Here is a 57,671-nt window from a genome sequence, read left to right as displayed (position 1 = left end):
TAATGAAGACCAAGCCGAATTGATCAGCAATAATATCATTCAAAAAATAACGAATCATTTTGCGCATCATTTAAAAGATGATAATATTTCTACCGATGAAAGCCTTGAGCTTATAAAAAAAGTGTTCCAATTAGAAAATTTAATAGATGTCTAAAATTATAAGAATTGGCACTCGCGATAGTGAATTAGCCCTTTGGCAGGCAAATACTGTTCAATCTCAATTAGAAAAACTTGGTTATAAAACAATACTCGTTCCAGTAAAATCAACTGGTGACTTAGTGCTGGATAAACCTTTATATGAACTTGGTATCACTGGCATTTTTACGAGAACTTTGGATATTGCCATGCTAAATTATGATATTGATATTGCAGTCCATTCACTAAAAGATGTACCCACTATATTGCCAAAAGGCATTATTCAGGCTGCAGTAATAAAACGAGGCAATATTAATGACACCTTGGTTTTTAAAAATAACGAAGAGTTTTTATCCCAAAAAGAAGCGGTCATCGCAACAGGTAGTTTACGCAGACGTGCCCAGTGGCTGAACAGATATCCAACGCATACCATTGTTGATTTAAGAGGGAATATGAATTCTCGTATGCAAAAATTAAAGGATAATGAAGATTGGAATGCTGCAATTTTTGCCGCTGCAGGTTTAGGAAGAATTGGTTTAAGACCAGAAGAAGCTATTAATTTAGATTGGATGATTCCTGCACCAGCACAAGGTGCGGTTATGATTACAGCCTTAAAAGAAAATGAATTTGCTGTTAATGCCTGCGCTGAATTAAACCATGAAGAAACTGAAATATGCACGAGTATTGAGCGTGAATTTTTAAACCGTCTTGAGGGTGGATGTACGGCGCCTATTGGAGCTATTGCTCAAATAAAAAATGAAGAAGTAACTTTCAAAGGTGTATTATTGAGTATTGATGGTTCTAAAAGAATAGACGTTACGCGCGTTAAAAAATTAGGCGAACATCATGATATGGCTGCTTTTTGCGCTAATTTCGTTATTGAACGCGGTGGAAAGCGCTTAATGGATGAATTACAAAGAACAAACAAAAAAACTACGGTTTACTCCACAAAAGCATTAACTGAAGGTCAACGCCATTTATTAAATAATAAGATTTCTGTAAAAAGTTCAGATTTTATCAAAGTAAGTATTAACAGGATTCCAAAAACGCTTTTAAAATCGAATCTGAAAAGTATCATCATAACAAGTAAAAATGCTGTAGAATCGGTTGTTACCAATTTTTCTCCTGAAGAATTACAGTTCAAAAACATTTATTGTGTTGGCAGAAGAACCAAGCAATTAATTGAACAAAAAATTGGAAAGGTTACGCATTCAGAAAACAGTGCTAAAAAATTAGCCGAGTATTTAGTTGATTATATGGAAGGCACTGAAATAACTTATTTCTGTAGTGATATCCGTTTAGATGATTTGCCAAAAATATTAGCAGACAATAATATTACAGTAAACGAAGTAGAAGCCTATAAAACTGTTTACGCTTCGGTTAAAGTTGACGACTCAACAGAAAGTGTCATGTTTTACAGTCCGTCAACCGTTCAAAGTTATATTTTACAGAACAAACCAAAAAAAATAGCTTTTTGCATTGGTGAAACAACTGCAGAAGAAGCCAAAAAACACTTCAAAGATGTGCGCATCGCAAAAGCACCAACTGTTGAAAGTGTTATTGAATTAGTAAACGAACATTATGTGTAGGTTAACTGCCATTTAATAAAAAAGAGCCCTTTTTTGAAAAAGGAACAATAAAATATGATAAAAAACGATTTATTTTTAAGAGCTTTAAAAGGAGAGACTGTTGACCGTCCACCTGTTTGGATGATGCGTCAAGCAGGAAGATATTTACCAGAATTTATAGCACTTCGCGATAAATATGATTTCTTTACACGTTGCCGAACCCCGGAACTTGCCAGTGAAATTACAGTACAACCCATTCGCAGATACGGAATGGATGCCGCCATATTATTTAGTGATATTTTGGTTATTCCTCAAGCCATGAATATTGAAGTGGAAATGAAACCAAACTTTGGTCCTTATCTTCCAAATCCTGTTCGTAATCAAAAAGGCGTTGACAATGTTATTGTGCCAGATGTTCATGTGGAATTAGATTATGTCATGCAGGCCATCAAAGCAACAAAAGAATTACTAAAGGATGAAGTACCATTAATTGGTTTTGCCGGTTCGCCATGGACCATTTTGTGCTATGTTGTACAAGGACAAGGAAGCAAAACATATGATAAAGCAAAAGAATTTTGTTTTACAAATCCCATTGCAGCTCATCAGTTATTGCAAAAAATTACGGACACAACTATAGCCTATTTAAAGGCAAAAGTAGAAGCCGGAGTTAATGCCGTTCAAATATTTGATTCTTGGGGCGGCATGTTATCGCCTGTAGATTATCAAGAATTTTCATGGCAATATATTAACCAGATCATTGAAGCTTTAAAAGATGATGCTCCGGTAATTGCCTTTGGAAAAGGATGCTGGTTTGCCCTGAATGACATGGCAAAATCAAACGCCTCTGCCTTAGGAATTGACTGGACATGTTCTCCAAAAAATGCGCGCTATTTAACTGGAGGAAATATTACCCTTCAAGGTAATTTTGATCCTGCAAGATTGTTGTCTCCACCTGCACAAATAAAAAAGATGGTACACCAAATGATAAATGAGTTTGGAAAAGATAAATATATAGTAAACTTAGGTCACGGTATTTTACCAAACATCCCATTAGAAAATGCCAAGGCGTTTATTGATGCCGTAAAAGAATATAAAGTTTAACCAAATGCTATAATTAAAAATAGCCTTTTAATATTTGTCCAGCTTTCAATACTTGATTTATCAGAAATCAAAATGATATTGAATGAATTACAAGTCAGAAGACTTTTATATTGAATTATTAAAATTTGAAGATGCTCTTAATCTTAACAAATTATTGGTGTCAAATACGGAGCGTTTTAAACTCTACTTGCCAAAAACACTTTCTGAAAACAGAACTTTGGAAAGCACCAAGTTTTACATCACAAAACGTATTGAAGCTATTAAAAATAAAATTGAATACACCTTTACAATTAAAGATAAATCCACAAAAAATATTGCAGGTTTAATCATTTTAAAAGCTATTGATTGGGACAATAAAAAAGGGGAGTTTGCTTACTGCATTGGAAAAAAATTTGAGGGCAAAGGCTTTATGAGTGAGGCCATACAAGCAACATCAACCTTCGCTTTTCAAAAATTGAATCTGAAAAAACTTCAGATTATTTCGCATGAAAGTAATACTGCAAGTATAAAAGTGGCTGAAAAAAGTAATTTTGTTTGGCGAAAAACTTTAAAAAATGAATTCACCCCTGTTGGTCAGGAGCCCATGGACATGGAATTATATGAATTATATTATGAAAGATAAATTTTACCAATATATTCAAGATTTACAAAACAGGATTACCTCAAAACTAGAGAGCATTGATGGTAAGGCTAAATTTAAAGAAGACCTTTGGGAACGGCTTGAAGGCGGGGGCGGAAGAACAAGGGTCATAGAAAATGGGCAGGTTTTTGAAAAAGGAGGGGTCAACATTTCTGCAGTACATGGTAAATTACCAGAAACTATGCAAGCCTATTTTGGTGTAAAGGACGCCAATTTTTTTGCCTGCGGCCTCAGTTTAGTATTGCATCCTAAAAACCCTCATGTGCCAACCGTACACGCTAATTGGCGTTATTTTGAAATGTATAATAAGCAAGGGGAAATGGTAGATAGCTGGTTTGGCGGAGGACAAGATTTAACACCATATTATCTATATGATGAAGATGCAAAACACTTTCATCAAACTTGTAAAACGGCTTGCGATAAACACAACTCTAATTTTTATAATGAGTTCAAACAAAAATGTGATACTTATTTCTGGAATTCACATAGAAATGAAGCTCGCGGTATTGGTGGGTTGTTTTTTGATTACTGCAAATCATCTGATGATATGACCATGCAAGATTGGTATGATTTTGTAACAGAAGTTGGTGATAATTTTCTGATGGCTTATGTTCCAATTGTTGAAAAAAGAAAAGATTTAAAATATTCAGAAGCCCAACGTCATTGGCAAGAAATAAGAAGAGGTCGTTATGTAGAATTCAATTTAGTACATGATAAAGGAACCCTCTTCGGATTAAAAACTAATGGCAGAATTGAAAGTATTTTAATGAGTTTACCACCTCATGTGCAGTGGGTTTATGACCATCATCCAGAAAAAGGTAGTGATGAAGAAAAATTAATTGAGGTATTAAAACATCCTAAAAATTGGCTTTAAATATGATATAAGTAAGGTTTTATAAACTTTTTACTTTGTATTTTTAAGCTTTTAAATATAGAAACATGTATCCATTAAGAAGAAATAGACGTTTAAGAGCCAATGAATCCATTCGCTCATTAGTTAGAGAAACCATCATCACTCCAAATGACTTTTTAGTACCATTGTTTGTAGTAGAAGGTAAAGGCGTTAAAGAAGAGATAGCTTCCATGCCAAATTACTATCGATTTAGTTTAGATCTTTTGGAAAAAGAGGTAAAAGAGCTTTGGAAACTTGGCTTGAAATCGGTTTTACTTTTTGTGAAAGTGCCAGATAATTTAAAAGATAATAAAGGGACAGAGGCTTTAAACCCAAATGGGCTCATGCAACGCGCCATTAAAACAGTAAAAAATGTGTGTCCTGATATGTTAGTGATGACTGATGTTGCTTTGGATCCATATTCCTCCTATGGTCATGATGGTATTGTTAAAAATGGCATGATTATAAACGATGATACGGCTGATGTTTTGGCCGAAATGAGTGTGTCTCATGCCCAAGCCGGAGCTAATTTTGTGGCACCAAGTGATATGATGGATGGTAGAATTTTGACTATACGTGAAGCACTTGAAGACGAAGGATTCATCAATACTGGCATTATGAGTTATTCTGCCAAATACGCCTCAGCTTTTTATGGCCCATTTCGCGATGCACTAGATTCTGCACCAGTGAATATGGTTGACGTTCCTAAAGACAAAAAAACGTATCAAATGGATTATGCCAATAGAATTGAAGCGATTAGAGAAACATTGATGGATATTGATGAAGGTGCTGATATTGTAATGGTAAAACCAGGTCTGTGCTATTTAGATATTATTAGAGAAGTAAAAAATGCCGTAGATGTTCCAGTAGCGGTTTATCAAGTGTCTGGTGAGTATGCCATGATTAAAGCCGCTTCAGAAAACGGCTGGTTAAATCATGATGCGGTGATGATGGAACAAGTCACGGCCATCAAACGTGCTGGTGCAGATGTCATTGCTTCTTATTTTGCCAAAGATGTTGTTAAATTGATTTCTTAATTTTATTAAATGGGGTTACTCCTTTTTTATGCCATTATCTCGATTTTCTTTTCGTTTTTATGCTCTATTTTAGAAGCTGTCCTTTTAAGTATTACAACAGAGTTTCTAAGAATAAAAACTCAAGAAGGGAAAGCATACGCTAAAGTTTTAGAACATTTAAAAAAAGATATTGACAAACCGTTAATTGCCATATTAACACTTAATACAATTGCTCATACAGTTGGTGCCATTTTAGTAGGTGTACAAGCAAAAGTTTCCTATGCTAATCTTTTTGGTAGTGCGCCTCATTCATTTTTAGGCATTATAATTACTGAAGATATTTTGGTTGGAATTGTTTCTACTATCATGACCATTTTAATCTTAGTAGTCTCTGAAATTATACCTAAAACTATTGGCGCCACTTATTGGAAACATTTAGGAGGTTTTACCGCAATAAGTTTAAAAATACTTATATTTCCTTTAAAATGGACCGGGCTACTTTGGCTTTTACAACTAACTACAAAATTAATAGGTGGAGGATCTCATGGAAGTATATTAAGTCGTGAAGGATTTGTCACTATGACTGAAATTGCTCATGAAGAAGGCGTCTTTGAAGAAAACGAAATTAAAATAATTAAAAACCTCTTAAACTTTAAAAAAATTCTAGCTAAAGATATCATGACTCCAAGAACTGTTATTAAAACAGAAAACGAAACTATGACGGTTGCTGCATTTTTTAATGCAAATTCCAATATTAGATTTTCAAGGATTCCCATATATTCCGAGCATCAAGATAACATAGTTGGTTTGGTTTTAAAAGATGATGTTTTTAAAGAAATGGCTTTAGATAATGATAACAAAACATTACTAGACTTAAAACGAGACATTATTATTGTAAATCGAAGCATTCCTATCCCAGAATTATTTCAACAATTAATAGACAGTAAAAACCATATGGCTTTGGTGGTTGATGAGTATGGTTCAGTTAACGGCATCGTAACTATGGAAGATGTTATTGAAACCCTTTTGGGTCTAGAAATAATGGATGAAAGCGATAATGTATCCGATTTGCAATTTCTTGCCAGAAAAAACTGGGAAAACAGAGCAAAACGATTAGGTTTGATTAACGAAGAAAAACCTAAAAACAATGAACAGAACTAATGGAGACATGTATCATTAGCTCCCCATTAGGTTTTACCAAGATTGTTGGTGATGACGATGGCATAGTGTCAATAACGGTCCTTAATTCAGAAGAAAAAATTACTGATATTATTCCTTTGGAGTTGGAAGATTGTGTGTTTCAGCTTCAAGAATATTTTGATGGTAAACGTAAAATATTCGATATAAAACTCAATCCTGAAGGGACTGATTTTCAAAAAAAAGTCTGGAACCAGCTGCTTGAAATTCCATACGGAAAAACCATTTCTTATTTAGACTTATCAAAACAATTAGGTGATGTTAAAGCTATCCGTGCCGTTGCAAATGCCAATGCTAAAAACCCTATATGGATAATTATTCCGTGTCACAGAGTTATTGGCAGTGATGGTAGTTTAACAGGTTATGCCGGTGGTTTAAACAGAAAGCAATGGTTGTTGGAACATGAAAGTCCTTATAAACAAACGTCTTTATTTTAGAAAACATTCTTTTTGTGGTTTGCTATAACCAAACAAAACATAGCTGTTTTGATTATTAATTTTATTATATTTAATATATCAAAAACGAAACGTAATTAATGAAATATTTTAAATTCTCGTTATCCCTTTTACTTGCCTTAGGGGCTTTTTATGCACTCAACACAAAGCTTGATTCTATTCCTCCTCTTGGTAAGTTTTTAAGCCCTTCTCAAGGTGTTTGGCAAAATGAAAAAACAGAATCAACCTCCGAGAATTTTCAAATGGACGGCCTTCTAGACAAAGTGTCCGTGTACTATGACGCAAATCTTATTCCTCACATATTTGCCCAAAATGATATGGATTTATATCGTTCTCAAGGCTATATTACGGCCAAACACAGGTTATGGCAAATGGAATTTCAAACGTATGCAGCTGGTGGTCGTTTATCAGAAATTATAGGCGAGAAAGCCCTTAATTATGATAGAGCTCAACGCAGAAAAGGTATGGGATTTGGCGCTGAAAATGCTTTAGAAAAAATGAAAGAAGATCCTGAAATTTTAAAATTTCTTGAAGCTTATTGTCAAGGAGTCAATAGCTATATAAATAGTTTGCATGTTAGTGATTATCCTGTAGAATATAAATTATTAGACTATAAACCCGAACAATGGACTGCCACAAAAACAGCTTTGCTCTTAATGTATATGACCGATGATTTATGTGGAAAAGATCATGACTTGGAATATACTAATGCTTTGCGATTATTTGGTGAAGAACGATTCAATTTATTATATCCCGATTTTTTTGACATTAATGATCCTGTGATTCCTAAAGATACTGATTGGAGTTTTATTGATACCCCCATTACAGAAGTTCCACAATCTCAACTTGCTTTAGATTCTATTGCAGAAACTATTGAAAAACCGGATCCAGATAACGGCAGTAATAACTGGGCTGTTTCTGGAAGTAAATCTTACTCTGGAAACCCTATTTTGGCAAACGACCCACATTTAGGACTTAACTTACCATCTATTTGGTTTGTCATGCAATTAGCGACCCCAGAGCATAATGCTTTTGGAGCGACGCTACCGGGTGCTTTAGGTGTTGTTTCAGGTTTTAACACAGATATTGCTTGGGGAGAAACCAATGCCACTCGTGATGTCAAAGACTGGTATAAAATTGAATTTAAAGATAAAAGCAGACAGCAATACAAGTACAATAATTCATGGAAAAACACATCTGTTCGTCTTGAAGAAATTAAAATAAAAGATCAAAAAGCTTATGTTGATTCAGTCATTTACACACATCATGGTCCTGTAAGTTATGATTACACCTTTAAAGGAAATGGAGAAAAGGAAGGCTACGCAATGAAATGGGCTGGCCTTATTGGAGGCAATAATCAGCGGACACTTATTGACTTAAACTCAGCGAAAAATTATGACGATTATTTAAAAGCACTTAAGCATTGGGTGGCACCTGCCCAGAATTTTGTATTTGCTTCCACTCAGGGTGACATAGCACTTTGGATTCAAGGGTTATTTCCTAATAAATGGAAAGGTCAAGGCAAATTTTTAATGGACGGAAGCAATCCTGAAAATGATTGGCAAAGTTTTATTCCTAAAGAATTCAACGCACATACTAAAAACCCTGAACGTGGATTTGTGAGTTCTGCCAACCAACATCCTGTACATCAATCTTATCCGTATTATGTGTTTAATGATGGTTATGAAATGTACAGAAATAGAGTGATTAATGACTTTTTCAAGTCAAAAGAAAAAATATCCATTCAAGATTTTAAAGACCTTCAAAACAACAATTTCAATCTTAAAGCGTCAGAGTTATTGCCTTATATGTATGAGCATATGGATACATCAAGTCTGAGTAATGACGAAATTCACTATTTAAACATTATTAAAAAATGGGATTACAATAGTAGTGTTAATGAACTAGCTCCAAGTATATGGGATTTGTGGTGGAAAACATTACTACCTTTAACCTGGGATGAGCATGATATTGAAGGAACGGCACTTACTTATCCTTTTGTATATCAAACTATCTTCATGCTTAAAAATTACCCTAATGACGATTTTATGGATATTGTTAAAACGCCTGAAAAAGAAACCTCAAGTGATTTATTTTTGATATCCTTTAAGGAAACTGTTAAAAATTTAATGGCATGGAAAGCTGAAAATGGTGATTTTAACTGGGGCACTTATAAAGGCACTTATGTTGGCCATTTATTGCAAGCTTTACCAGCGTTCTCTCGTTTTGATCTACCTATTGGTGGGGACCGAAACACTGTTAATGCAGCGGATAAAAATCATGGCCCTTCATGGAGAATGATTGTTGAAATGAGTTCGCCACCAAAAGCATTAGGTATTTATCCAGGAGGACAATCTGGAAATCCAGGAAGCAGCTATTATGATAATTTTATTGATAAATGGGCCGCAGGAGAATATTTAAATTTATTATTTATGCAAAAACCCGAAGCTAATCAGGACATCATTTCTACTCAAACCTTAACACCAAAACCATGAAAAGAAAAAGTGTCCATTTTATCTTAACAATTTTAATTGCGGTTTTACTATCATCATTTTTGCCATGGTGGTCTGTAATGGTTGCTGCTTTTTTAACCTCTTTGTTTTTATCACTTAAAAAAAGCGCTGTGTTCTTTGTCCCTTTCCTAGCAATAGCACTGTTATGGTTTATTCATTCTTATTATTTAAGCAGTAGTAATGATTTTATTCTTGCTAAAAAAATAGCCGTTTTATTGCCATTAAATGGCAATCAATATCTCTTGCTGCTTGTTACAGGAATTATAGGAGGCATAGCTGCGGGAGTAGCTGCCATTTTTGGAAAGCAATGTAATTTGATGTTAGGGTTAAGTAAAAAATAGTGATAGATCATGATTTCAAAATTAAATATTGAAAACATATTATTTCTGGATATTGAAACTGTTCCGGAGGTCCCTTATTTTTCTGATTTAGATGAAACCAAACAAGCTTTATGGGAACATAAATCACAGTACCAAAGAAAAGAAGATGAAACGGCTGAGGCCTTTTATGAGCGTGCTGGTATTTGGGCTGAATTTGGAAAAATAATCTGCATTTCTGTTGGGTATTTTACTTTTAGAGGTGATATTAGAAACTTTAGAGTAACCTCATTTTATGGAGATGAAATTAAGATTCTAAAAGATTTTAAGAACTTATTGAACTCACATTTTAGTGAAACCAAACACCTGCTTTGCGCCCATAATGGCAAAGAATTTGATTTCCCTTATATAGCGCGACGCATGATTATAAACAATATAGAATTGCCATTCAAGCTTAATCTATTTGGGAAAAAACCTTGGGAAGTTCCTCATTTAGATACTTTGGAGTTATGGAAATTTGGCGATTATAAAACCTACACGTCTTTAAAATTATTGACCAATGTATTAGGTATTCCATCGCCAAAAGATGATATTGATGGCAGTGAAGTTTATAGGGTTTATTATGAAGAAAAAGAAATAGACCGTATTATTACTTACTGTGAAAAAGACACCATTGCCGTGGCTCAAATATTTTTACGCCTACGCGGTGATGACCTGTTAACTCAAGACGAAATTATTCAGATATAAATGCCTCAAAAAAAACCGATTCTGTCAATTACAGAGCTCTCTATTTCCTTTGGGAAAAATAAAGTCATTCATAACATTTCATACCAACTCAATCAAAATGAAATATTAGGCATTGTAGGAGAATCAGGTTCTGGTAAATCGGTTTCTTCGTTGGCAATTTTAGGTTTACTTCCTCCAAAAATTTCAAAAATAACTTCCGGAAGTATTATTTATGCCGAAAATGATTTAACTAAAATAACCTCTAAAGCATTTCGATCCATCAGAGGTAAAAAAATAGCCATTATTTTTCAAGAACCAATGAGTTCTTTAAATCCTTCCATGATTTGCGGAAAACAGGTTCAAGAAATATTACTAGAACACACGAATCTATCAAAAGTACGAGCAAAAGAGGAAACCTTAGCGCTATTTGAAAATGTTAAACTTCCAGATATTCATCGCGTTTACAATGCTTATCCACATGAAATTTCTGGTGGTCAAAAACAGCGAGTTATGATAGCTATGGCTATTGCCTGCAAACCTGATATTCTAATTGCCGATGAACCCACCACTGCACTTGATGTCACCGTTCAAAAAGACATTATTATTTTACTGAAAGAACTTCAAGTTAAAACAGGCATGAGCATCCTTTTTATTACCCATGATTTAGCTTTAATTTCAGAAATTGCCGATAGGGTACTGGTTATGTATAAAGGAGAAATTGTTGAACAAGGAACGGTTGATTCTATATTTAATAACCCACAACACAATTATACAAAAGCATTAATAAATTCCAGACCCTCATTAAATACCCGATTAAAAACCTTACCAACTATTCAGGATTATTTAAATAATACGGCTGTTAGTGCTATTATCACTTATGAAGAGCGACAACAAAGACATAAAACATTATACGGTAAACCGCCATTATTAGAAGTTATTAATGTTGAAAAAGAATATATTTCGAAATCGGGTTGGTTTATAAAACCACAGACATTTAAGGCTGTTGATAAAGTGAGCTTTAAACTTTATGAAGGTGAAACTTTAGGTTTAGTTGGAGAATCTGGCTGTGGCAAATCTACTTTAGGAAATGCCATTCTTCAATTAGATAAAGCAACCGCAGGTGAAATTTTATATAACGGCATTGATATCACAAAACTTTCAAATTCTGAAATAAAAAAGCTTAGAAAAGAGATCCAAATTATTTTTCAAGATCCGTACTCATCATTAAATCCAAGAATTCCTGTTGGGGAAGCCATTATGGAACCTATGATGGTGCATAAACTTTATCATTCTGATATTGAGCGCAAGGAAAAAGCAATTGAGATTTTAAACAAAGTCGGTTTATCTGAAGATTATTTTAACCGGTATCCACATGAGTTTTCCGGAGGACAGCGACAACGTATAGGCATTGCCAGAACCATTGCTCTGCAACCTAAATTAATAGTTTGTGATGAGTCCGTTTCCGCTTTAGATATTTCGGTTCAGGCACAGGTTTTAAACCTGCTAAACTCACTTAAAGAAATTTTTGGTTTTACTTATATTTTTATATCGCACGATTTGGCCGTGGTAAAATATATGAGCGATCAATTATTGGTAATGAATAAAGGGAAAATAGAAGAATTAGGCGATGCAGATATTATTTACACATCGCCTAAAACAGATTATACTAAAAAATTAATCGATGCTATTCCAAAAGGATTATAGCATAAATACTTTTTTAGTTAGGTACAATAAGCTTTTTAAAAAACGTAAATTCTCACGTAGTGTTTCTTTAAATTTACTTTCATTAAATGTAGGTTGTTCAGGTAGATTTGTTGCAAAATTCATAAGCGTTAAGTTTATGTTAGACTTGGGGAAATCTATTTATTTGTTTTGGTTGATTTGTGATTATAAAAGTAGAAAACTTTTTCAAATAACAAGTTAAAAACCACTATTAATCGACGAAATGTAAAATATTTTAACTTATTGATGTATTTGCCTACATTTTTATATATCCATTTCTGGAATAGATCCTTCGACAATTAAATTTCCTTCGGTGGCGCTGATAATTTCTTCAACAGATATTCCCGGAGCACGTTCCAAAAGTTTAAACCCTTTATCGGTAACCTCAATGACAGCAAGATTGGTGACAATTTTTTTGACACATCCTACACCAGTTAATGGTAAAGAACACTTTTTAAGTAGTTTTGATTCACCTGCTTTATTAGTGTGCATCATAGCAACAATTATATTTTCAGCGCTTGCAACCAAATCCATAGCACCACCCATACCTTTTACCATATAACCAGGTATTTTCCAGTTGGCAATATCTCCATTTTCAGAAACTTCCATGGCGCCTAAAATTGTAAGATCTACATGCTTCCCTCTAATCATAGAAAAACTCATAGCAGAGTCAAAAAAACTAGCACCTGGCAGGGTTGTAATGGTTTGCTTCCCGGCATTAATAATATCCGCATCCTCTTCTCCTTCAAAAGGAAATGGTCCCATTCCTAAAACACCATTTTCACTTTGAAATTCTATCTCAATATCATTCCTGACATAATTTGCCACCAGTGTTGGAATTCCTATTCCAAGGTTTACATAATAGCCATTTTTAACCTCTTTTGCAATACGTTTTGCAATTCCTGTTTTATCTAGCATAACTAAACTTTTTTTCTTACTGTTCTTTGTTCAATTCTTTTCTCATAAACTTCGCCTTGAAAAATACGTTGCACAAATATTCCGGGAATATGAATTTGATTGGGGTCTAAAGAACCCGCTGGCACCAACTCTTCCACTTCTGCAACGGTAATTTTTGCCGCACCACACATATTTGGATTAAAATTTCTAGCCGTTCCTTTAAAAATTAGATTACCCGCTTCATCTCCTTTCCAGGCTTTTACGAAAGCAAAATCGGCTTTAAAAGCATGCTCTAAAACATACATCTTACCATCAAATTCTCTGGTCTCCTTTCCTTCTGCAACTTCGGTACCATAACCGGCAGGTGTATATATAGCAGGAAATCCTGATTGTGCCGCTCTGCACCTTTCAGCTAAAGTGCCTTGCGGAATTAGTTCAACCTCTAATTCACCTGAAAGCATTTGGCGCTCAAACTCATCGTTTTCGCCAACATATGAAGAGATCATCTTTTTTATTTGATGCTTTTGCAAAAGTAATCCCAGCCCAAAATCGTCAACGCCGGCATTATTAGAAATACATGTTAATCCTGAAACACCAAGTTTTACAAGTTTTGCAATCGCATTTTCTGGTATGCCGCAGAGTCCGAAACCTCCAAGCATTAAAGTCATATTATTTGAAACACCTTGCAGTGCCTCATCAACATTTGCAACTTTCTTTTTAATCATTAGAAACCTATTTTATTGTTTTAAAATTACAAAATAAAAAAGCCATTCTAAAAAGAATGGCTTTTGATTTTTAAAAATCTAAATCATCCGGAATCTCTTCCTTTATTTTAGTATTATCATCGTCGTTTTCTGAGGTGTCTGAGCAATTAACTCGAATGCTAAGGTCCTTTGGAACCTCAAAATCTCCAGCAGAAATATTCAACTCCTTATCAGCATAACAGCTTTTCATATAAACAGCCCAAATGGGCAATGCCATAGCAGCGCCTTGACCATAGGTGATATTTCCAAAATGAACAGATCTGTCTTCTGCACCCACCCAAACACCAGTAACTAGATTTGGCACCATACCCATAAACCAACCATCACTTTGGTTTTGTGTAGTTCCTGTTTTACCAGCAATAGGGTTTGTAAATTGGTAGGGGTAGCCCGTTATTATTTCTCTATAATCGGCTCTATACGTTTCAGCACCTGAAGTTCTTAAACGTGCTCCTGAGCCAGATCGTGTTACACCTTCCATAAGTTTAACCGTCACATAAGCTGTTTCTTCACTTAAAACATCTCGTGTTTCTGGCGTGAATTGATATAAAACGGTATCATTTTTATCTACTATACCTGTCACCATTACTGGCTTAGTATAGACCCCTTTATTTGCAAATGCCGCATAGGCCCCAACCATTTCATAAACACTTAAATCAGCGGTTCCCAAGGCTATTGAAGGTACCGGTAAGACTTCTGATTCAACCCCTAACTTCTTAACTAAATCTACCACCGTTTGCGGACCTACTTTATCCATTATTCTTGCTGTAACCGTATTTACAGAATTTGCTAACGCATCCATTAGGGTCATAGACCCTCCGTAATTACCATCATCATTTTTTGGAGACCAAGATTCTGGATTTCCATATTTATAGGCTTCAATGGTTATTTGAGATCTTGGAAGCATGTCACAAGGTGATAAATGTAGTTGATCAATAGCCGCGGCATAAACAAATGGTTTGAATGTTGAACCCACTTGTCGCTTTCCTGTTTTAACATGATCATATTGAAAATGCCTGTAGTTCATGCCTCCAACCCAAGCTTTCACATGCCCAGTTAGTGGATCCATTGACATCATGCCTGGATGCAAAAACCGTTTGGTATAGCGCATAGAATCAATCGGTTTCATAATGGTATCAATTTCTCCTTTCCAGGAAAAAATACTCATTTCTGTAGGCTTATAAAAAGATTCCTTTATTTCCTCATCCGATTTATGCAGATCATATTTCATTTTTCTCCAACGCTCAGATTGCCTCATAGAACGATTCATTAAAGCTTCAATTTCACTTTTATCTAATTCTAAAAAAGGTGCTGTAGGATTTCTACTCGGTATATTCTGATGGTCAAACTCTGCCTGAAGTCTTGGCATATGTTGTTGCACAGCGTCTTCAGCATATTGTTGCATGCGTGAGTCTATGGTGGTATAGATTTTTAATCCATCATTATACAAATTGTATTTAGTGCCATCAGGTTTTGGATTGTTTTTAATCCAGTCTTTCATAAATCTATCTAAATATGCTCTGAAATAAGTGGCAATTCCTTCACGATGCGATTCAGGGTTATAATTTATGTCTAATGGTGTGGTTAGTAAAGAGTCACATACGCTCTGTGAAATGTATTCATTTCTAACCATTTTTTTAAATACCAAATTTCTTCTATTGGTTACACCTTCCGGATTACGCCTTGGATTATATAAAGAAGAATTATTCAGCATACCAGCTAAAATAGCAGATTCATTGATATTTAAATCTATGGGTTCCTTTCCAAAATAAATACGAGAAGCACTTCTTATACCATCGGCATTATTCCCAAAATCATAAATATTCAAATACTGTGCAATAATCTCCTCTTTGGTATATTGACGTTCTAAACGGATAGCAATAATCCATTCCTTTGCCTTTTGTAAAATTCTTTCAATAATGTTCGTTGAGCCTTCTCCATGAAATAATTGCTTGGCTAATTGCTGAGAAATAGTACTTGCTCCACCGCCGCTACCAAGTTTAACCAAGGCTCTTAAAGTACCTCTCGCATCTATTCCAGAATGATCCATAAAACGCTCATCTTCTGTAGCAATTAGTGCTTGAACCAGATTTTGCGATAAATCTTCATATCCAACAGGCGTTCTGTTGTCATTAAAATAAAACTTCCCCAAGGTTTTTCCGTCAGAAGAAATGATTTCTGTCGCAAGATTTGTTTTGGGGTTTTCTAAAACAGTATGGTCTGGCATTTCACCAAATACGCCCCAAGAAGCGAAAGCAAAGATTAATATAAGAAAAATGATGCCTGTGGAAAAAAGTATCCAAAACCAACGCACATACTTATCAAACCCTTGACTATCTTTTGTTTGTTTCGTTTTTGCCATAACTATTTATTACTTGTTGGGGATTCTATTCTAAAACCAATATCTGTAATACCCTCAAGAGAAACAACGCCGTTTACTTTGCCGTTTTCTCTCATAGCATGTTGAATGTTAACTGTATATTCACCAGATTCATTAAAAACAACAGCTTCTTTATACCACAACTTATTTTCTTTAACATCCATAAGACCTGTGCCTAATAATTTGCCACTTGGATCGGCCATTCTGTATTCTAAAGTGTCCTTTATTGTTTTTCCGTGGGGAAAGACCATTTCAACGATTAAAAAAATATTACTATACTTATATTTATTGGTGTTTCTTAAATTCACAAATAAATTATAAGGGTTAATGGAATCTGGAGGCTGTATTTTAAAAGACATTATTGAATCTTTATTCCATTCATCCGGAACAGATTTATAATCATCATAGATCCTTTTTGAATCACAAGAAACTATTACTAAAGAAAAAACTAAAACTAAGAACAATACCTTATTTCGCATCATTTTTTATGTTTTGAGGTTTTCTTCTATTTTTATTGTTCCTTTTATTTTTACGTTTATTATTTGGTTTTGGACTATCAAAGCGCGTTAAACTATCTTGACCAACAACGTTTTCAAACTCATTTTTACTCTCATTGATCAACTCAGAAGCATATTCTTCAAGGCTTGAAACTTTATTGCCTTTTTTGTTAATGCCAATTATTTCGTTTGCCTGATCAGTTGTTATTTTATGCCAATTCATCCATTCACCCTCATAAGCATACCACATATGCCCCTTAAAAATATCTGTTTTCTGGCAAACGGCCGTTCCCTTTTCAGTCTCTAATTTAATTTCTGTTTTTGGAAAACTTTTTAAAGCATCAAGATAGGTGTCCAACTCATAATTTAAACAGCACTTTAATTTACCGCATTGACCCGCCAGTTTTTGGGGATTTAATGATAACTGCTGGTATCTTGCCGCTGAGGTACTTACCGAGCGAAAATCTGTTAACCAGGTTGAACAACACAATTCTCTTCCACATGAGCCAATGCCTCCAAGTCTTGCGGCTTCCTGACGAAAACCAACTTGTTTCATTTCAATACGGGTTCTAAACTCTCTGGCGAACACCTTAATAAGTTCTCTAAAATCAACCCTGTCTTCAGCAGTGTAATAAAACGTAGCTTTACTGGCATCTCCTTGAAATTCTATATCAGAAATTTTCATCTCTAACTTTAAGTCTATGGCGAATTGACGTGCTTTCACCTTCATAGGTTCTTCCTTGTCTCTGGCATCAGACCAAATATCAATATCCTTTTGACCCGCTTTTCTGTATATTTTATATATTTCTTCCGACTCTTGAGAAATATTTTTACGTTTCATTTGAACCCGCACCAATTCCCCTGTTAGGGTAACCATCCCTATATCATGACCAGATGGTGCCTGTGTAGCAACCACATCACCAATGCTTAATGTTAGATTTTCAAGGTTCTTATAGTACTCTTTTCTGCCGTTTTTAAAACGGACCTCAACCCAGTCAAAAGGTTTTTCTCCGTTTGGAAGAGACATGTTTGCTAGCCAATCAAATACGGTAAGTTTGTTACAACTATCTGTACCACAGGTACCATTATTTTTACATCCTTTTGGTTGTCCGCCACTGTCAGTTGTACAACTGTTACAAGCCATATGTTTTTATATGTTGAATTCGTTAATATAAATATTACGAATGAAGGTTTATATTTATTTTAAAAGGTAAAGATAAGATTATTATGCTTACTTTAAAATAGTAGTTTAATTATCATTACAACCCTAAAAAAGCTTATTAATTGTGTAGATTCTTAAATTAATTTTACACTGATTATTTTTACTGGACAAGCAGTTGAAGCTTTGTCACAAGCCTCAAAAATATCATTATCATTAGATTTTACAGTAAAAAAGCCTTTCTTATCATTAGCATGCAACAAGACAGATTTTCCGTCTTTTTTTGACATTTGAAATTGTTTAGGAGCAAATTCCACGCAATAATTACATCCAATACATTTGTTACGCTGTAAGGTGATGACTACCATTAAGCTTCTACTTTGTTTTCTACAATTTTATATAACTTATCAGAAGGTCTAATTCTAAAACCTAAAGGAATAGTAACTAAATCTCCTTTAGACCCTTTTGTTAATTTTTCATCATTCACCATCATATCATTGACCTCAATTTCTTTAGCACCAGTAGTTGGTCCGGTTATTAAAATAGTGTCTCCAATAGAAATATCATAAGCTTCAATTTTAAATTCACCTATTTGAGGTTTTGGAAAAAAATGCGTGCCTTTACCTATATACACTTTCTTTTGGGTAGCATGAGATCCGGAACCTATACTCCATTCTCCAAGTTTTTGCCCTAAATAATACCCATTCCAGAAACCACGATTATAAACTTTTTCAAGTTCTTGCATCCAGACAATCACTTTTTCCTTTCGGTACCTCTCACTTTCTAAACTATCAATGGCCTGACGATAACATGAAATTACTTTTGCAACATATTCAGGGGCTCTTCCGCGACCTTCAATTTTCAACACCTTAATTCCGGCATCTGCTACTTGATCTAAAATATCTATGGTACATAAGTCTTTTGGAGACATGATATATTCATTGTCAATCTCCATTTCAAAACCTGTTTCCTGTTCAATAACCGTATATTTTTTTCTGCAATTTTGCTTACAAGCACCTCTGTTTGCAGAAGAATTATAAGAATGCAAACTCATATAGCATTTCCCAGAAACTGCCATACAAAGAGCTCCATGACCAAATATTTCTATTTCAATTAATTTACCTGAAGGTCCTTTAATTTGTTCCTTTTCAATTTGCTCGGTTATTTTTTTTACCTGTCTTAAGCTCAGTTCTCTACTTAAAACCATAGTGTCAGCAAACAGCGCATAAAATTTAACGGTTTCAATGTTAGTGATATTTATTTGCGTAGAAATATGCACTTCCATGCCAACCTCTCTTGCAGTCATTATTACCGCCTGGTCCATAGCAATAACCGCAGTAATATCAGAATCTTTAGCTTTGTTGATTAAGGTTTTAACTATAGATAAATCATGATCGTAAATAATGGTGTTTAGCGTTAAATAGGTTCTTACCTTTTTGGCTTTACAACGTTTTGCTATTTCTGGCAAATCCTCTAAGGTAAAATTTATGGAAGCTCTTGCACGCATGTTTAGCTGTTCCACTCCAAAATAAATAGAGTCTGCGCCGTTATCTAAAGCCGCCTGCAATGATTCAAAATTTCCTGCAGGAGCCATTAATTCAATTTTCTGCATAATTGACTCGTTATTCTTTATTAATATTTAGGGTCTCAAAAATATTTCTCAAATCCTTTTTGAATGGTAAATGATCTGCTCTCCCCTTTTTAAAAATGTCATTACTATTACCTTTCCCTTTTCTAAGTGCCTTTTGCTCTTCATAAGGTAATCTGTTTATTTCCATACAAGCGGTTGAACAGCAATTTTCCATTTTCTCTTTACATGTATCACATTGAATAAATAGTAAATGACAGGCTTCATTAGCACAATTAGTATGCACATCAAAAGGCTGACCGCATTGGTGACAATTAGCTACCACATCATCACTGATGCGTTCTACTCTGCGGTCATCAAATACAAAATTTTGTCCTAAAAACTTATTTTCTAAATTTTTCTCTTTGACTTGTCGGGTATATTCAATTATTCCGCCTTCAAGTTGGTAAACATTTTTAAACCCTTTGTGCTTAAAATAGGCACTTGCTTTTTCACATCGGATGCCTCCGGTACAATACATGACCAGGTTTTTATCTTCTTTGTGGTCTTTTAAATCGGCTTCAATAATATCTAAAGAGTCTCTAAATGTATCAACGTCTGGTGTCACGGCATTTTTAAAATGCCCTATTTCACTTTCATAATGATTACGCATATCAACTAAAACCGTGTTTTCATCTTCTATAAAAGCGTTGAATTGTTCTGCGCCTAAATGAATGCCTTTATTAGTGACATCAAAAGTGTCATCATTCAAACCATCAGCCACAATTTTATCACGCACTTTAACTTTAAGTTTTAAAAATGATTTATTGTCTTGCTCAATGGCAATATTGAGTCTGATTCCTTCTAAGAAACTAATGCTGTCTAAATGTGTTTTGAATTCATTAAAGCGATCTGCCGGCAGTGATAACTGACCGTTAATCCCTTCATGAGCCACATAGATTCTTCCCAGAACATCTAATGCATTCCAGGTAATGAATAAGTGATCTCTAAACACTTGAGGGTTGCCAATTTTGGCATATTGATAAAAAGAAAGCGTTAATCGATTCTTTCCTGCTTCATCGATTAATTCTGATCTTTCTTTTGCGCTTAATTTATTGTACAGTTGCATGCTATACTAATGATTTAAGGTTAAAGAATATTAAAAATGCAAAGGTACGTTTTTTTAAAAAACCATGGCCATCTAGTATAAAAAAAGCACTTTACATATTGCAAAGTGCTTTTTTAAATATTTGAATTAGTCAACATAGGGCTTTCATTTTTGGATTAGCTACCACTTAATAAAAACCTATTCTTTCAAAAAATTATTGATGTCAAATTTTAAACCGTATCTTTTCATAGCAAAAATTTCCCATTATAATAAGTAGATGTAAAATACCAAAAAAGGTTGCGTGCTAAAATTGTATTGTGACAAAAGAAGTGTTATTTTAGCAACAATATTTACTGAAATAAAATTAAAGATGAGCAACGAAAAAGACGCCAAATTAAAAGCACTTAAACTTACATTAGACAAACTTGATAAGGCCTACGGAAAAGGGACGGTTATGAGAATGAGTGATTCACCTATACAAGATGTTGAAGCTATTCCTTCTGGTTCCCTTGGATTGGATATTGCCCTGGGAGTAGGTGGTTATCCGCGTGGCCGAGTTATTGAAATTTACGGTCCGGAGTCGTCTGGTAAAACTACTTTAACATTACACGCCATAGCAGAAGCTCAAAAAGCAGGAGGTATTGCAGCCTTCATTGATGCGGAACATGCGTTTGATAGGTTTTATGCTCAAAAATTAGGTATAGATGTTGACAATTTAATTATGTCTCAACCAGATAATGGTGAACAAGCACTTGAAATTGCCGATAATTTAATTCGCTCTGGCGCTATCGATATTGTAGTTATAGATTCTGTTGCCGCATTAACCCCAAAGAGTGAAATTGAAGGAGAAATGGGCGATTCAAAAATGGGATTACATGCACGATTAATGTCTCAGGCATTAAGAAAACTTACTGCTTCAATCAGTAAAACAAATTGCACCGTTATTTTCATTAACCAATTGCGTGAAAAAATTGGAGTTATGTTTGGCAACCCGGAAACCACTACTGGTGGGAATGCCTTAAAATTCTATGCTTCTGTAAGGTTAGATATAAGACGCTCAACACAAATTAAAGAAACTGACGGCAACGTTACTGGTAATAAAACCAAAGTGAAAGTGGTTAAAAATAAAGTAGCCCCACCTTTTAAAACAGCAGAATTTGATATTATGTACGGCGAAGGCATTTCAAAAGTTGGTGAAATTTTAGACATTGCGGTTGAACATGAAATTATTAAGAAAAGTGGTTCTTGGTTTAGCTATGAAGACACTAAACTAGGACAAGGCAGAGATGCTGTTAAAGCTATTATTAAAGATAATCCAGAACTTCAGGATGAACTGGAACTAAAAATTAAAGAAATTTTAAAAGCTTTAAAATAATTTAAAAATCCCGATAAATCGGGATTTTTTTATTTAACACGCAACCATTTAAACGTCACAGCATCTATTTGGTGAACCCAAATTAATAGAAAATTGCAATGAAACGTTTGATTATAATTACATTATCCTTAATTTTATTTGCCTCTTGTAGCAACGACGATAGTCTTGAATACAGCTTTGATATTTTACCTGTTGAAAGTGTTAATATACCAGAATCATTTACTTTAGGTGAAATCTATCCTATTACCGTTAGTTATTTAAGACCTACAACTTGTCATAGTTTTAAAGAGTTCTATTATAGAAAAAATTTAAATGAACGTACTGTAGCTGTTATAAATTATAACGTACAGGACAATAATTGTAATGACCTGAGCGATGAATTGGTAGAAGCAACTTTTAATTTTATTGTGACCAGTAATGGTAGTTATATTTTTAAATTTTGGCAGGGCGTTGACGAAAATGATGAAGATCAATATTTAATAATTGAAGTACCCGTTATAGATTAATGAATTATTAATTAATACGTGTTTGATTTGGGTTTAAAACAACTCATAGAAAATTGTAAGATTAATGATACTCAAGCACAAAGTGAAATATACAAACTCTTTTCGAGCAAACTATTTTCAATCTGCTTAAAGTATTCAAGAAACTATGCCGAAGCTGAAGATAATCTGCAGGATGCATTCTTAACAATTTTTAATAAAATTGAACAGTTTAAACATAAAGGTTCCTTTGAAGGATGGTTAAAAAGAATTACCGTTAATACTGTTTTACAGCGATACCGTCACGAAAAGGTTTTTGAAATCATCCCTGATGATTTTGCAGAAGATGAGGAGATAGAAATTGACGAAGATTCTGTTAACATAGATTATCTTTTGCAGATTATTCAAGAATTACCGGACAGGTACAGGTTGGTTTTTAACTTATACGTTCTGGATGGTTATTCTCATAAAGACATAGCTAGTATGCTAGATATTAATATAGGTACTTCAAAATCTAATCTAGCGCGAGCTAGACAGATATTGAAAAAAACTATTGAAAACTATAAAACAACAAGAAGTTTACAATCGTTATAATGAAAGACAGAAAACATATTGACAGGTTGTTTCAAGAAGGCTTTAAAGATTTTGAGGTCACTCCTAAAGATGCCGTTTGGCAAAATATTGAGGCAAAACTTAATCAAAATAAAAAGAAACGCAGAATTCTTCCAATATGGTGGCGTTATGCCGGCATTGCTGCATTATTTTTATTGCTATTAACCGTTGGAAGCATCTATTTTAACAATGATAATTCACTTCCTGCAAATCAAGTTGTGGATACTGAAAACGTCTTCCCTGAAAAATCAATTATTCCAAATAACGCCATTATTAGCTCTAATAATATTGCTGTCGATAACAATGAGAATAAAGATCCCAATACCCTTTCAAATTCTCATAATTCAATTCAATCAACTAGTCATAGCAATAATTTTTCTAATACTAATTTGAGTGCTAGTCCGATTAAATCAAAAGACAAAAAACAAATTTTGGCTAATAAAAACAGCTCGAATTTAAATGCATCTGAAGAAAATAACCTTGCAAGAATTGATCAAAGTGTATCTGACAATGTTATGTCGGAAACGGAAATAGTGGATGAGAAGACTCATTCAAATAAACAAGATATTTCTTCTATAGCTGATAATAAAACTGAGGAGAGCAACCCTTTGATGAATTCAAATGCAAAAAATAATTCGACAATTGAAGAAGCTATTGCTGAATCAAAAAAAGAAGTTGAAGCTACTAATTTAAACAAATGGAGTGTTGGAACTCATGCCGCACCAATTTATTTTAATAGCCTTGGTAAAGGTTCCTCATTAGATGCACAGTTTAATGAAAATTCTAAAAGCGGTGAAGTCACTATGAGTTATGGTGTTAGCGCGAGTTACGCCTTTAATAAAAAATTAAGTATTCGGTCTGGTATTAATAAGGTTAATTTAGGATACAATACTAATAATGTTATTGTTTTTGAATCTATTGGGTTAAGTTCTAACTCCAGCGCTTTAAAAAATGTAGATACGAATAATTCAGGAGAAAACTTCTCGCTAATAAGCGGAGAAAGTGTAAGCAATATAGTTAATGAACCCTTTATTAAAACATCAAACACATCCGTCAATCAATCTCTAGGTTTTATTGAGATTCCATTAGAAATTGAATACGCACTTATTAATAAAAAATTTGGTTTTAATATTATCGGTGGCTTTAGTTCATTCATATTGAGCAACAATGAATTGTTTTCTGAATTTAATGGAAACCGAACTCGTATAGGAGAAGCTACAAACCTTAATAAGGTAAGTTATAGTGCTAATTTTGGTTTGGGATTAAATTATAAAATAACTAAAAAATTAGATTTGAATTTAGAGCCCTTATTTAAATATCAAATCAATACATTCAACAATACCTCAGGCAATTTTAAACCCTATTTTATAGGTGTTTATACGGGAATTGGATTAAAATTTTAGGTTTTTGGTTAGGCCTTGATGTTTTTTCAAACTTTTGAAGAAATCTCGCAAAAACTGCTCTTGAGAAAGAGCAGTTTTTATTTTTTATCTCTTTTCAATTCATTGAAAATTATTTCATGAGCTATATTATTCAAGTCTTTTGTACTATCAATTTTTAAGTTTTTTGTTTCTAAAAATTCATGAAATTTTACGCGCATCAAACCTGGTCCACCGCTAAAAAAAGTATAAGAAAATCTTTTCTTATTATCCTTAAATGTGAGAGGGACAATGGGTATTTGATGGTTTATTGCCAGTCTAAATGCGCCATCTTTAAAATCATCGAGCAGAACATGCTCTTCTGGAACACCTCCTTCAGGAAAAATACAAATACTTAATCCAGATTTTAATCTTCTTTGCGCCATTAAAAAAACTGCTTGTCTGCTTTTAGGTGAGCTTCTATCCACTAAAATACACGTTCGTTTATAAAAAAAACCGAATAATGGTATTTTAGCCAATTCCTTTTTACCTACAAAAACAAACGGGTTTTTTACAGATACCAACATAAGCATAATATCTGCCATAGAGGTATGGTTGGCAATAAACATATAGCTTTTATTCTTTTCAAGTGCTTGTTGCTTTTCAATTTTAACGTTAAAACCCATACCAATCAGAATAAATCTGGCCCAAATACGAGCCAATTTAAAAAAGTAAGGATACCAAGATTCTTTTAAAATAGAAATAATTAGAATCGGAAAAAGAATTAAAATGGGTAGGGCTACAAGTACGTAAAACCAAATTCGGTATAAAACCCAAAATATATTTTTAAAAACTTTCATGTTTTTCAAAAATACACAATTGTATTGAGCAATTCTATTAAAAAAATTACCTTTGTCTCAATATCATTGTTTAGTTTAATTTTAATGAGATTCTCACTTTTGACAGGCATATTATGGCAAGAATACTTACAGGAATACAAAGCACCGGAACACCACATTTAGGTAATATTTTAGGCGCGATTATGCCTGCTATTGAAATGGCAAATAATCCGCAAAATGATTCATTTCTGTTTATTGCGAATATGCATACGCTTACCCAAATTAAGGATGCTGAAGAATTACGTCATAACACCTATTCAACTGCTGCTACTTGGTTAGCTTTTGGTTTAGATATTAAAAAAACCGTGTTTTACAGACAAAGTGATGTCCCTCAAGTAACAGAATTATCTTGGTATTTAAGTTGCTATTTTCCATACCAACGTTTAACATTGGCTCACAGTTTTAAAGATAAAGCCGACAGACTTGAAGATGTTAATGCTGGATTGTTTACTTATCCTATGCTTATGGCTGCTGATATTTTATTATACGATGCCAATATTGTTCCTGTTGGAAAAGATCAGTTACAGCATATTGAGATGACACGCGATGTGGCCGCCAGATTTCACGCAAAAATGGGAGATACTTTTGTGATGCCAGAAGGAAAAATTCAAGAAAACACCATGTTGATTCCAGGCACCGATGGCGAGAAAATGAGTAAAAGCAGAGACAATACTATTAACATTTTCTTGAATGACAAACAACTTAGAAAGCAGATTATGTCCATTCAAACGGACAGTACGCCTCTTGAAGATCCAAAAGACTGGAAGACTTGTAACTGTTTTGCTATTTATAACTTATTGGCCAATAAAGAACAGGTTGAAGTTATGAAAGCAAACTATGAACATGGTAATTACGGTTATGGCCATGCCAAGCAGTCGTTATATGAACTTATTATAGATAAATTTGCTGTGCCCCGTCAACGTTATAATCATTTTATGAGTCATCTAAATGAAATTGATGAGGCCTTAGCTCTGGGTGCAGAAAAAGCTAAAATAGTAGCTAATGCTGTTTTAAAGAGAGTACGAGAAAAAGCAGGATATTAAAATGAAAAAACTAATTTGGTTTACTGTTTTAATGACTCTTAGTCAGGGATTTATGATTTTGTCTCAGACTCAATCTGAAAATGGCAATAATTGGATTATCATGGTTGGAGTTCTTATAATTATAGCTATTCTCATTCACTTTTTTGTGGAATATAAAAAGCTAAATAAGCTCAAATAATTTTCCAGGTAAGGGTCTTACAACCCCCTTTAATTCCATATTAAGAAGGATTCCAGCAATCTTAAAAATAGGCATGCCGCAATTAATGGCAATCGTATCTAATTGTTGTTTGTTGTTTTCTTTTAAATAGTTATAAATTATTTTTTCCTGTTCATCAAGTTCAACAAATAGTTGTTTTTGGATACTTGGTGTAACATCTGTTTCCAATTGCCAATTTAAAACATACGGAATGTCCAAGGGGTTCGTTAACATCTGTGCTTTTTGGTATTTAATTAAATTATTACATCCTATACTTTGTGAATCAGTTATTCTTCCAGGAACCGCAAAAACATCTCGGTTATAAGAATTAGCAATATCAGCAGTAACAAGGCTTCCTCCTCTTTCAGCAGATTCAATGACAATAGTAGCTTCACTCAAACCAGCTATAACTCTATTTCGTTTTAAAAAATTGTTTTTATCAAAAGTATCCCCACTCCAAAAGTCGGTATAAAACCCTCCATTCTTTTCAATATCCGCCACATATTTTTTGTGCACTTTAGGGTATATTTGATTTAATCCATGAGCCAAACATCCTATGGTTTGTAAATCATGTTTCAACGCCGCTTTGTGAGCTGTAATATCTGTTCCATAAGCAAAACCTGATACAATAATTGGATTATAAGGTACTAGTTGTTCCAATAACATTTCACAAAAAGCAATACCTTGAGTCGTAATTTTTCTTGTGCCTACAATACTTATGATGTGTTGATTTTTTAGATTAATAGAACCTGATTGAAAAAGTAAAACCGGTCCATCAACACAATGCTTTAATTTCTCAGGATAGTCCTCTTCGTCAAAATATAAACAAACTATATTATTGCTTTTAATAAAATGGAGTTCCTTTTCGGCGGCTTTATGATGACTCATTTCAAATAAATCATTTATTATGACGCTTCCAATACCTTCAATTTTTAAGAGATTCCGCTTCTTTTCTTTAAAGACTTCTTCGGCAGAACCGCAATATGCAATCAACTTTTTTGCGGTAATATCACCTATATTAGTTACATGTTGTAACGCTAAAGTGTTTAGTAGGTCGTTTTCTGTCATTCTAATGCATTGATTTAAAGTTTACAAGTAAGTAATTTTTGCGATGTTAATAAATAGTTTTGTCAAAAGTTTATATAAAAGCTTAATTTTTTAACTTTGTTTTTATGCAATTAGAGACCTACATCAGTGATTTACTTTATAGATATGAATGCGTGACGGTGCCTGAATTTGGTGCCTTTTTAACACAACGAGTTCCGGCGGTTATTAATGATACCACTAATGCCTTTTATCCCCCCAAAAAAAATCTGTCATTTAATGAGCAAATTCAAAAAAATGATGGCTTATTAGCTAACTACATTGCCGATGTAGAAAAAATTCCTTTTGAGGAGGCTAATGAAAAAATTCAGAAACGGGTTAAAATTCTTAAATCGCTTTTAACACAGGGAGAAACGCTTACGTTTAATAATATAGGGGAAATAGTTTTTAATAGTGAAGGAAAAATACTTTTTGAACCATCTTATCATCTCAATTATTTAACTGATGCCTTTGGATTAGCTCAATTTGTATCGCCTGCTATTACACGAGAACTTTATAAAGAAACTGCTCAAACTATTGAAAAAGAAATTCCTGTTGTGTTCTCTCCTGAAAAACGCCGATTAATACCTTATTTTAGATATGCGGCTGTAGCTGTAATTGCTTTGACATTGGGTGGATATGTCGCTTCAAATTATTATGTGAATCAAATTGAAACACATAATCAACTGGCACAAAAAGAAGCGTTTCAGCAATTAGACAATAAAATCCAGCAGGCTACTTTTGTGATAGAGAACCCGCTTCCTGCGGTGACTTTTAATGTGACTAAACAATCGGGCAATTATCATATTGTAGCTGGCGCCTTTAGAGTAGAAGCAAACTGTGATAAAAAAATTAATCAATTAAAAGCTGAAGGTTTCAAGGCCAGAAAAATTGGTGTTAATAAATATGGCTTACATGAAGTTGTTTATGCAAGTTATGAAACTGGACAAGAGGCGCTAGTTGAACTTCACAAAATTAGAAAAACAAGTAACAAAGACGCTTGGTTATTAGTTAAAGAATTAGATTAATTTTTTCTTTTCTTTTTTGAAAGAATTCCCTTTATAGGTGAAAACTGTTTTAATAATAATTAAAACCCTGTAGTAATACGCTAAAATCGTTTTACCTTTGCACAATCATAAAAAATGACCTGATGCAAGCAAAAACACCTGAGCAATCAAAAACTATAATGACCGACATGGTCCTTCCGGGAGAAACCAATCCTTTAAATAATTTATTTGGAGGGGAATTGTTAGCGCGAATGGATAGAGCTGCCAGCATTTCTGCAAGAAGACACTCCAGACGCATCGTGGTGACCGCTTCTGTAAATCATGTAGCTTTTAACAGAGCTGTTCCGTTAGGAAGTGTGGTTACGGTTGAAGCCAAGGTTTCAAGAGCATTTAACACCTCAATGGAGGTGTTTATTGATGTTTGGATTGAAGACAGAGAATCTGGAGCCAAAACAAAGGCCAATGAAGCCATTTATACCTTTGTAGCTGTTGATGAAACAGGAAAACCAATCGCTGTTCCTGAGGTTTTACCAGAAACAAAACTTGAAAAAGAAAGGTATATGGCCGCCCTAAGAAGAAAACAATTAAGTTTATTGTTGGCAGGAAAAATAAAGCCAAATGAAGCCACAGAATTAAAAGCTTTGTTTGTTTAATTAAACCTTTTTACGTTCTAAAAGTCTTATAGCTAAACCCAAATTTTAAAAGTTATGAGAACTCTTACCTTATTTTTATTCCTTTTTTTAATTTTAAACATGACCTCTTGTGCAACTCATGTGGTTACCAGACCCAATGCGGTGACCATTATTAAAACACCACCAAGGCATTATACGGTTGTAAAAGTAAAAGGCAGTAAATACTATTTTTGGAATGGAAATCATTACAGAAAAACCAGAAGCGGATACATTTACGTTAAGATTTAAACCAAATAAAGGGCTTACATTTTATATATCCACTCTGCTGGATTTAATGTGTTCAGGTTTTCGTAAATAATGAAATTTAAAATAGTATCTCCATTTGATGAATTTGTAAAAACTTCTCCAATATCTTGTTTTGTAGTTACTTTATCTCCTTCCTTAACATATACTTTCGAAAGGTTTTTATAGGCTGTAATAAAATTACCATGTCTTATCATAACAATAGGATTTGAGTTCTTTATTACTACAATCCTACTTACTTCTCCATTAAAAACAGCTCTAACTTTAGCGCCTTTTTCTGTAGCAATACGTACCCCATTACTCCTGATTGACACTGATTTATCAATAGGTGATGGTTGAGTCCCATATCCTAGGGTGACGAATCCCTTTTCTACCGGCCATGGCAATTTACCTTTATTGGAAACAAAATTGGAAGCCAATACTTTTTCTTCTGCAGTTAACGAAAAGCCTACAGAGGTTTCAGATTTTCCTGCCTTTTTATTAGACTTAACAATAGCTTCTCTAATTATTCTGTCTATTTCTCTATCAATTCTATCCGCTTCTTGTTGCTTCGCCTTTATTTGAGCCGCATAAACATTAATGTTTTTCTTAATTGAAGCCATAAGCACTTGGTGCTGTTTGCGCTCCTCTTCTAGTGTCTTTTGAACAACTCTATTCTCATTAATCAATTTTTGCTTGTCTGCCTTTTGTACCAAAAGGCTGGCATTTATACTTTGTAATTCTTCACTTTTAGTTTTAATCTCCTGACCTTGTTGTTTTTGATGATCAGAATATTGCTTCATATATTGCAAGCGTTTATAAGCTTGTTTGAAATTGTCTGAAGACAATAAGAACATAATTCTACTTTGCTGATTTTTACTTTTATATGATTTCACAATCATAGCCGCATAATCTTCCTTAAGAGCTTTTAATTCATCACGCAGTTTTGTTATTTTCTTTTGATTGGAATTAATTTCTCTTGTTAAAAGATTGGCTTGCTGATTGGTAACAGAAATCAGATTATTAAGAACACTAATTTTATAATTATAGTTAACTATTAATGATAATTGCGATTTCTCTTTAGATTTATTTTCTTGCTGTAACTGGTTAATCTTATTGATTTCTTGCCTTAATTCTTGTCTCCTCTCTTCTAGTTCCTGTTGTTTTTTGTTTTGAGAAAATCCAATTCCGTTTGCAAGTAGCAACAAGCAAAGTATCAATTTAAAAATGTGATTTCTACTGTTCATTAAAGCTTAATTTCTTTAAGTCCTGTGGGAATTTTAAAGGGAAAACGCAAATCTTCATTCAAAGATACCGCTTTAAATTCCAACTCAATAATCATTTCTTCAGCAGCTTCAACAGCAATAACTTTTATGCTTTCTGGTAAAATTTGTTTATCAACTTGCTGATATGACTTATAATCAATTTGAAGAAGTCTTTGTTCTAGGGGTTGAGAGATTTGTTGTGAAGTTATTTTGAAATGAGAAGGATCTATCAAATAAAACAACTCAAATAGCGCTTTTTGTTCTTTAGGCGCCACAACATACTCTTTTTCATTCACAGTGGCTTCAAATGCATTATCCTTTAAACTAAATAGGGCTTCGCCGAGTAACAAATTTTGCACTTTTTGAAAATCTAAATCAGTGCCTAATAAATCGCTTAAATATTTAAAATCTCCTTCAAAATAGGTGTTATCCAACTTATTGTAAAAACTCACTTTTTTCGGGGTTATTAAAGCTTTAACAACTGATATTGGCGTGGACATTAATAAGATCTTTTCATCCTTTTCAATACGCATATTAACGGTATACCCATTGGATTTTTCACCTTGATATATATCTATTTTTACGCGAGCTGATAAGGTTTTAAATGTTGCTGCCTTTTTTGTATTCTCCTTAATGAGTTGCTTGGTTGATAAATTTAAATTTTCAGAACCAGATCTTATTGTTTTGGTGGATTTACAGCCTGTGGCAAGAACTAATGAAATAAATATAATAGCGATTAAACAGCGGCTTTTAAAGTGCATATAAGAGTTCCTATTTGGTGGTTTCTAACTTTTTTGCTTTATCACTAAACGCTTTTGCCTTAGATTCATTGTTTAGTAAGGTATATGCAACACTTAATTGGTTATAAAAATCAATTTCCATTTTGGTGTCATCAATAATATAATCTAATCCTGCTTCCAAAATAGACACGGCTTCTTCCGCTCTTTTTAGTTTATTCAAAGCAACGCCATTTATTAAATAAATTATAGGCATTGATGGATATTTCTCTAATGCGTTTTTAGATTTTGAAGCGGCTTCATCATACTGCATTAAATCAATGTGTAATAACAAAATATTGCGCAAAACGCCAAAATTATCACTCTCCATTGATAAAGCTTGTTGAAAATACTCCAAGGCTTTATTCTTGTCGCCTTTAGTTAAATAATACTGAGCTATTTCTACAAATGATTTTGAGGTTTTAGTATCTCCTGCCAAGGTTGTAGCCTCAACTAAAGCAGATTCATACTGAGGATTTTTACCGACAAAAGCCACAAAATCTGAAAGCACCTTGAGTTTTGCCTCTGGTTTTATTTGACTGCTTTGAATAACAATCTTCATAGATTCTATTGCTTTTTCGGGTTCATTCTTTTCTAAATAAAACTTATAAAGCGCCAGGTGTACCAATTGAGAAGTAGGATTGACTTTAAGCAGTTCTTTTGCTGTTTCAAAAGCCTTTTCATTTTCATTGTTCTCACTATAACGATAAATAAGCGCTAAATAATTAGCTTCTTTATCCGGATTATCATCCACGCGTTTTTCTAAATTTTTTATCTGATCCTTTTTCCGTCCTGTTGCAGCATAAATTTGATTTCGCATATAATCTCTTGTGCCAGAAATGCCTAATTTTTCATCAAGTTCATCCAATACCTTTAAAGCATCATCATACTTTTTAGTAGAAATATACAAGGCAACTAACTCCTCTTTGTAATCAGGATGATACCCTACAAGTTGTTTTAGGGTTTTAATGGCTTTATCTTGCTCATTTTGCTGAACATATAAACTATAAAGTGCCTCTAAATACCATTCATTATCTTGCTGCTTATCTACCGCCGTTTTTAAAGCCTCTTCAGCAGCCCCAAAATTTTTAAGCTGAATGTAATTTTTCCCTAATTCAAAATATAAAACAGATTGAGAATTATCTATCGCAATACATTTTATAAGCGCTTCAACAGAGCGGTCATAATTTTCAATACCTTTTTGCTTTAAAGCTTCAAAAAATAATTCTTGAAATTGATCCTCTAAATCGCCTAAATCATCATCAGGATTTTTATTAAAATCTACCTGTCCAAATTGATATTGTGGAACCAATAGGACACCCAAAAAAACAAATAATATGTAGATTTTATATTTCAATTTTAATTGTTTTATTCTATAACAAGAGTCTCATCAAATCTTATTCCAATACTGAATAATCCCCAAGACTTACTGCTTTAAAATTACCATCATAAGACACATAATTACCTATCATAGCATCATCTAAATGGGCATTTTTGATTGTTGTATTCGTTTGTATTAAACTGTTTTTAATGGTGGCATTTTCTATAATACACTTATCACCAATTGAAACATTTGGTCCGATGGTGGCATTATTTAAAATTACATTTTCTCCAATGAAACAGGGTTCAATGATATTAGAATTGTTGATTTTAGCAGATGCTGCAATCATCTGTTCTTCTCCATCAGATTTTAAGAAACCTAGCATTCTGGTATTGGTTTCAACCGTAACGGCTTTGTTACCACAATCCATCCACTCATCAACCTGACCGGTTTTAAAAACTTTCCCGGTTGCCATCATCCCCTTAATACCATCATTAATTTGATACTCACCGCCATTCACTATGTTATTATCCAGAACGTGCTGTAACTGTTGTTTTAAAACGCCCACTTCTTTGAAGTAGTATATGCCAATAACCGCTAAATCACTTACAAACTCTTTTGGTTTTTCAACCAGCTCAACAATTTCCTGTTTTGAATTCAATTTAACTACTCCAAAGGCTTCTGGCTTATCAACTTGCTTTACCCATATAACAGCATCAGCTTCCGGATCTAAGCTAAAATTTGCTCTAATAAGCGTGTCTGCATACGCAATGACAGCTGGTCCAGACAATGATTCCTTAGCGCACATAATAGCGTGACCGGTTCCTAACGGCTGGTCTTGTCTATAAATAGATGCTTTAGCCCCTAAACTATTAGCTAAGGCTTTTAAACTATCAACCACATCCTCTCCAAAAAATGCCGGATCTCCAAGGACAAAGGCAATTTCATCAATTGGTTGTTTTAAAACCTTGGCTATATCCTTTACCAATCTGTGAACTATAGGTTGTCCAGCAACTGGAATTAATGGTTTAGGTACTGTTAAACTATGTGGTCTTAAACGAGAACCTCTTCCCGCCATAGGTACTATTATTTTCATATGATCCTTTTTCTTTTTTTACTATTTTTTGCTAAATCTACTTTGTCCCAGTACTGCCAAAACCTCCTTGACCTCTGGAGGTTTCAGAAAGTTCATCTACTTGTTTCCATTCAGCCCGTTCATGTTTAGCAATCACTAATTGAGCAATGCGTTCACCATTTTCTACAGCGAAATCTTCATTTGAAAGATTCACTAAAATAACGCCAATTTCGCCTCTATAATCAGCATCAACCGTGCCTGGGGTGTTTAGTACTGTAATTCCTTTTTTTGCCGCAAGGCCACTTCTAGGCCGCACCTGTGCTTCATATCCTATTGGAAGTTCAATAAACAATCCTGTTTTCACAATGGCTCTTTCTAAAGGTTTTAAAATAATTGTTTCTGAAATATGGGCTCTTAAATCCATACCTGCCGAAGCAATGGTTTCATAACTTGGCAAATCATGGGATGATTTATTGATTATTTTAATTTGCATTTTATTTTTTTAATAATTGCTTTAATTGGTTTTTTTCTGAAATAAAAATGATTGTCAAAAATACGATTAACATTGGTATCCCGATGATATATTCTTCTCTAAATTTATAAAACGACAAGAGAGAAAATCCAATAGATAGAATTAAATAAAGTCCTATTTTTTTAAGGTTATACGGTATAGGATAATATTTGCGTCCAAAATAATAAGATAAAATCATCATAATGCTATACGCCACTAAGGTAGCAACGGCGGATGCTTTATAGCTAAATTCCTTTATAAACAGAATATTCAACACTAGAGTGACTACCGCACCAACAATAGAAATATAAGCTCCAAATTTTGTTTTATCTGTAATCTTATACCATACCGAAAGGTTGTGATAAATACCTAAACAGAAATTTGCAATTAAAATTATTGGTACTACCCACATAGCTTCCCAATAAGCTTCACTTCTTACTATATATGGTTTTAAGATATCTGCAAAAACAACTACAGATAATAAAATAATGGATCCAAAAGCAACAAAAAATTCTAAAATAGTCGCATAATTCTTTTGAGGGTTTTCACTTTTAGCGTGACTAAAAAAGAATGGTTCAATACCCAATCTATAGGCCGTTGCAAACAAAGTCATGAATAAAGCAATTTTATAACATGCAGAATACATTCCAATATCTGTGTCGGCAATGTTTGGAGGCAATAACTCCTTAAGAAGAATTCTATCAAAAGTCTCATTGATTGAAAAAGCCACACCAGCTACTAACACAGGAAAAGCATATCGTATCATTGATTTCCATAGCTCTTTATTAAAAACATATTTTGTTTTAACATAGAAAGGAACCACTATGAGCAAAGTAATACCACTTGCTATTAGATTGGCAATAAAAATATAACTGATTTCAAAATTCGGCTTATAAATGCTTTCAAAAAAGGCCCCCTCTGAAGATAAGTTCTTCAATATTAATAAGAAGAATAAATTAAATCCTAAATTAATGATAACATTTAAAATTTTTATAAATGCGTAACGCATGGGTCTTTGAGTAGCCCTTAACCAAGCGAATGGAATAATTGTTAGCGCATCTAAAAGCAATATCCATATCACTAAATTGATATATTTAACATCAATATCTATAATGGTTGCTATCTGATTTTGAAATATTAATGCTAATATAAAAAACCCAAAAGATGAAATTATTAAAGAAATAGTAGAGGTTCCAATAACTTGATTTTTTTCATTTTCTTTATTAAAAAAACGGAAAAAAGCAGTTTCCATTCCATAAGCCAATACCACATTAAAAAGCACAAAATAAGAAAAAATAACAGATACTTGCCCATATTCAGCTACTGAAGATAACACCCCTTTTGTAGTATAAAGCGGCACTAAAATAAAGCTTAACATTCTGGGTAAAACAGTTGCTAAACCATAAATAAATGTTTGCTTAAATAATGTTTTGAGTACGCCCAACAGTTCATTTTTATATGGCTAAAAATACGTTTTTAGCGATTCTAAACCAAAAATACATTATTCCTTATTACGAGGCGCACTTGGATATGCTAGTAATGGTTTCTTTGAAAGATTATCAATCATGAAATACTTGGTTTTAGATCCTTCTTTATAGGAAATAACACATTGACTATCCTTTAAAGTGGGCCATTGCTTCAACATCGTTTGATTGACTTTATTTCCATATTCGGCAAAAGGCTCATTACTCATAATAAGATCCTTTTTTTGATTTAAATCAGTTATAAACCTGCCAATAGCTAATAATTCATTTTTAAATTCAAGTTTAACGACTTTCCCTTGAAAATAAATGCTGTCTAATTCAATTTTATTCACGTTTGAAATAATAGGAATGTAGATATCGATTCCTGAACCACCGCCTTCAATCCCAGCTATCCAGCTCTGATAGTAACATTCTCCTAATTGTAAAGGAGCGCCTTTTTGCAGTATTTGGGCGCTGCTGCATTGTGACACAAGAAATACCATAAAACATAGTGATATAAAGTTAAATGCCTTTTTAAAAAATTTCATGTTGTTTTATTGATCATATAAAGATACCATTTCAAAAGTAATGCCATAAAAAAACCCCCACTATTTGCGAGGGTTTTGAATTTTATAAAAGCTGTTGATTTAAATTAGGTTTAATTATTTAAAGCTTCTGCCCCTCCAACAATTTCAAGAATTTCGTTAGTAATTGCGGCTTGTCTTGCTTTGTTATAAGTTAATTTAAGCTGATCTCTTAGCTCAGTAGCATTATCTGTCGCCTTGTGCATAGCAGTCATGCGTGCACCATGCTCACTTGCAAAAGAATCTCTAATTCCTTTATACAATTGTGTTTTTAATGACTTTGGAATTAATTGTTCAACAATTTCTACTTTTGAAGGTTCAAAAATATAGTCTAGATTAGCATTAGCAACTTGTTGAGCTGGCACAATCGGTAAAAATTGCTCTGTCATTACTTCTTGAGTCGCCGCGTTTTTAAATTTGTTATACACAATTACTATTTTGTCATACTCGCCAGAAACAAATTTATGCATTAATACTTGTGCAATATCAGCCACATTTTCAAAGGTTAAATCATCAAAAACCTTACTCTCATTTGACACCACTATTTTTTTCTTAGCAAAAGCATCATTCCCTTTCTTACCAATTGCAAAAATCGATACTTTTTTACCGGCATAATCATTACTGATTAACTGTTGTGTTTGTTTGATAATATTTGAATTAAAAGCACCACATAACCCTCTGTTTGACGTTATGGGAACAATCAAAACATTCTTAACTTCACGTTGTGTTGAAAATTTGCTTCCAGTATCTGCATCTAAAGTTGCGCTTAAACCTTGTAAAAGTTCTGTTAACTTATCTGCATAAGGACGCATAGCTGTAATAGCATCCTGTGCCTTCTTCAATTTTGCAGCAGATACCATTTTCATGGCACTGGTAATCTGCATAGTAGAAGATACCGATGTTATTCTGTTACGTATTTCTTTTAAGTTTGCCATATTTTAGTTGTTAGTATTGAGTATTCAGTAGTGAATTGATTAACTCACTACTCAATACTAAAATCTAATTATGCTTTATATTTACTTGATAAATCTTTTGCTACTGCGGTTAATGTGTCAGTAACTTCATCTGTTAATTTACCAGCTTTTAAATCAGCTAAAACATTACTATGTTTTGCTCTTAAAAACTCTAAATAATCCGTTTGAAATTCTTTTATTTTTTCAACAGGTACATCTCTTAATAAGTTTCTAGATCCTGCATAAATAATTGCAATTTGATCTTCCACCTTAAAAGGATCGTTTTGAGCTTGTTTTAAAATCTCCACATTACGCTTTCCTTTTTCAATAACATTTAAAGTAACTGCATCTAGATCTGAACCAAACTTAGCAAACGCTTCTAATTCGCGATATTGTGCCTGGTCTAATTTTAATGTTCCCGCTACTTTTTTCATTGATTTAATCTGAGCGTTACCCCCAACACGAGATACAGAAATACCTACGTTAATTGCTGGACGAACCCCTGAGTTAAACAAATCACCATCTAAGAAAATCTGTCCATCTGTAATTGAAATTACATTGGTTGGAATATATGCTGATACGTCTCCTGCTTGTGTTTCAATAATTGGTAATGCTGTTAATGACCCGCCTCCTTTAACTAAAGGTTTTAAAGAATCAGGTAAGTCATTCATGTTTTTAGCAATCGCATCATTATTGATAATTTTTGCAGAACGCTCTAATAAACGTGAATGTAAGTAGAAAACGTCTCCAGGATACGCCTCACGTCCTGGTGGACGACGTAATAATAAAGACACCTCACGATAGGCTACCGCTTGTTTTGACAAATCATCATAAATAATTAAAGCCGGACGACCAGAATCTCTAAAATATTCTCCAATGGCTGCACCAGCAAATGGCGCATATACTTGCATTGGAGCGGGATCTGATGCATTTGCGGCAACAATAGTTGTGTAGGCTAAAGCGCCTTTATCTTCTAAAGTTTTAGCAATCAAAGCAACGTTCGAAGCTTTTTGCCCAATAGCAACATAGATACAATACACAGGCTGACCTGCATCATAAAATTCTTTTTGATTCAAGATGGTATCAATACAAACCGCTGTTTTACCAGTTTGACGGTCACCAATTACCAGCTCTCTTTGTCCGCGACCGATAGGAATCATGGCGTCAATAGATTTAATCCCTGTTTGTAATGGCTCCGTTACTGGTTCACGGAAAATAACTCCCGGCGCTTTACGCTCCAAAGGCATTTCATACGTTTTACCAGCGATTGGACCTTTCCCATCAATAGGAGTTCCTAAAGTGTCTACAACACGTCCAACAATTCCTTCTCCAACATTTATAGAAGCAATTCTGGTTGTGCGTTTCACAATTGACCCTTCTTTTACTCCTACTGAAGCGCCTAATAATACAATACCAACATTATCTTCTTCCAGGTTTAGAACAATTCCTTCTAAACCACCTTCAAACTCAACTAATTCTCCATATTGAACATTTGAAAGTCCATAAGCACGTACAATACCATCACCAACAGTTAATACTGTTCCCACTTCATCCAATGATGCTGAGGCATCAAATCCTGCAAGTTGCTTTTTTAAGATCGCTGATACTTCAGCTGGTTTTACTTCTGCCATCTTATATTTAGTTTAATGTAAATTCTTTTTTTAATTTGTTTAATTTATTGGAAATGCTCGCATTGTATTGCTTGTCTCCAACCCTTAAGATGAAACCTCCTAAAATACTTTCATCTACTATATTTTCAAGAGTAACTTCTTTATTGGTTAATTCTTTTACCTTCTTTAATACTTTTGATTCCAAATCTTTAGTCATGGGAACTGCGGTAGTAACTGAAGCAAGTTCTTTACCATTTAATTCATCAAACAAAATGCTGTATTGTAAAGCAATATTATTTAAAATATCAACTCTTTTGTTTGTAATTAACACATCAAACAAACTAGCGCTTATGTGATTTAACTCAGGAAATATGGCCAGTAACACGGCCTTTTTTTCTTCAGATTTAATAACAGCACTGTTAAGCATGTTGGCTAGCTCAATATTATCTGCAATGGTATTCGCCATTAACTTCATGTCGTTATTAACCGCATCTGCCTTCTTTTGATCAGTTGCTAAACTTAAAATCGCCTTTGCGTAACGTATCGCTGCTCTTGCTCCTGCCATTTATAACTAATTTAATTTTGCGTCAGCCAACATAGACTCAACCAACTTTTCTTGTTTGTCTTTATTAGATAATTCGGCACGAACCACTTTTTCAGCGATTTCAATTGATAAACTGGCTACTTGAGCTTTTAATTCAGCGATGGCCGCTTTCTTTTCTGATTCAATAGAAGCCTGTGCTTGTTCAATTAGCTTTCCGGCAGCTTCTTTAGCTTCACCTTTAGCGTCTTCAATCATTTTATTTTTAATATCACGTGCGTCTTTCAACATCGTTTCGCGTTCCGTTCTGGCTTCTTTTAACAATTTTTGATTGTCTGCGTGAAGGTTTTCCATTTCTAATTTTGCTTTTTCAGCAGAATCCAATGCGTTTTTTATTCCTTCTTCTCTTTCATTAACTGAATCTAAAATTGGTTTCCAAGCAAATTTTTTAAGCAAAAATACCAGTGCTAAAAAAAGTATCGTTTGCCAAAAAAACAATCCTAAAGAAAACCCTCCAAATAATTCTTCCATAATATTTTATTTTTATAAATCAACTTTTCTGTTTAATTAAAAAGAAGCGCTATAACCAACCGTTATAGCAACTTCTTTATTTGTCTTAAACTGCGAATAAAGCAGCAAATCCAATACCTTCAATCAACGCTGCTGCAATAAGCATAGCAGTTTGAATTTTACCTGTAGCTTCAGGTTGACGAGCGATTGCATCCATAGCAGAACCACCGATTCTACCAATACCAATACCTGCTCCAATTACTACTAAACCTGCGCCTACGATAGCTGGAATCTCCATAAAATATATATATTAAAAATTAAACATTCAATTTATTAATGTGCTTCATCATGATGATGTTCTTCAACAGCCATACCGAAGTAAAGTGCTGAAAGCACGGTAAAAATATACGCTTGTAATGCAGCAACCAACAATTCTAAAATCCCTAACACAAACGCTAATAAAAATGATAATGAACTACCCAGCCAATTATTAAAAACAAACATCATTCCTATGATACTCATTAAGACTATATGTCCTGCTGTAATGTTAGCATACAAACGAATCATCAGTGCAAACGGTTTAATAAACGTCCCTAACAATTCAATAGGTGCTAATATTATTTTCATTGGCACAGGCACACCTGGCATCCAAAAAATATGCTTCCAGTAATTTTTGTTTCCTGAAAAAGTAGTGATTAAATAAGTGATGATTGCCAAACAAAAGGTTACAGCAATATTATTTGTCAAGTTCATTCCAATAGGAGTTAATCCAAAAAGGTTCACAATCCAGACAAAGAAAAATACGGTTAACAAATAACTCATGTATCTTTTATAATGCTTTTCTCCAATATTTGGAACAGCAATTTCATCGCGAACATAAAGAACGATAGGCTCTAATAACCGACCCATTCCTTTTGGCATTCCCTTATTACCTTTATACGATTTAGCCATTCTGCTAAACATAAAAAATAAGATAGCGAAAACCATAAAAATCATGGTTACATTCTTGGTTATAGAAAAGTCTAAGGGTTTTTCATTTATTGCATGATGATGCTCATCTTCAATAATTTCGCCATCTGGCCCATCTACTTTGTATATTTTAGAATGGTGTACTCGATAATAGTTCCCACCAACCTCTGCCACTGATTCGCCATGGTGAAATTTAGAGGATAAAAATACTTTTAACCCATTATCCCATAAAATCACTGGCAATGGAAACCCAAAATATTTGTGTTCTCCTTCATTCGTTTCCCATGAATACAATCCGAAATCATAAGAATCAAGTAAGTGGTGTTGAATATATTCTTTTATTTCTGTTTTCTTATCAACCGCAGGTTCTTGATTTGACGGCGCTGCAGTATGCCCCTCTTGCCCAAATGACATCAAGGATATGAAAAACAATAATAATGTAATTGGTTTTAAAGTTACTTTTATATGCATATCACTCTTAATAATAGTGGCTTAAAAATCGCTGCAAAGGTATGTTTTTATCTCAAAAACAAAAACAATTTTATATTTTATTTCATTAACACAAATAAAGCCCTTTTTCTCCTTTATTAATCTAATTTATTTAGCCATTTGCTAAGGCTAAATGTTTCTAAAATTAATCCGATACTATAGGGTACAAAAAAGGCTGCAAATTCCAATTTTGAAATATGGTTGTCCATTTTAAAAAATGGATAAAAAACGATAAAAAATACAGTAAATTTTAAAAAACTGCCAGCTAAAAACAGAAATCCTAATTGAGATTTATATTTCTCTTTTAAAAGATAAAGCGATCCAAAAACAATTATTATTAGAGCAAAATTGACTGCGTAACACAACACTATTCTATCATCAAATACAGGAAAGTTCCATGTTCTTAAAACTCCTAAATGAATAAAAAAAACAATTCCTAATAGAATTGTTGCTTTAATGGTGAAATCTATAAATGGGTTTCGCATTAATACTTTATTCTATTAACTTGCTTAATAACAGCATACAGTGAAATAGCTACACCTAATAGCGTCATTATAATGACAAACAGCTTACCATCATTATTAAATTTAGTGTCCAGCCATTTTCCTAAAATCACAGATAAATAGATGGTAACACCCATTTGAATAGCAATTCCAGAAAGAACAGCGACATTTTTAAGCGGTTTTTCCGGTTTCTTGTTCTCGTTGTTGTCCACCTTTATTCATTTCTTTAACTGTACCTTTCATGATACAGGTCACGTTGAATGTTGCTCCAGGTTCTACCGATAATTTACCAACGATTACTTCACCTTCTATATGAGCCGTTGACTTAAGGGTTAAAACACCTGATAAAGTAAGTTTTCCTGAGAACTTCCCTTCAAAATGTGCTTCAGTACCTTGTAAGGTTCCTTTTATAAAACCAGATTTACCGACCACTACTTTTCCTGAAGTAATTATATTTCCTTCAATAGTACCATCAATTCTAAAATCTCCTTCACTATTAAAATCTCCAGTAATTTTGGTGCCTTGGGCAATAATATTTTGGCTTGATGAATTTTCTTCCATGTGTTTATTTTTTTTGTTATCAGAAAACATAATGCTCTTAATTTAATTATTATCGTTATTTAAATACGCGTCTAAATTTTTATGAATTTGAATTATTTGATAATTGGGTGAAGAAATGACAAAATATGGTTTTTTAATTTTCTTTTTGTCTTCTTTAGATAATAGTTGGTCAAAGGATTTTGCAACTACTTTGTTTTTTAAACCATGCACTATTACAAAACTTATATTTGGATCATAAACATCAATAGATGTAGATAAATCATAATACTTAATATTTTTTAATACTTTACCTAAAGTGTCTTGAAAAACTTTGATTTCTGACAATTCAGCTTTATCAAATTGAAAAACCACTTTGTAATTATTGGCAAGACTGTCCAAAATAAATTCCTTGCTTTGTATTCTTGGTAAAAGGTTCGTTTCTATCTGTTGTGCTTGTTGTCCCTCTGGGGTATTAGCAAAAGTTATCGCAACATAATTGATGGCCTTGCCGTATGGTTCATAACCATATAAGCGACCTATTGCTGTTGCCTTTAATAATTCCAGTTTTGGCACAATTGGTTCTCCATCAAAAACATTAATATAATTTTCGCATTTTAATATCACCTCTGCATATTCTTGATTTTCATGCTGTTCATAGAGGCTTTCATAAACACTTTCCGGGCTATTTTCATCTTTTAAATCTGCTAATTCCGGATTGCTTAAAATAATTGCATATCGAGAATCCGGATAGTTTGAAATAATGTCGTTCTTCGCTATTACAGCCTCACCAGTTTGTCCTAAAAGTTCATAAATTTTAAATAAGTTATATTTTGAAGGTAATATTAATCGCTCTTCAGGATTATTTTTTAATACTGTTTCAAACTTACTTTTTGCTAAGTTGTATTCTTTAAATTTTTCTTTATAAATCAAGCCTAACTGATAATAAGCAAAGTTTCGGTCTTTCGCTAAACTATCAATCTCTTTTGTTTCTGTTGGTATCTTAGAAATATAAAATTGTGGGTCGTACAATTCATCTGCTGTAGCATTCACAAATACTTCATTGTTTAAAACAGGGTTCTTGGAGTTTGATATTCCTTTACTAGACCATCTCCAGTCATCTTCCAACGATCTGTTTCCCCAAATTTTCACAAATTCATTTTTCCCATATCCCACCGTTGTTGGGTTATAAAAATAAAATAAACTTGACTGATTAGGCAAGCCACCTCTTGGGGCGTTTGGGTTTAAACCACCAATATTATTATTAACGGTAACTAAACCATTATTTCTTTGTGCAATTTCTTGTTTTTGCTTTTCTTCTTCAGCCTTAGTTTTTAATTTTTCAATTAAGGTTTCAAAAAACGCAATCCTTTCCAGCTCTGGTAAATTTACTAGTCTTAAAATACTATCATTAACCTGGGCAACATCCTCATAATAGATAACATCTTCTAAATTGTCTCTTTTGCGTTTTATAAGACGATAGGGTTTAGAATTAAGCACCAAGTTGCTCATAGTACTATCGTAATAGGCTCCAGCTTCCTTATATTCAGAATAATCAAAGCTCATATCACCCAATATCTGGTAGTTTTTCGCTCTTAATTCCTTATCCCTTGAATTTGTTCTTAAGGATTTATTATAATAAGAAATTGCCAAATACTCTGATTTATTAATTAAATGATATTCACCTATTTGATGATAAATTTTGTCAAGAAACGGTCTGTTTTCTCTATCTTCTTCAAGTTTGGTTAACAGTTCTAAACAAGCTAATTTGTCGCCGTTTTCGTAATCGAAATTTTTTATTTTTTCAAGTTGGGCACTAATTAAATAAATACGAGGTGTTTTCCTATTAAGTTCAATAACCTTATCAAAAGCAATATTCGCGCTATCTTTATATCCTAATGTATTGTATAACTGACCTTGAATAAATCTATATCTACCACGTTCATCATTGCTTTTAGTAAAATTTGAAGCAATTTCTAATTGAGTAATGGCACTGTCAACAGACTTTGTATTCAAATATGCCTGCGCTAACATAGAAGTAGCATCAGCTAAATCTTGATCACTTAATTTTTCTCTCTCTAAAAGCCGTTTTAAGTTTTTTATGGCTAGTTCATCATTATCTAAACGGATATTAGTTTTTTCTCTCCATATTTTAGCCTGATTGATCTTATCACTTGCCGGATATTTATAAAGTATATAGTTAAAGGCTTCAAGCGCAGGCACAAAGCGTTGGTCAAAATACCTAGCTTTTCCCAAAAGCAAATACGCTTCATCCATCTGTGGGTTTTCTTCTTTCCCCTGAATGTTCATGCTGTGCTTTTGAATGGCCTTAACCGCCTTTTCTTCAGCTCTATTAAAATTTTCGTTTTTTGATTGGCCGGGAAGAATAATCTCATCTAAAATTTGCATCCGCTCTATGGGCAAAATATCCCAATAGTTATCATTATAGGCATAATTTAGTGATTGCCTGCCTTCTTCCAAAGCCAAATACCCGTTGTATAGCGCATTGTATTCTGCCGAAACTGCATGATAATTGCGGCTCATAAAACTGTCCTTTTTTCGCGAACAACTGGTTACAAAAATTGAACTTAATATTACAACTAGTATGAATTTTAAAGATGTTTTCAATACCTGTCTGTTTGGTCTAATAAATAACTATAAACTCCTGCTTATATTATGCAAGAAGGTAAAAATAAGCATCTTTTTTGATTAACGTATGAAATGAAACGACTTTTGGATGATGTGTTAATTAGCAAAATGTGCTTCTAACTCTTTTAAGGTTGCGGCATTGGTTTCAAGGTCTTTTACAATCTCCCCTTTTTCAAGCACCACAATACGCTCACATACATCTGTGACATGCATTAAATCATGGCTAGAAATTAGTACCGTTACTCCTTTTGATTCCGCTAAATCTTTAATGATTTGTTTTAATCTGATTTGTGTTGTTGGGTCTAAATTAGCAAAGGGTTCATCTAAGATAATGACCTCAGGATTGCCAATCAATGCGGCTACAATTCCTACCTTCTTTTGGTTTCCTTTACTTAAATCTCTTAAATATTTTTTTTGCTTTAAAATTTCGCCATGAAAAAAATCTTCAAATTGATTTACATAGGTATCTATATCAGCCTTATTTTGACCGCGCAACTCGCCAATAAAATAAAAATATTCCTCAGCCGTTAAATAGCCAATTAAAAAACTTTCATCAATAAAAGAGGAGGTAAACGGTTTCCATTCTTCACTTTCATGAACGAATATTTCATTGTTAGTAATACTTCCTGATGAAGGTCTAATTAAATCTAAAAGCAAGCTAAAATAGGTGGTTTTCCCGGCACCATTATTACCTACTAAACCAAAACTTTGTCCTTTAGGAATTTCTAATGTCTCTATATTCAAAACGACATTGCCGCTGTATTTTTTTGAAAGATTTGATGTTGTTATCATAATTTAAGATATTAATTGTCTTGACTAAACGCGTCAATCATTTTATACTTGGACTTTACATATCGCGCCGTAATAAAAGTCATTAACTTTTGGTGAAACACAATACCTATGATTCCTAAAAGGGCCAACACAAGACATCCTATTTCAAAGCCTGCTAAAAAATAACTCAAACCAAAAATCCCCAGTGGCAGTAACATCAGCGGAATACCAATAAGCCATTGTACAGCACCAGTTCCTTGATAATTAAATGCCGCCCTTTGATTTAAATCGATTTTTTTTCTATTGAATGAGCCTCCTAGTAAAATAACATGAGTGTTTACGCCCAAGTTATAAATGGCCGCTGCGAAATGAGCTAACAAAATTTTCCACCCAAAGTAAACATAGGGAATACTTAGAACGAACAAAATAATAACACTTAATGCCATGAGCGTATATTTTGACTTCAAATATTGCTCATACTTTATGTTCTGGCTCATTAGCAGTTTATAATATCCGCTGTCCCATGCAGGAATAAACTGCCCAAAATTTATTAGGAAGATACCTGTTACAAAAATACCAATGAAGGCAAAAAACCATGGCATTTCTTGATACATGGGTTGTGGATAAAAAAACAAACCATAAAGTAATCCAATGACAAGTATCCAAACAGATGACTTTGAGCGTTTATTACGCCAAATCAATTTTAGATCTAATTGCATAAAAGGGGCAATGTCTCCAAAATTTCGAGTCCATTCTAAATTGGAGGCATTAACTTCTTTAACTTTTGTTTTTAAAGAACTGTCTAAAAATAATTTGTTTCTTAAAATCCGAGCATTAACTATATATAATACGGCAAGTATAAAGACTAATACAACTATTAATCCTGGTGTATTGTAAATACTTTTAAAACCTTGTCCAATGAGTTGATCAAAAGAAATGATTTCAAAATGGTTTAAAGCAAACAATCCGCCAACAATAAGAATAATAGGAAGAAAAGATAATTCCGTTTCAGAGGAGTAGCTCTCAATAATAAAGTTTAAAAAATTAACAATGAGCGTTACTAATACTAAAGACAGCATCCATGTAATTACCGATATTATGGGATAGCCCTCAATAATCAGGGTCAATCCAAACGGTATAATAGCAAAAAGAGGTAGTATATTAAAAAAAGATGTTGCAGACTTCCCTAATACATAATTAACAATCTTACTTGTTTTAATGGGAAGTGTGAGCAAAGGCTTAGCTAACATGACTGGTAACTTTTGAAAAAAGAACCTGAAAACCAAGTCAGCCAATATCCAATAAAACAAAATATTATTTACAATATTTAATGGGTCTTCTTGAGGAAACATCTTTTTTAATCCTGGGTATAAGGCAACGCCTAATATTAAAAAAATGACCAAAAAATAAAGTGCCAAAAAGCCCATTAAAATTTTTAATGCTAGCCCTTTACCAAAGCTTGCAGACCTAACAAACGATTTCCACTCTAAACCTAAAAACTTAAATATCATAGAGTTTGTTAATTATATTTTTGAGCAATAGCGGACACTTCCATACCCCAAGACTGACCGAATGACATTGCTTTTTGAGTTAATCCCAATTGCTTTTCGGCTAGTTTTTTCCCTAAATCTGTATTGTAAAATGCTATAAGCTCTCTTATTTCATCTTGAGAAAATTCTGCCATATATAAATCAGCCATCTTATCATACAATCCAATTAACGTTCCGTTAGCTTCTTGAGTGTAAGCTTCTTTGTTTTCTTCAGAAACACCCGCTCCTATTTGTGCAATCGCATTTTCAAAAGCCGCACCAGCACCTGTAATTTGCAGGAATTCTACAGTTTCACTTTTAAAGTCTATGTTATCTTGAGCTTGCGTAGCAAAAACAACCATAAGCATACATACTAATAAGATTTTTTTCATTGAATAAAATTTAATGGTTATTGTAATAATTGATATAGCGCTTTATAAGTACGGTTTTTATGATAATTGTTACAAACAAAGTTAAAATTTACAAATCAACTTTAGTACTTTTGTAAAAAAAATAACGCATGTCTTCATTTCATAACCTTTCAGTAAAAGAAATCACAAGAGAAACCAGTAAATCAATTAGTATTAGTTTTAACATTCCAGAAGATTTAAAAGCCACTTATGCTTTTAAAGCAGGGCAATATATTACCTTAAAAACGACTATTGACGGTCATGAAATAAGACGTGATTATTCTTTATGTTCTTCTCCAAAAAGCGGAGAACTTAAAGTAGCCATAAAAGAAGTCAAGGACGGTACTTTTTCAGCATTTGCCAATAACCAAATAAAGGTTGGAGATGTTTTTCAGGTGGCTCCTCCAAAAGGACGTTTTGTTTTTGAACCTAATGATTCTAAAACAAAAAATATTGCGGCTTTTGCCGCAGGAAGCGGAATTACACCCGTGCTTAGCATTATAAAATGCGCTTTAGAGGAAGAGATTCACAGTAAAGTCATTCTGGTTTATGGCAACAAAACCACTGGTGATACTATGTTTTTAAATGAACTTTTAGAATTACAACATCAATATAAAGACCGGTTTTCTATTCAATTCGTGTTTAGTCAAGCTCAGGAAGAAGATGCGATTTATGGTAGAATTGAAAAAAGCACCGTCAATCTTATTGTAAAAAACAAATACAAACATATTGATATTGATGCTTTTTACCTTTGTGGCCCAGAAGCCATGATTCAAACAGTAAAACATGTGTTAACAGACCATGGCGTTGAAGAAGATCGAATTCATTTTGAACTTTTCAAAGCTGCAAAACCTGCGGAAATTGAGGAAGAAACAACCATAGCAAGTGGTAATACTAAAATTACTATTATAGTTGATGAGGAAGAAGCTACCTTTGAAATGTCTCAAAAGCAATCTATTTTAGAAGCTGCTTTAGATGAAGATATTGACGCGCCTTATTCTTGTCAAGGTGGAATTTGCTCTAGTTGTTTAGCCCGAATAAAAGAAGGTAAAGCCACCATGAGACAAAACAATATTTTAACTGAAAATGAAGTGGCAGAAGGGTTAATTTTAACTTGCCAGGCACATCCTACAACACCGACAATTGTAGTTGATTATGATGATGTATAAACTGTTTTTTTAGATAACAGATCTTATTTTATTAATAACCGTTTTTGGCTCAATAGTTCTTGATACTTCTTTATAGCTTTCTGGAAATTTATTTCCAAAAACAGAGGTTGGAATTTTTGGAAATGTATTTCTATCAGATAACAACATATAGTCTTCTGGCTGGTTAAAAGGTGCAAAGCCTGCATATGGATGTGTCACACCCCAAAGAGTTATTACTTTAACTCCAAGCATAGCAGCGATATGCGCATTTCCTGAATCCATAGACAGCATCACATCTAAATTTGAAATGACATCAATCTGCTCGTCAAGATCTATTTTTCCTGCCAAATTAATCACGTTTTCATAAGATTCTGCCATCTTATTTAAGGCTTCAACTTCCTTATTTCCGCCTCCAAATAAAAGAATTTGATGTTCTTTAGAAAGCACTTCAACGACTTGTTTCATTAAATCTAAAGGATACATTTTTCCTTCATGAGCCGCAAAAGGAGCAATGCCAATAACATTATTGCCTTTTTCCCCTATCAAACTTTCTGTTTTTGTGTTTAATAAAGCTCTTGCTGGGAATTTTGGACTAGAAAGATCAAGCGGAAAACCTAATTTTTCAAAAACCTCAGCGTAACGTTCATGAGTTGTTTTAAGTTGTCTGAAGGATTTTCCTGAAACTAACTCTTTTTTTTCCTTTCTTCCCTTGTCAATTTGAACAAAATTATAGCCAGAGAAAAAGCTTTTTAAAATATTTGAACGTAATACATTATGTAAGTCTGCAACGGCATTAATGTGAAGTAATTTTAGTTCTTTTGATAATTTATAGAGCCCAAAAAAACCTTTATGAGTGCCTTTAACATCTGCCACAAATACCTTTGTGTTTACTAAATCTCTAAAAAAGGGCTTGAAAAGCTGCGTGGTAAGAACCGTTAATTTTACTTTAGGATATTGATTAATTAATGCTCTTAAAATAGGCACTGTCATGGCAACATCTCCCATTGCTGAAAGCCGAATAACAAGAATGTGTGCGTGTTTATCGGGCATCTTTTTTAGTAAACTAAAATTAAAAGGGGTTGAAACTTATTTTTGAGTTCGAAGCACCGGATTTAGTTCATCATCATTATACATTTTCATTTGCTTATACACTTTCATGTATTTGTCTCCTTTTTCAATATCAGCTAGCAAAGTATCAATAGCGGTAGATAAATCTACGCGTTGCTCCAATAAAATATCTAGCTTTTTTTGACAAGCATTTCTATGTTCAACAGAAGCATCTTTTCGTGTTGCTTCTTCATTCATATGATATATCTTCAATGCTAAAATTGATAAACGATCAATGCCCCAAGCGGGACTTTCCGTATTTATTGTGGCATTGGCCTTTGCTTTTACATCTTTATATTTAGTAAGAAAATAGCTGTCAATATATTCAACCATATCTGTTCTGTCTTGATTAGAGGCATCAATTTTACGCTTCAATACTAAGGCAGCAACAGGATCAATTTTTGGGTCTCTAATAATGTCTTCAAAATGCCATTGAACAGTATCAATCCAACATTTTCTGTAGAGTAAGTGTTCTAATAATTCGCTTTCATCATACTTGTTTTTAAAAGGTTGATCAACGGTATTAAGGATGTGATATTGTTTAATGACGTCCTGAAAAATGGCATTAGCTTTTGATGTAAACATGATGTAACTATTTTAAAGTGCAAATATACTTCTAATTAATTAACTTTACTACTCGAAACATACCTAGTCACACATGCATATTCATAATTTATCACAAAAAAATTCCTTATTAAACACTTTTATTTCAGAAATAAGAGATGTTACTGTTCAGAAAGACCGCATGCGCTTTAGAAGAAACATTGAGCGTATTGGTGAAATTTTAGGTTATGAAATGAGTAAGGTTTTAGATTATAACTTGGTTGATATTAAAACACCGTTAGGGACTTCACAAATTAATTTAATTCAAAACGACATTGTTTTATGCTCTATTTTAAGAGCAGGAATTCCACTTCATAATGGTCTGCTTAACTATTTTGACACTGCTGAAAATGCTTTTATTTCTGCCTACAGACATCATGAAGGAGATTCTGATAATTTCGAAATCATTGTTGAATATTTAGCCTGTCCAAATTTAGAAAACAAAACCCTCATTTTAGCAGATCCTATGTTAGCAACCGGCAGGTCAATGGTTTCCACATTTGAAGCCTTAAAGCCCTATGGGAAACCAAAAGCCATACATCTAGTCAGTACTATTGGGGCTCAAGAAGGAGTTGACTATGTGTGTGATTATTTTTCTAAAGACACCCATTTATGGATTGCTACTGTTGACAAAAAATTAAACGAAAAAGGATATATTATTCCTGGATTAGGTGATGCAGGTGATTTGTCTTTTGGAGAAAAGTTACAGCATTAGTAAAAGAAAAGGAACCACCAATAAAACAGAAACAAACAGTTCTTTAAACCACTTTTCTTTTATACTTTCAATATAATTACCCATAATTATAGCTAATGGAGCAAATAAAAACAAAAACTCACTTCCGTTTTTTTGTGGTGACAGAATAGCTGTAACAAACGCTATAATGACATAAATAAAAATAATTTTAAATGAAGGTCTATAAGTCTTCTTTTTCTTCTGAACAAGTTTAACATAAAAAATAGATGCCCAAACCCCAAAGGAGAATAGCATAGTAATCGCAATTAAATAGGGCATTGTATTATAGTTACTGTAATTATAGCTTGTGGTAGTTGATAGATTGATTATTTCAAAAAAATTATTATAAATAACCACTGAAGCACTTATTGAAATCACCAATACCGTAGCTAATCCAGCAAAAGGAACAACCCAGTTTTTTACTCTATTATCGGTATATAAAAGCAGTGTGGCAAAAATTAATATAAAAAATAAAATCGCCCAAAAATAAAACAGGGTAGCTACAGCAAACCAAATGGCTGTGTCAAATAACTTTTTCTTGATTTTTATTTGGGTTCTAAGACTTAAAAGACGTCTTAAACCAAACATCACAAAAATATTTGCCATCAAGACACTTCCATCTAAGGAGCATTGAGGCAACATTAAAAAAAACAAACCAAATAATAGAATTTGATAATGATTGTTTTTAGTTAAACTGTTTTTAACTACAATAAAATTGAAAAGTAAAATGGTAAAATAACACACCACAAACCAAGCTGTTTTTTCAAAGAAAAAACTAACAGAAACAGATTCTAAAAAAGGTTTTACATTAGCGACCGAAAAAGCCAATAGCATTATAAAAAAAACAATGACAAAATTTATTGGCTTTGATTTATTAAAAATACTTGTTATCATTAACTCTTTTTGTATTTTTGCTTGGTAAATATACTAACTATGAAAGATTTCTTTTACGCTATACAAGATTTATTTGTAAATGTTCTTTTCGCTCCTTTTGATGCTTTAAGAGCATTAGAGCTTAAAAATTGGTGGGGAGCAAACGGTATGTCTTGGCTTTTTTTAATTATCGGTTTAGTTGCATTTGCATATTGGATGCTGCAATTAAAATCTTTTAATGATAATAAGGAAGAGGACAAAAGCATCAGTGCTCATTCCTATTTATAAGTCAAATCCTATATCTTTTCGATAATACATCTTATCAAAATGTAGCTTTTCTATGTTTTGATAAGATTTTTTTATGGCCTCTTTATAAGTATTTCCATAAGACGTAATAGCCATTACACGTCCTCCAGAAGTCACTACTTCACCGCCCACAATACTTGCTCCTGCATGAAAAGGAATAGAGTCTTCAATATTGTTAATACCTGAAATTCGCATTCCTTTTTCATAAGCTTCAGGATAACCACCTGAAACTAACATAATAGTTGTTGCAGCTCTCTTGTCTATTTCAATATTTATTTTGTCTAATGTTCCATTTGCCATTGCTTGAAGTATCTCAACAAAATCATTTTTAAGTCTTGGAAGCACGACCTCAGTCTCTGGATCACCCATTCTAACATTATACTCAATCACCTTTGGATTGTCACCCACTTTTATAAGACCAATAAACACGAATCCTATATAAGGTAAATTATCTTTTTGAAATCCTTTAATTGTTGGTTTTACAATCTGCTCTTCAATTTTACTAAGAAACTCATCCGTTGCAAAAGGAACAGGAGACACAGCTCCCATACCGCCTGTATTCAATCCGGTATCTCCTTCACCAATACGTTTATAATCTTTGGCGGTTGGTAAAATTTTATAATTTTTACCATCAGTGAGCACAAAACAACTTAACTCAATACCATCTAAAAACTCTTCAATAACCACTTTATCACTCGCTTTACCGAACTTGGCATCAACCAACATGCTTTTTAATTCGGCTTTTGCCTCTTTTAAATCATTTAAAATTACAACACCTTTACCGGCAGCTAAACCATCAGCTTTTAAAACATATGGTGGTTTCAAAGTTTCTAAAAAAGCAAAACCATTATCCACTGTTTCTTTGGTAAAACTTTCATAAGCAGCCGTGGGAATATGGTGTCTGAATAAAAACTCTTTAGCAAATTCCTTGCTGCCTTCAAGTTCTGCGGCCTTCTTTTGTGGACCAATCACAGAAACGTGTTTTAAGTTATTATCATTTAAAAAGAAGTCATGAATACCTAACACCAACGGATCTTCTGGGCCTACAACCACCATGTCAATTTGCTTTTGCATTACAAGTTCTTTAATGGCTTCAAAATCAGTAACACTAATATTTACATTAGTTGCAATTTCAGAAGTTCCAGAATTTCCTGGAGCCACAAAAAGATTTTTACATAAAGGACTTTGAGCAATTTTCCATGCAAAGGTGTGTTCTCTTCCGCCAGAACCAAGAATTAAGATATTCATTGTGTTTTGTTTTCTTTTGATGAACAAAAATAACGGCTTTTAATCTTAAAAAAGAATTATTATAAAAAGAATTAATAAATCCTCTGAATTACTGTTTTCTGAAATATTTCTTTACTTTACACCTTCATATCTCACTCATTTATTTTGAAGTTATTTAATTTGTCTTTGTGGATTAACGGGTTTCCTTTAAAAAAGGCTAAACGAGCTATTGAGGCCATTCAAAAAATAAATGATACGGAATTTGAAAAATACCAATCTCAAAAAAAAGAGGAAATTGTAGATTTTCATTTAAAACATAATCCGTTTTATAAGTCATTTGCTAAAAAGGCCAATCTAAATGATTGGAACAGTATTCCCATAATGACGAAAAGAGATTTACAACAACCTTTGAAAAATCGATTGTCGGAAGGGTTTTTTAAAAAAAACAGTTATGTAAACAAAACTTCCGGTTCATCGGGCGATCCTTTTGTTTTTGTAAAAGACAAATATTGCCATGCTTTAACCTGGGCTGGTTTTATAAAACGTTATGACTGGTTTGATATAGATTTTAACTCTTCTATGCAGGCGCGTTTTTACGGTATCCCATTGAACAAAAAAGGCTATTATAAAGAACGATTTAAAGATTTTTTAAGTAAGCGCTATCGGTTTTCTGTATTCGATTTAAGCGACAAACAACTTAAAAAAAATCTAAGCAAATTCAAAACAACAAAGTTTAATTATATAAATGGTTATACAAGTTCTATTGTCCAATTTGCAAAATACTTAAAACAAGAAAACATAATATTACAAACTATTTGTCCTTCGTTAAAAGTTTGTATAGTAACTTCTGAAATGCTTTTTGAGGAAGATAGGTCTCTTTTAGAAGAACGGTTTGGGGTTCCAGTGGTTAATGAATACGGCGCTGCTGAGCTGGGCTTAATTGCTTTTCAAAACCCAAAAACCGAATGGCTTGTAAATACTGATGATTTATATCTTGAAATAGTTGACGAAAATAATTCGATTTTACCTTACGGGGAATTGGGGAGAATTGTTATAACATCGCTTTACAATAAAGCACATCCTTTTATTCGATACGATTTAGGGGATATTGGCAAACTTTCAAAAGAAAGCACTGTGAGGAAACCAATTTTAGAATCATTAGTTGGACGAACAGATGATATTGTTAAGCTACCAAGTGGTAAAAAAGCAGCTGGGTTAACTTTTTATTACGTTACAAAAACGATTATTGAAGATGATGGCAACGTTAAAGAATTTATTATTGAGCAACTTAAGATTGATACTTTTAAGATAAGCTATGTGAGTGGTTATGAACTTTCTGAAGAAAATTTAACCAAAACAAAAAAAGCCATTGCTAAATATTTAGAACCAAATTTAATTGTTGATTTTGAACGTAAAACTGTTTTAAAACGTTCGAACAGTGGTAAGCTAAAACAGTTTAAATCTTATTTGTAGAAACTATTTGTTTTGATTTTATAAAGAAATGCTCTCTTAAAAATATGAGCATATAATAAATAGATTTTAAGGTTGAAAACCCTAAACCTTTTTTGTAGACTAAATAATTATATTTAATAAGATTAAGTTTGTTTGAAGACATGGAGTCTTTTCTTACCCTGTAATAAGCCAACGATTCCTGGATACTTCTAGCAGGCTTACCAGACTTTTTAATAGCATCTAACCACATTGCCCAGTCTTGTCTTTTTCGTAAATCAGGAGTTGTTATTTTGCCTAATACATTCGCGTTGTACATACCTGTTAGATTTCCGATGTAATTACTTTTTAAAAATTTCTTATAAGTAAGTTCAGGCAATGCTTTTATCAATTTGTTTAGTGGTTTGCCTGTTTCATTAATTTGTTCGTAACAACTAAAACATACATCGCAATCTTCCGTCTGCATAAATTCAATTTGAATTTGAAGTTTTTCAGGTTTCCATAAATCATCAGCATCTAAAAAAGCGATATAATCTCCTTGAGCCTCCATAATTCCCTTATTTCTGGAAATGGCCGCACCCAGATTTGCTTCATTTTTAAGAAGTTTAATATTCGGGGTTTGTGTGATAAACTCATTTACAATGGCGATAGTTTTATCGCTAGAATAATCATCTATTAAAAGTAATTCCCAGTTTAAAAATGTTTGATTTAATACGCTATTGATGGTTTCTGAAATAAATACTTCAGAATTAAACATGGGGGTAATAATAGAAACTAATGGTTTCAATATATAATATTAATAAGCTTTTTCATCTCCTTTAAACACGTTAATTATTGTTTGAAAAATAATTTTAACATCTAATAATAAGGACCAGTTTTCAATATAGAAAATATCATACTTAATTCTGTTAATAATGTCTTGGTCGGTTTCTACCTCTCCTCTATAACCTTTAATTTGAGCTAGACCTGTAATTCCTGGTTTAACATGATGTCTAAAAATAAAATTGTATTTATCAATTATTTTTGAATAGTCTTCAGTGTAAGATAACATATGCGGTCTTGGGCCCACAACGCTCATATCGCCAATTAAAACGTTGATAAATTGTGGCAGTTCATCTAAATTAGTTTTACGCAAAAACTTACCAATATTTGTTACTCTACTATCATCTTGTTTTACATATGTTCCTTTAATTTCTTCGGTAATTGTTAAAGATCTATATTTATAACAATAGAATTCTTTATAGTTAATACCATTTCTTTTATGTCTATAAAACAAGGGGCCTTTCGATTCAATTTTAATTAAAATAAATAAAATTAAAGAAAGCCAAGAGAGCACAAAAATTATTATAAATAGCGAAAAAATAATATCAAAACTTCTTTTAATGAATTTTACAAATTCATTATTGAGTATACCGTCTTGAATTGATAATACTGGAATATATGTATAATAATCTGTATGAAGGCGCTTTGTATATAGTTTAAGTCTATTAGGTACAAATTTAATGTTACAGTGATTTATGTTAGCGTACTTAACAAATTTATTAACTTCTTTTTCAGTTAATTCGTCAATAGAACAATATATTTCATCAATATTACCATTAGTTTCTAAAAAATTAAAACATTCTGAAATTGTACCCGTAGTCTTTCTGTCTTTTGAATTATTAAAAACACCTTTTACATTATATCCAAGTTCTTTTCTTTTTGTAAAAAAAGATCTTAGTTCTTCAATACTATCTCCACTACCTGCTATAATAACATTTCTTGTGTTTCCTTTATAGTATAAGCGAAATGTTTTTAATACATAAAAACTTAATATTTTAATAAATCCAATTGCAACGAATGAATATAGTAAATAATTTAAGGTGATTGTTGCTGGCATTTTTATGGATCTAAACGCCCCCACAAAAGCAAAAACAATTAATCCAAAAACCAGAAACTGTTTTATTAAAAGAGACATTATATTTAAAAATGAGGTGTATCTATAAACTTTATAAAAATTTAAAAATACAGTAGATATAAGCCACAGAACGACTGAATATATAAAATATAATAGGTGTTTATTATTGAGAAAATTAAATGAAAAAAAGTATAAATTATTTTCATTTAATTTTAAGAAACAAAAAGCTAAATAATTAATGA

The 57,671-nt window shown here is 33.0% G+C and carries 60 protein-coding genes (2 of these 60 cut by a window edge); 24 read left to right on the top strand and 36 right to left on the bottom strand.

The window, feature by feature from the left end:
* The 12 genes from hemA to V8G56_RS01625 form a co-directional block, all read left to right on the top strand.
* On the top strand, nucleotides 1-154 hold the end of the coding sequence (gene hemA / locus V8G56_RS01680) for a glutamyl-tRNA reductase (protein WP_395436729.1). 1,106 nt of this gene lie to the left of the window's left edge; the window shows 154 of its 1,260 coding nt (coding positions 1,107-1,260); its start codon lies beyond the left edge, outside the window; the stop codon is at nucleotides 152-154.
* A complete protein-coding gene (gene hemC, locus V8G56_RS01675) occupies nucleotides 147-1,724 on the top strand; it encodes a hydroxymethylbilane synthase (RefSeq protein ID WP_395436727.1) in 1,578 nt (525 codons plus the stop codon). The genes hemA and hemC overlap by 8 nt, the downstream gene beginning before the upstream one ends.
* A gap of 54 nt (nucleotides 1,725-1,778) precedes the next feature.
* Nucleotides 1,779-2,804, top strand: a complete 1,026-nt coding sequence (gene hemE, locus V8G56_RS01670; RefSeq protein WP_395436725.1) for a uroporphyrinogen decarboxylase — start codon at nucleotides 1,779-1,781, stop codon at nucleotides 2,802-2,804.
* A gap of 82 nt (nucleotides 2,805-2,886) precedes the next feature.
* Nucleotides 2,887-3,426 carry a GNAT family N-acetyltransferase gene (locus V8G56_RS01665; RefSeq protein WP_395436724.1) on the top strand — a complete coding sequence of 180 codons (540 nt, stop codon included), beginning with the start codon at nucleotides 2,887-2,889 and terminating at the stop codon, nucleotides 3,424-3,426.
* Nucleotides 3,416-4,318: an oxygen-dependent coproporphyrinogen oxidase gene (gene hemF, locus V8G56_RS01660; RefSeq protein ID WP_395436722.1), complete on the top strand. Its 903-nt coding sequence runs from the start codon at nucleotides 3,416-3,418 to the stop codon at nucleotides 4,316-4,318. Before V8G56_RS01665 ends, hemF begins: the two co-directional genes overlap by 11 nt.
* A gap of 65 nt (nucleotides 4,319-4,383) precedes the next feature.
* Complete coding sequence (gene hemB / locus V8G56_RS01655; RefSeq protein ID WP_395436721.1) at nucleotides 4,384-5,373, top strand: porphobilinogen synthase; 990 nt, start codon at nucleotides 4,384-4,386, stop codon at nucleotides 5,371-5,373.
* Nucleotides 5,374-5,382: 9 nt separating this feature from the next.
* Nucleotides 5,383-6,513, top strand: coding sequence for a CNNM domain-containing protein (locus V8G56_RS01650; protein WP_395436719.1), 1,131 nt, complete (start codon nucleotides 5,383-5,385; stop codon nucleotides 6,511-6,513).
* The gene (locus V8G56_RS01645; protein ID WP_395436718.1) at nucleotides 6,513-6,986 is read left to right on the top strand and encodes a methylated-DNA--[protein]-cysteine S-methyltransferase; all 474 of its coding nucleotides are present in this window, start codon (nucleotides 6,513-6,515) and stop codon (nucleotides 6,984-6,986) included. Before V8G56_RS01650 ends, V8G56_RS01645 begins: the two co-directional genes overlap by 1 nt.
* A gap of 98 nt (nucleotides 6,987-7,084) precedes the next feature.
* Nucleotides 7,085-9,499, top strand: coding sequence for a penicillin acylase family protein (locus tag V8G56_RS01640; RefSeq protein WP_395436716.1), 2,415 nt, complete (start codon nucleotides 7,085-7,087; stop codon nucleotides 9,497-9,499).
* A complete protein-coding gene (locus V8G56_RS01635) occupies nucleotides 9,496-9,858 on the top strand; it encodes a hypothetical protein (RefSeq protein WP_395436714.1) in 363 nt (120 codons plus the stop codon). The genes V8G56_RS01640 and V8G56_RS01635 overlap by 4 nt, the downstream gene beginning before the upstream one ends.
* Nucleotides 9,859-9,867: 9 nt before the next feature.
* Nucleotides 9,868-10,581: a 3'-5' exonuclease gene (locus tag V8G56_RS01630; protein WP_395436712.1), complete on the top strand. Its 714-nt coding sequence runs from the start codon at nucleotides 9,868-9,870 to the stop codon at nucleotides 10,579-10,581.
* Complete coding sequence (locus tag V8G56_RS01625; protein ID WP_395436711.1) at nucleotides 10,582-12,264, top strand: ABC transporter ATP-binding protein; 1,683 nt, start codon at nucleotides 10,582-10,584, stop codon at nucleotides 12,262-12,264.
* Nucleotides 12,265-12,546: 282 nt separating this feature from the next.
* Here the strand turns inward: V8G56_RS01625 and V8G56_RS01620 are convergent, their stop codons facing one another.
* From V8G56_RS01620 to trhO, 8 genes are all read right to left on the bottom strand, one after another.
* Nucleotides 12,547-13,200, bottom strand: a complete 654-nt coding sequence (locus V8G56_RS01620; protein ID WP_395436710.1) for a CoA transferase subunit B — start codon at nucleotides 13,198-13,200, stop codon at nucleotides 12,547-12,549.
* A gap of 2 nt (nucleotides 13,201-13,202) precedes the next feature.
* A complete protein-coding gene (locus tag V8G56_RS01615) occupies nucleotides 13,203-13,904 on the bottom strand; it encodes a CoA transferase subunit A (RefSeq protein ID WP_395436709.1) in 702 nt (233 codons plus the stop codon).
* Between the two features lie 70 nt (nucleotides 13,905-13,974).
* Nucleotides 13,975-16,302, bottom strand: a complete 2,328-nt coding sequence (locus tag V8G56_RS01610; RefSeq protein ID WP_395436708.1) for a penicillin-binding protein 1A — start codon at nucleotides 16,300-16,302, stop codon at nucleotides 13,975-13,977.
* 2 nt (nucleotides 16,303-16,304) lie between these two features.
* On the bottom strand, nucleotides 16,305-16,799 hold the full coding sequence (locus V8G56_RS01605; protein ID WP_395437593.1) for a gliding motility lipoprotein GldH: 495 nt from the start codon (nucleotides 16,797-16,799) through the stop codon (nucleotides 16,305-16,307).
* Complete coding sequence (locus V8G56_RS01600) at nucleotides 16,789-17,961, bottom strand: PSP1 domain-containing protein (protein WP_395436707.1); 1,173 nt, start codon at nucleotides 17,959-17,961, stop codon at nucleotides 16,789-16,791. The genes V8G56_RS01605 and V8G56_RS01600 overlap by 11 nt, the downstream gene beginning before the upstream one ends.
* A 152-nt stretch (nucleotides 17,962-18,113) precedes the next feature.
* Entirely contained in the window at nucleotides 18,114-18,344 is a 231-nt protein-coding gene (locus V8G56_RS01595) for a ferredoxin (RefSeq protein WP_395436706.1), read from the bottom strand.
* A complete protein-coding gene (locus tag V8G56_RS01590) occupies nucleotides 18,344-19,588 on the bottom strand; it encodes a peptidase U32 family protein (protein WP_395436704.1) in 1,245 nt (414 codons plus the stop codon). Before V8G56_RS01590 ends, V8G56_RS01595 begins: the two co-directional genes overlap by 1 nt.
* Nucleotides 19,589-19,598: 10 nt before the next feature.
* Complete coding sequence (trhO, locus tag V8G56_RS01585; RefSeq protein ID WP_395436702.1) at nucleotides 19,599-20,672, bottom strand: oxygen-dependent tRNA uridine(34) hydroxylase TrhO; 1,074 nt, start codon at nucleotides 20,670-20,672, stop codon at nucleotides 19,599-19,601.
* Between the two features lie 349 nt (nucleotides 20,673-21,021).
* Here trhO and recA point away from each other — a divergent pair, with 349 nt between their 5' ends.
* The 4 genes from recA (at nucleotide 21,022) to V8G56_RS01565 (ending at nucleotide 24,523) form a co-directional block, all read left to right on the top strand.
* Nucleotides 21,022-22,026 carry a recombinase RecA gene (gene recA / locus V8G56_RS01580; protein ID WP_395436700.1) on the top strand — a complete coding sequence of 335 codons (1,005 nt, stop codon included), beginning with the start codon at nucleotides 21,022-21,024 and terminating at the stop codon, nucleotides 22,024-22,026.
* A gap of 98 nt (nucleotides 22,027-22,124) precedes the next feature.
* Nucleotides 22,125-22,532 (top strand): hypothetical protein, encoded by a 408-nt coding sequence (locus V8G56_RS01575; protein ID WP_395436698.1) that lies wholly within the window; start codon nucleotides 22,125-22,127, stop codon nucleotides 22,530-22,532.
* 27 nt (nucleotides 22,533-22,559) lie between these two features.
* A complete protein-coding gene (locus tag V8G56_RS01570) occupies nucleotides 22,560-23,102 on the top strand; it encodes an RNA polymerase sigma factor (protein WP_395436697.1) in 543 nt (180 codons plus the stop codon).
* A complete protein-coding gene (locus tag V8G56_RS01565) occupies nucleotides 23,102-24,523 on the top strand; it encodes a hypothetical protein (RefSeq protein ID WP_395436696.1) in 1,422 nt (473 codons plus the stop codon). The genes V8G56_RS01570 and V8G56_RS01565 overlap by 1 nt, the downstream gene beginning before the upstream one ends.
* 77 nt (nucleotides 24,524-24,600) lie before the next feature.
* Here the strand turns inward: V8G56_RS01565 and V8G56_RS01560 are convergent, their stop codons facing one another.
* Nucleotides 24,601-25,338 carry a lysophospholipid acyltransferase family protein gene (locus tag V8G56_RS01560; RefSeq protein ID WP_395436695.1) on the bottom strand — a complete coding sequence of 246 codons (738 nt, stop codon included), beginning with the start codon at nucleotides 25,336-25,338 and terminating at the stop codon, nucleotides 24,601-24,603.
* Nucleotides 25,339-25,451: 113 nt separating this feature from the next.
* Here V8G56_RS01560 and trpS point away from each other — a divergent pair, with 113 nt between their 5' ends.
* Complete coding sequence (trpS, locus tag V8G56_RS01555) at nucleotides 25,452-26,420, top strand: tryptophan--tRNA ligase (RefSeq protein ID WP_395436694.1); 969 nt, start codon at nucleotides 25,452-25,454, stop codon at nucleotides 26,418-26,420.
* Nucleotides 26,421-26,580: 160 nt separating this feature from the next.
* Here trpS and dprA read toward each other — a convergent pair whose 3' ends face one another.
* Complete coding sequence (gene dprA / locus V8G56_RS01550) at nucleotides 26,581-27,684, bottom strand: DNA-processing protein DprA (RefSeq protein ID WP_395436693.1); 1,104 nt, start codon at nucleotides 27,682-27,684, stop codon at nucleotides 26,581-26,583.
* A gap of 104 nt (nucleotides 27,685-27,788) precedes the next feature.
* Here dprA and V8G56_RS01545 point away from each other — a divergent pair, with 104 nt between their 5' ends.
* From V8G56_RS01545 to V8G56_RS01535, 3 genes are all read left to right on the top strand, one after another.
* On the top strand, nucleotides 27,789-28,727 hold the full coding sequence (locus tag V8G56_RS01545; RefSeq protein WP_395436692.1) for an HU domain-containing protein: 939 nt from the start codon (nucleotides 27,789-27,791) through the stop codon (nucleotides 28,725-28,727).
* Nucleotides 28,728-28,849: 122 nt separating this feature from the next.
* Nucleotides 28,850-29,359, top strand: a complete 510-nt coding sequence (locus V8G56_RS01540) for an acyl-CoA thioesterase (RefSeq protein WP_331632939.1) — start codon at nucleotides 28,850-28,852, stop codon at nucleotides 29,357-29,359.
* A gap of 54 nt (nucleotides 29,360-29,413) precedes the next feature.
* Nucleotides 29,414-29,626: a DUF6515 family protein gene (locus tag V8G56_RS01535; RefSeq protein WP_395436691.1), complete on the top strand. Its 213-nt coding sequence runs from the start codon at nucleotides 29,414-29,416 to the stop codon at nucleotides 29,624-29,626.
* 14 nt (nucleotides 29,627-29,640) lie between these two features.
* Here V8G56_RS01535 and V8G56_RS01530 read toward each other — a convergent pair whose 3' ends face one another.
* The 20 genes from V8G56_RS01530 to V8G56_RS01435 all read right to left on the bottom strand — a co-directional run bounded on the left by V8G56_RS01530 (nucleotide 29,641) and on the right by V8G56_RS01435 (nucleotide 48,068).
* Complete coding sequence (locus V8G56_RS01530; RefSeq protein ID WP_395436690.1) at nucleotides 29,641-30,867, bottom strand: murein hydrolase activator EnvC family protein; 1,227 nt, start codon at nucleotides 30,865-30,867, stop codon at nucleotides 29,641-29,643.
* Entirely contained in the window at nucleotides 30,867-31,646 is a 780-nt protein-coding gene (locus V8G56_RS01525) for a DUF4292 domain-containing protein (RefSeq protein WP_395436689.1), read from the bottom strand. Before V8G56_RS01525 ends, V8G56_RS01530 begins: the two co-directional genes overlap by 1 nt.
* A gap of 10 nt (nucleotides 31,647-31,656) precedes the next feature.
* The gene (locus tag V8G56_RS01520) at nucleotides 31,657-33,018 is read right to left on the bottom strand and encodes a tetratricopeptide repeat protein (RefSeq protein ID WP_395436688.1); all 1,362 of its coding nucleotides are present in this window, start codon (nucleotides 33,016-33,018) and stop codon (nucleotides 31,657-31,659) included.
* Nucleotides 33,019-33,058: 40 nt separating this feature from the next.
* Nucleotides 33,059-34,078, bottom strand: a complete 1,020-nt coding sequence (locus V8G56_RS01515; RefSeq protein ID WP_395436686.1) for a sugar phosphate nucleotidyltransferase — start codon at nucleotides 34,076-34,078, stop codon at nucleotides 33,059-33,061.
* A gap of 37 nt (nucleotides 34,079-34,115) precedes the next feature.
* Nucleotides 34,116-34,550, bottom strand: a complete 435-nt coding sequence (dut, locus tag V8G56_RS01510; RefSeq protein ID WP_395436685.1) for a dUTP diphosphatase — start codon at nucleotides 34,548-34,550, stop codon at nucleotides 34,116-34,118.
* A 1-nt stretch (nucleotide 34,551) separates the two neighbouring features.
* On the bottom strand, nucleotides 34,552-36,012 hold the full coding sequence (locus tag V8G56_RS01505; protein WP_395436684.1) for an oligosaccharide flippase family protein: 1,461 nt from the start codon (nucleotides 36,010-36,012) through the stop codon (nucleotides 34,552-34,554).
* Between the two features lie 57 nt (nucleotides 36,013-36,069).
* Entirely contained in the window at nucleotides 36,070-36,579 is a 510-nt protein-coding gene (locus tag V8G56_RS01500; protein ID WP_395436683.1) for a hypothetical protein, read from the bottom strand.
* A gap of 110 nt (nucleotides 36,580-36,689) precedes the next feature.
* Entirely contained in the window at nucleotides 36,690-37,550 is an 861-nt protein-coding gene (atpG, locus tag V8G56_RS01495; protein ID WP_395436682.1) for an ATP synthase F1 subunit gamma, read from the bottom strand.
* Between the two features lie 68 nt (nucleotides 37,551-37,618).
* On the bottom strand, nucleotides 37,619-39,199 hold the full coding sequence (gene atpA, locus V8G56_RS01490; RefSeq protein WP_395436681.1) for a F0F1 ATP synthase subunit alpha: 1,581 nt from the start codon (nucleotides 39,197-39,199) through the stop codon (nucleotides 37,619-37,621).
* Nucleotides 39,200-39,206: 7 nt separating this feature from the next.
* Nucleotides 39,207-39,743, bottom strand: coding sequence for an ATP synthase F1 subunit delta (gene atpH / locus V8G56_RS01485; protein WP_395436680.1), 537 nt, complete (start codon nucleotides 39,741-39,743; stop codon nucleotides 39,207-39,209).
* Between the two features lie 6 nt (nucleotides 39,744-39,749).
* On the bottom strand, nucleotides 39,750-40,250 hold the full coding sequence (locus V8G56_RS01480; protein WP_395436679.1) for a F0F1 ATP synthase subunit B: 501 nt from the start codon (nucleotides 40,248-40,250) through the stop codon (nucleotides 39,750-39,752).
* A gap of 85 nt (nucleotides 40,251-40,335) precedes the next feature.
* Nucleotides 40,336-40,527, bottom strand: a complete 192-nt coding sequence (gene atpE / locus V8G56_RS01475) for an ATP synthase F0 subunit C (RefSeq protein ID WP_142784445.1) — start codon at nucleotides 40,525-40,527, stop codon at nucleotides 40,336-40,338.
* 35 nt (nucleotides 40,528-40,562) lie between these two features.
* The gene (gene atpB, locus V8G56_RS01470) at nucleotides 40,563-41,669 is read right to left on the bottom strand and encodes a F0F1 ATP synthase subunit A (protein ID WP_395436677.1); all 1,107 of its coding nucleotides are present in this window, start codon (nucleotides 41,667-41,669) and stop codon (nucleotides 40,563-40,565) included.
* A 116-nt stretch (nucleotides 41,670-41,785) separates the two neighbouring features.
* A complete protein-coding gene (locus V8G56_RS01465; protein WP_395436676.1) occupies nucleotides 41,786-42,172 on the bottom strand; it encodes a DUF6168 family protein in 387 nt (128 codons plus the stop codon).
* Nucleotides 42,172-42,402 (bottom strand): AtpZ/AtpI family protein, encoded by a 231-nt coding sequence (locus V8G56_RS01460; RefSeq protein ID WP_395436675.1) that lies wholly within the window; start codon nucleotides 42,400-42,402, stop codon nucleotides 42,172-42,174. The genes V8G56_RS01465 and V8G56_RS01460 overlap by 1 nt, the downstream gene beginning before the upstream one ends.
* Nucleotides 42,362-42,781 (bottom strand): bactofilin family protein, encoded by a 420-nt coding sequence (locus V8G56_RS01455; RefSeq protein ID WP_395436674.1) that lies wholly within the window; start codon nucleotides 42,779-42,781, stop codon nucleotides 42,362-42,364. Before V8G56_RS01455 ends, V8G56_RS01460 begins: the two co-directional genes overlap by 41 nt.
* 12 nt (nucleotides 42,782-42,793) lie before the next feature.
* A complete protein-coding gene (porW, locus tag V8G56_RS01450) occupies nucleotides 42,794-45,355 on the bottom strand; it encodes a type IX secretion system periplasmic lipoprotein PorW/SprE (protein WP_449528515.1) in 2,562 nt (853 codons plus the stop codon).
* 117 nt (nucleotides 45,356-45,472) lie between these two features.
* Complete coding sequence (locus V8G56_RS01445) at nucleotides 45,473-46,168, bottom strand: ABC transporter ATP-binding protein (RefSeq protein ID WP_395436672.1); 696 nt, start codon at nucleotides 46,166-46,168, stop codon at nucleotides 45,473-45,475.
* 11 nt (nucleotides 46,169-46,179) lie between these two features.
* A complete protein-coding gene (locus V8G56_RS01440; protein ID WP_395436671.1) occupies nucleotides 46,180-47,658 on the bottom strand; it encodes a DUF5687 family protein in 1,479 nt (492 codons plus the stop codon).
* An 8-nt stretch (nucleotides 47,659-47,666) separates the two neighbouring features.
* Complete coding sequence (locus V8G56_RS01435; RefSeq protein WP_395436670.1) at nucleotides 47,667-48,068, bottom strand: DUF2059 domain-containing protein; 402 nt, start codon at nucleotides 48,066-48,068, stop codon at nucleotides 47,667-47,669.
* A gap of 128 nt (nucleotides 48,069-48,196) precedes the next feature.
* Between V8G56_RS01435 and V8G56_RS01430 the strand changes: the two genes are divergently transcribed.
* Nucleotides 48,197-49,255, top strand: a complete 1,059-nt coding sequence (locus tag V8G56_RS01430) for a 2Fe-2S iron-sulfur cluster-binding protein (protein WP_395436669.1) — start codon at nucleotides 48,197-48,199, stop codon at nucleotides 49,253-49,255.
* A gap of 9 nt (nucleotides 49,256-49,264) precedes the next feature.
* Here V8G56_RS01430 and V8G56_RS01425 read toward each other — a convergent pair whose 3' ends face one another.
* The gene (locus tag V8G56_RS01425; protein WP_395436667.1) at nucleotides 49,265-50,284 is read right to left on the bottom strand and encodes a glycosyltransferase family 9 protein; all 1,020 of its coding nucleotides are present in this window, start codon (nucleotides 50,282-50,284) and stop codon (nucleotides 49,265-49,267) included.
* A gap of 36 nt (nucleotides 50,285-50,320) precedes the next feature.
* Nucleotides 50,321-50,926 (bottom strand): DUF4254 domain-containing protein, encoded by a 606-nt coding sequence (locus V8G56_RS01420; RefSeq protein ID WP_395436666.1) that lies wholly within the window; start codon nucleotides 50,924-50,926, stop codon nucleotides 50,321-50,323.
* Nucleotides 50,927-50,999: 73 nt separating this feature from the next.
* Between V8G56_RS01420 and upp the strand changes: the two genes are divergently transcribed.
* Complete coding sequence (upp, locus tag V8G56_RS01415; RefSeq protein ID WP_395436664.1) at nucleotides 51,000-51,659, top strand: uracil phosphoribosyltransferase; 660 nt, start codon at nucleotides 51,000-51,002, stop codon at nucleotides 51,657-51,659.
* Here upp and V8G56_RS01410 read toward each other — a convergent pair.
* A complete protein-coding gene (locus tag V8G56_RS01410) occupies nucleotides 51,648-52,571 on the bottom strand; it encodes a DUF6427 family protein (protein ID WP_395436663.1) in 924 nt (307 codons plus the stop codon). The two genes, upp and V8G56_RS01410, sit on opposite strands and share 12 nt — an antisense overlap.
* A gap of 39 nt (nucleotides 52,572-52,610) precedes the next feature.
* Here V8G56_RS01410 and V8G56_RS01405 point away from each other — a divergent pair, with 39 nt between their 5' ends.
* The gene (locus V8G56_RS01405) at nucleotides 52,611-52,838 is read left to right on the top strand and encodes a DUF6341 family protein (RefSeq protein WP_395436662.1); all 228 of its coding nucleotides are present in this window, start codon (nucleotides 52,611-52,613) and stop codon (nucleotides 52,836-52,838) included.
* Here V8G56_RS01405 and purD read toward each other — a convergent pair.
* Nucleotides 52,833-54,104 carry a phosphoribosylamine--glycine ligase gene (gene purD, locus V8G56_RS01400; protein ID WP_395436661.1) on the bottom strand — a complete coding sequence of 424 codons (1,272 nt, stop codon included), beginning with the start codon at nucleotides 54,102-54,104 and terminating at the stop codon, nucleotides 52,833-52,835. The two genes, V8G56_RS01405 and purD, sit on opposite strands and share 6 nt — an antisense overlap.
* Before the next feature lie 144 nt (nucleotides 54,105-54,248).
* Here purD and V8G56_RS01395 point away from each other — a divergent pair, with 144 nt between their 5' ends.
* Nucleotides 54,249-55,556, top strand: a complete 1,308-nt coding sequence (locus V8G56_RS01395; RefSeq protein WP_395436660.1) for a phenylacetate--CoA ligase family protein — start codon at nucleotides 54,249-54,251, stop codon at nucleotides 55,554-55,556.
* On the opposite strand, the gene V8G56_RS01390 is transcribed toward V8G56_RS01395, so the two are convergent.
* Together V8G56_RS01390 and V8G56_RS01385 are read right to left on the bottom strand one after the other, a co-directional pair.
* A complete protein-coding gene (locus V8G56_RS01390; RefSeq protein ID WP_395436659.1) occupies nucleotides 55,540-56,319 on the bottom strand; it encodes a glycosyltransferase family 2 protein in 780 nt (259 codons plus the stop codon). The two genes, V8G56_RS01395 and V8G56_RS01390, sit on opposite strands and share 17 nt — an antisense overlap.
* Nucleotides 56,320-56,328: 9 nt before the next feature.
* Nucleotides 56,329-57,671 carry the 3' portion of an exopolysaccharide biosynthesis polyprenyl glycosylphosphotransferase gene (locus tag V8G56_RS01385; RefSeq protein ID WP_395436658.1) on the bottom strand. The gene runs 67 nt beyond the window's last position, so the window shows 1,343 of its 1,410 coding nt (coding positions 68-1,410); its start codon lies off the right edge, out of view — the gene reads right to left on this strand; it ends in the stop codon at nucleotides 56,329-56,331.

It is taken from the genome of Gaetbulibacter aquiaggeris, from assembly GCF_044003965.1.
GTDB classification, from domain to species: Bacteria; Bacteroidota; Bacteroidia; order Flavobacteriales; family Flavobacteriaceae; genus Yeosuana; species Yeosuana aquiaggeris.
The sequence above is the reverse complement of the archived record's forward strand: the minus strand, read 5'-3'. Positions and strand labels throughout refer to the sequence as shown.

What these genes read in the sequence shown, in the direction of transcription:
- hemC (WP_395436727.1), top strand. Translation starts at nt 147, where the DNA reads ATGTCTAAAATTATAAGAATTGGCACTCGCGATAGTGAATTAGCCCTT.
- hemE (WP_395436725.1), top strand. Translation starts at nt 1,779, where the DNA reads ATGATAAAAAACGATTTATTTTTAAGAGCTTTAAAAGGAGAGACTGTT.
- V8G56_RS01665 (WP_395436724.1), top strand. Translation starts at nt 2,887, where the DNA reads ATGAATTACAAGTCAGAAGACTTTTATATTGAATTATTAAAATTTGAA.
- hemF (WP_395436722.1), top strand. Translation starts at nt 3,416, where the DNA reads ATGAAAGATAAATTTTACCAATATATTCAAGATTTACAAAACAGGATT.
- hemB (WP_395436721.1), top strand. Translation starts at nt 4,384, where the DNA reads ATGTATCCATTAAGAAGAAATAGACGTTTAAGAGCCAATGAATCCATT.
- V8G56_RS01650 (WP_395436719.1), top strand. Translation starts at nt 5,383, where the DNA reads ATGGGGTTACTCCTTTTTTATGCCATTATCTCGATTTTCTTTTCGTTT.
- V8G56_RS01645 (WP_395436718.1), top strand. Translation starts at nt 6,513, where the DNA reads ATGGAGACATGTATCATTAGCTCCCCATTAGGTTTTACCAAGATTGTT.
- V8G56_RS01640 (WP_395436716.1), top strand. Translation starts at nt 7,085, where the DNA reads ATGAAATATTTTAAATTCTCGTTATCCCTTTTACTTGCCTTAGGGGCT.
- V8G56_RS01635 (WP_395436714.1), top strand. Translation starts at nt 9,496, where the DNA reads ATGAAAAGAAAAAGTGTCCATTTTATCTTAACAATTTTAATTGCGGTT.
- V8G56_RS01630 (WP_395436712.1), top strand. Translation starts at nt 9,868, where the DNA reads ATGATTTCAAAATTAAATATTGAAAACATATTATTTCTGGATATTGAA.
- V8G56_RS01625 (WP_395436711.1), top strand. Translation starts at nt 10,582, where the DNA reads ATGCCTCAAAAAAAACCGATTCTGTCAATTACAGAGCTCTCTATTTCC.
- V8G56_RS01620 (WP_395436710.1), bottom strand. Translation starts at nt 13,200, where the DNA reads ATGCTAGATAAAACAGGAATTGCAAAACGTATTGCAAAAGAGGTTAAA.
- V8G56_RS01615 (WP_395436709.1), bottom strand. Translation starts at nt 13,904, where the DNA reads ATGATTAAAAAGAAAGTTGCAAATGTTGATGAGGCACTGCAAGGTGTT.
- V8G56_RS01610 (WP_395436708.1), bottom strand. Translation starts at nt 16,302, where the DNA reads ATGGCAAAAACGAAACAAACAAAAGATAGTCAAGGGTTTGATAAGTAT.
- V8G56_RS01605 (WP_395437593.1), bottom strand. Translation starts at nt 16,799, where the DNA reads ATGCGAAATAAGGTATTGTTCTTAGTTTTAGTTTTTTCTTTAGTAATA.
- V8G56_RS01600 (WP_395436707.1), bottom strand. Translation starts at nt 17,961, where the DNA reads ATGGCTTGTAACAGTTGTACAACTGACAGTGGCGGACAACCAAAAGGA.
- V8G56_RS01595 (WP_395436706.1), bottom strand. Translation starts at nt 18,344, where the DNA reads ATGGTAGTCATCACCTTACAGCGTAACAAATGTATTGGATGTAATTAT.
- V8G56_RS01590 (WP_395436704.1), bottom strand. Translation starts at nt 19,588, where the DNA reads ATGCAGAAAATTGAATTAATGGCTCCTGCAGGAAATTTTGAATCATTG.
- trhO (WP_395436702.1), bottom strand. Translation starts at nt 20,672, where the DNA reads ATGCAACTGTACAATAAATTAAGCGCAAAAGAAAGATCAGAATTAATC.
- recA (WP_395436700.1), top strand. Translation starts at nt 21,022, where the DNA reads ATGAGCAACGAAAAAGACGCCAAATTAAAAGCACTTAAACTTACATTA.
- V8G56_RS01575 (WP_395436698.1), top strand. Translation starts at nt 22,125, where the DNA reads ATGAAACGTTTGATTATAATTACATTATCCTTAATTTTATTTGCCTCT.
- V8G56_RS01565 (WP_395436696.1), top strand. Translation starts at nt 23,102, where the DNA reads ATGAAAGACAGAAAACATATTGACAGGTTGTTTCAAGAAGGCTTTAAA.
- V8G56_RS01560 (WP_395436695.1), bottom strand. Translation starts at nt 25,338, where the DNA reads ATGAAAGTTTTTAAAAATATATTTTGGGTTTTATACCGAATTTGGTTT.
- trpS (WP_395436694.1), top strand. Translation starts at nt 25,452, where the DNA reads ATGGCAAGAATACTTACAGGAATACAAAGCACCGGAACACCACATTTA.
- dprA (WP_395436693.1), bottom strand. Translation starts at nt 27,684, where the DNA reads ATGACAGAAAACGACCTACTAAACACTTTAGCGTTACAACATGTAACT.
- V8G56_RS01545 (WP_395436692.1), top strand. Translation starts at nt 27,789, where the DNA reads ATGCAATTAGAGACCTACATCAGTGATTTACTTTATAGATATGAATGC.
- V8G56_RS01540 (WP_331632939.1), top strand. Translation starts at nt 28,850, where the DNA reads ATGCAAGCAAAAACACCTGAGCAATCAAAAACTATAATGACCGACATG.
- V8G56_RS01535 (WP_395436691.1), top strand. Translation starts at nt 29,414, where the DNA reads ATGAGAACTCTTACCTTATTTTTATTCCTTTTTTTAATTTTAAACATG.
- V8G56_RS01530 (WP_395436690.1), bottom strand. Translation starts at nt 30,867, where the DNA reads ATGAACAGTAGAAATCACATTTTTAAATTGATACTTTGCTTGTTGCTA.
- V8G56_RS01525 (WP_395436689.1), bottom strand. Translation starts at nt 31,646, where the DNA reads ATGCACTTTAAAAGCCGCTGTTTAATCGCTATTATATTTATTTCATTA.
- V8G56_RS01515 (WP_395436686.1), bottom strand. Translation starts at nt 34,078, where the DNA reads ATGAAAATAATAGTACCTATGGCGGGAAGAGGTTCTCGTTTAAGACCA.
- dut (WP_395436685.1), bottom strand. Translation starts at nt 34,550, where the DNA reads ATGCAAATTAAAATAATCAATAAATCATCCCATGATTTGCCAAGTTAT.
- V8G56_RS01500 (WP_395436683.1), bottom strand. Translation starts at nt 36,579, where the DNA reads ATGAAATTTTTTAAAAAGGCATTTAACTTTATATCACTATGTTTTATG.
- atpG (WP_395436682.1), bottom strand. Translation starts at nt 37,550, where the DNA reads ATGGCAAACTTAAAAGAAATACGTAACAGAATAACATCGGTATCTTCT.
- atpA (WP_395436681.1), bottom strand. Translation starts at nt 39,199, where the DNA reads ATGGCAGAAGTAAAACCAGCTGAAGTATCAGCGATCTTAAAAAAGCAA.
- atpH (WP_395436680.1), bottom strand. Translation starts at nt 39,743, where the DNA reads ATGGCAGGAGCAAGAGCAGCGATACGTTACGCAAAGGCGATTTTAAGT.
- V8G56_RS01480 (WP_395436679.1), bottom strand. Translation starts at nt 40,250, where the DNA reads ATGGAAGAATTATTTGGAGGGTTTTCTTTAGGATTGTTTTTTTGGCAA.
- atpE (WP_142784445.1), bottom strand. Translation starts at nt 40,527, where the DNA reads ATGGAGATTCCAGCTATCGTAGGCGCAGGTTTAGTAGTAATTGGAGCA.
- atpB (WP_395436677.1), bottom strand. Translation starts at nt 41,669, where the DNA reads ATGCATATAAAAGTAACTTTAAAACCAATTACATTATTATTGTTTTTC.
- V8G56_RS01465 (WP_395436676.1), bottom strand. Translation starts at nt 42,172, where the DNA reads ATGCGAAACCCATTTATAGATTTCACCATTAAAGCAACAATTCTATTA.
- V8G56_RS01455 (WP_395436674.1), bottom strand. Translation starts at nt 42,781, where the DNA reads ATGTTTTCTGATAACAAAAAAAATAAACACATGGAAGAAAATTCATCA.
- V8G56_RS01445 (WP_395436672.1), bottom strand. Translation starts at nt 46,168, where the DNA reads ATGATAACAACATCAAATCTTTCAAAAAAATACAGCGGCAATGTCGTT.
- V8G56_RS01440 (WP_395436671.1), bottom strand. Translation starts at nt 47,658, where the DNA reads ATGATATTTAAGTTTTTAGGTTTAGAGTGGAAATCGTTTGTTAGGTCT.
- V8G56_RS01435 (WP_395436670.1), bottom strand. Translation starts at nt 48,068, where the DNA reads ATGAAAAAAATCTTATTAGTATGTATGCTTATGGTTGTTTTTGCTACG.
- V8G56_RS01430 (WP_395436669.1), top strand. Translation starts at nt 48,197, where the DNA reads ATGTCTTCATTTCATAACCTTTCAGTAAAAGAAATCACAAGAGAAACC.
- V8G56_RS01425 (WP_395436667.1), bottom strand. Translation starts at nt 50,284, where the DNA reads ATGCCCGATAAACACGCACACATTCTTGTTATTCGGCTTTCAGCAATG.
- V8G56_RS01420 (WP_395436666.1), bottom strand. Translation starts at nt 50,926, where the DNA reads ATGTTTACATCAAAAGCTAATGCCATTTTTCAGGACGTCATTAAACAA.
- upp (WP_395436664.1), top strand. Translation starts at nt 51,000, where the DNA reads ATGCATATTCATAATTTATCACAAAAAAATTCCTTATTAAACACTTTT.
- V8G56_RS01410 (WP_395436663.1), bottom strand. Translation starts at nt 52,571, where the DNA reads ATGATAACAAGTATTTTTAATAAATCAAAGCCAATAAATTTTGTCATT.
- V8G56_RS01405 (WP_395436662.1), top strand. Translation starts at nt 52,611, where the DNA reads ATGAAAGATTTCTTTTACGCTATACAAGATTTATTTGTAAATGTTCTT.
- purD (WP_395436661.1), bottom strand. Translation starts at nt 54,104, where the DNA reads ATGAATATCTTAATTCTTGGTTCTGGCGGAAGAGAACACACCTTTGCA.